The organism is Metapseudomonas cellulosilytica (assembly GCF_049334135.1).
In the GTDB taxonomy this organism is placed as follows: domain Bacteria; phylum Pseudomonadota; class Gammaproteobacteria; order Pseudomonadales; family Pseudomonadaceae; genus Metapseudomonas.
In genome coordinates this window covers 1-57,671 of record NZ_JBHZGN010000002.1, presented here as the reverse complement: position 1 = coordinate 57,671, position 57,671 = coordinate 1, and the positions used below count along the sequence as shown (strand labels likewise).

The following is a 57,671-nucleotide window of genomic DNA, read 5'->3' as shown; positions in this document are numbered from 1 at the left end:
TTTTTGAGGTGACTGGCTGCCGAATTGGAAAACTCGGGGCTAATTCAGACCATTCTTAAGAGTGATTACAATGAGTACCGCAAACGTGCCCAGCCTGTCGGCCCGACGTCGAAGTCTGCTTCAGGGGCTGCAAACGTTCGGCGGGTAGCTCCAGTTCGTCAATTCGAGTTATGACCCCGGTGTCAAAAACGTCCTTGCCTCCCATTGTCGTTCTGAGAACTTGAGTCTTTGCTAGCTCATCGAGGCTGCAGGTCAAGACATTGCGGTCAACGATGGCAAGATCAGCCTTGTATCCAGGCTTCAACGCGCCGATACCTTCCCACTGCATCAATCGAGCATTGTTCACCGTCCAGGCATCAAGTGCTTGTTGGCGGGTAATTGCGTTACCCGGGCCGAGATGCCGGCGCCCAGACCCAGCAAACTCCCGTGTCTCGGCGAGCGCCATATGTTCGAAGGTGCTGGCAGGTCCCCAATCCGAGCCCAATCCAACGTTGGCGCCGGAGGCCATCATCTTACCGATGGGCACGAGATCCTTGAGCACATGCTCCCCAATGCGTTCTTGGTAGAGGTCGCCCTTGCCCCAGCAGAAGCTGGCGCTGCTGGTAAAATGGAAATTCAGCTTGGCATAGCGTTCGATGGTCTTTTCATCGATGAGGATGTTGTGTTGCATAATCCATTCTCTGGCCTGCACATCCCACTGCGCTAGGAACGGCTCCAAGGATTCTAAAAATTCCCGGTGGTCCTGATAGCCTCCTTGCACCATGTTCAGTCGAACGTCATTGCGCAGGCTGAACTCGATGGCGGCGCGCTCGATGTTTTGCGGTACGAAGGTATGCCCATTGGCTGGGCGGCCGTACGGATCCTTGTATGTTTGGTCGATTCGGAGAAAACCAGACCAGGCACCGCCGCCTCGGGCCAACGACATGCCGTTGACCCGATAGTACGGGTCGCTCGTTTGTGAAAGCTTCAAGGCAAGCTCGAAATTCTTATAGGCACCCTCTTCGGTCAGATTCAAGCCGAAATCAAAGGCTGTAGGGGCAGCATCGAGGGCGGCCATGACGCGCATCGTCATGCGCCCCTCGTCTCGAACGCGCTGGTATGCCGCAATATGAGAGGCATCCATCGCGTGCGCTTCATAGCATGCTGTCACACCCTGTTTGGCCGCTCTGACTTGTCCAGCGAGTCCCCCCCAATACCAGATGTCTTCCGGCGGCGGCGGCATTTGCGAAACGACGCGAGTCATCCAGAAGGCGCTGGGGTTGTAGTAGTTCGTCACGCTGCCGCGAAAGATACCGGTCAGTTCACCGCGCTCATCCTTTTCGATCCAAACATCGTCCACGATATCGGGGAGATCTCGACCAAGTCCGAGGACCTGCAGGGCCTTCGAGTTCATCACGCTGATGTTAGGCACTTGGGGGGCATACGCTTGAATCCAAACAGGATGGTCCGGTGCGGCGGCATCCAGCTCGTATCGGTTCGGCAGACGACCTTCGGACAGGTCCCGCCAGGAGCGGCGGATAAAGTAATGCGGCTCACCAACTGGCGTCGTTACGATCCATCCGCCTGTCGGTGTGACAGCTACTCGCTCTCGAATGCGCGCCCGTATGTCATCGTGATCGCGGGCGTCGTACAGGTCGACGCAGAGTGCGTCGAAGCTTGCCAGGTGAAGGAAATGAGGATGGTTGTCGATGATGCCGGGCATCACAGCCCCTCCATCAACATCGATCTTCCGCGCGGAAGAGCCCGCGAGCGCTCGCATTTCTTCGAGGGGCCCCGTAGCGAGGATGGTATCCCCCTCAAGAACCAGGGCCTCGTGAGTTTCACGCGCTTCGTTCTGGGTCAAAATAGGACCGCCGAAAATCAGCGTACGTTGGATGGGGTCATTCATCGCATTGTCTCCTGAATTAATGACTTCTGGTTTAGATGTCCGTTATTGAGTTGGTGAATTAGGCATCCATGTTCCAGATATCTATATCCCAGAGCCATAGTCCGTTCAGGCGCTTCCAAATCACCATGTACTTGGCATGAACTTCCGTCCCGTCAACAAGCGACAGCACTACCTTTCCGATTTCGTGCGCCCAATCGCCGTGAAGCTCCAGATGCATAGTTGTTAACTTTAGGCTCTTTAATCCAATTTTTTGTGCGGATTCTTCCCAGAAATTAGCGATGCTTTCTCGTCCTACGATTATCGGTCCGCCTGGTGGAAGAATCTGAGCTTCCTCCGTATATACCTCCCAGACCGCTCTGCGAATATCTCCAGAATTGAAGGTTTCCTCGAACTTACGAATTGCTGCTTCAATATCATCGTGATCCTTGGTAATTAAGTAGGCGATCTCAATCATGGTTTTGCTCCTTGGGTGAATATTGGCGCCGCACATTCAGGAAGACCACGCTACGATTTGGCTTCACCGACAAAGTTGTGTGACTGTTACCGAAGCTCACTCTGAGGCGTACCCACTCGGAGCCTTGAAACCACCGAGTACTTGCTCTACGAGTTGGGCAAAGCGTAGCGGCGTGCGGTCTTCCAGGTGGGGGCCAATCAGCTGCACCCCCATCGGCAATCCATCGATGAAACGACCAATAGGGATCGACGTAGCTGGCAGGTCGGCAACGGTTGCGAGAGAAGACCACTGCAATCCGTCGAAGTAGGGTAGGGGACGGCCGTTGACCATCAAGTTGCGAAGGTCCCCAATGGCTATCGGGTTTGCAGAGTCGCTGCCGACGTGATCATGTGGAAATGCAGTTGTGGGCATTACCGGGCAAATCACGAGATCGTAGTTGGTAAAGAAATTGCGCCAACTCCGATAGAGGCGTTCACGCTGCTCTATCACAGCGAAGAATTCACAATGGCGCATGGACCATGCTCGGGCCGCGCGCGCTGTGTAGCTGCCATCGCCCGGCGAAAGCGAGGCCGCTGTGTCGAACACTTCCTGTAGTACATGCTGCGGCAGGTCCCCTACATATGGCAGTAGAGTCATCAGGTATGTCTCGTAAGAGACTTGCGGATCTAGTTCCGGCCGCGCGCGTAAATCAACCTTCACTCCCAGTTGGCGCAGGTCTTGCGCAAATGCTTCAATCGCTCCCTGGTATTGCGAATCGACCGCATAGGTGCTGTCGTCAGTCCACAGGGCGACACGGAAGTTTTGCAGGCGTTCATGGCGGCTCGGCGGAATATTGATACTCCACGCGGGCAGCTGAAGCTCGGAAGGTGCAACCAGCACGTCCATGGCCAATTCCAGATCTGCTGCGCTGCGCGCCATCGGACCGCAGACACCAAGCTCGTAACGCATAAAGCGTCCTGGAAGCGGTGGTATGTGTCCACGCATCGGCACCACGCCGTGACTGGGCTTGTGGCCAAATATTCCGCAGAAGTGGGCCGGGCAGCGAATCGAGCCGCCAATATCACTACCAAGCTCAAGCGCAGTAAGGCCTGCGGCGACGGCTCCTGCGGCACCGCCTGACGACCCGCCTGGTGTGCGCGAGGCGTCCCAGGGATTATTCGAAGTCCCGTAGATCGGGTTATAGGATTGCCAGTCGAAGGCGCCGGGAGGTACGTTCGTTTTTCCGAAGACTACCGCTCCTGCCCCCTTGAGCCGTGCCACTGCTTCTGCATCTTGTTGTGGCCGATGATCGGCGAGAAGGGGCAGGCCGCAAGTGGCAGGCATGCCAACGACTTCGTAGGTGTCTTTGATTGTCATTGGTAGCCCGTGGAGCGGAGGTAGATCCGTCTCCGGAAAATTGTCCGCTTTGCGGGCAGCCTCTAGTGCTCCTTCTCCATCCAGTGCCACGACTACGTTAAGCGCGGGGTTGTGCTTCTCGACGCGCTCCAGATGTAGCTTCAACAGCTCGACTGCACCGATCTTCCTTGTGCGAAGTAGCCCCAGCAGCTCGGTTGCCGAGCGGAACGCCAAGTCTTCTAAGCTCATTGCCTGCCTCCTTTTAAGCTCTCGGTGTCAAGGCATACCCAGAGGTCAATACGAGGTAGCCCCTAGGAGGAATGTTCCAATGTCAATTGCCATTCAAAAGCTCTGAACCATCGGTTCGCGTCTACTGAGACGCAGGATTGCAGGCTGGTCCTGTAAATCGAGGAAAAGCGAAGAAACCTCCGTAACCTTACGGGTATAAACCGGTTCAAGAGCTTCGCCGGGATCAATTCCGGCAAGGATCGGAGCGGTGGTGCTTGGCTCCCACCCTGTCGCTAAGGACGCGCGGCATGCACGTAGGGGAAGATTGCAAATGAAGGGCCGTAGACGTTAGCCAAAATTGGCACGCCCAGGCCTCGCTGGTAACGGCTGTTAGGAAGGCGTGGAGGGCTCTGTGACCATTCAGTATTCCCGGATGATGATTCGCTGGGTCATGAGCGGGCGGCTGAGGGATGATCTTGCTTGAGATGCTCTGCGCATGGAGGTGCGGAGACGCACTAGCCTCATGACGTCATCGTCGTCCGCGGCATTCAGCGCTGTTCGGTGGCTCACCAGGAGCTGATCCGCGCTCATCACTTCCGATGCAGCATGAGCGTAAGCGTGCGGCGAACACACCTTCCTGATCCTTGCGCCAAGGGCGATGGTGCAGCGCAGCAACATGCGATTAATGCTCCTTACGAAGGTCAGGTGTGGAGCGGACAAGGTGTGAGTCAATGCGAGAGGGCTCGACGAGCATTCACGAATAAGAATCACTATAAATTATGTTGAAAAGATAATTCGCCTAATTTCCCTATAAATGGCACAAGGCTGTACGCCGTGCGCGAGCCCAACCAACTGAACGTGCTCAGATTGCGAGCGACAGTGCACCGGGGTTTCGTCGGCATGGATCACGCATTGGGCAAGCACCGCTTCGCGCAGGGCACCGACCAGGGGCTGGACGCTTACGCATGAGCGTGAAAGGCAGCTGTTAAAAAATGCCTGTGCTGAGCGCATCTTTTCGCCTGGGGTCCACGGCGAGCTCTTCACGAGCAGTCCTACATCGAAACTACCTACAGCCGCCGACGGAGCCACAGCGTGCCGTGCATTTCAGCTCTGAAGCCTTAGAGGCCCGGATGAGTGCTTAAAGTCTTGCCCACCGATGCTGGGCAAGGTAGCTCGGATTCTTAGCGTGATCATGATCTGTTTTTGCGGTGCCAAATTTGGCTAACGCCGCACTTTTTCGGCTCGTAATCTTGCAGACATCAGGATTGTCGCGAGGTGCCGTTTCACTTAGTGGTGGAGGGGCGGTCACGCTTCCTGTCGTAACCAAGACAGCCTTCGACGGAGGAGATAGGAAATGACAAGCAGTCCTGCCATCGTCGACCTTTCGAGGTCCCGATATTTGTGGCTCAGCCATGGCAGGGGCACTAAAGAACAGCCGGCGGCGTGTAGCCCAAGACCTGACTCGCTTGATCTTAGTGACTAGTGTCTCAAGAGCCTCGACCCCTCTATCCCGTTTCTCGAGCCCGACGCAGGGAGCGTTTCAGTAACAACGCTTAGGGGGCGCTACCAATGTGCCGCGCCATCGTGAGTTTAAAATACAGGAACAATAAGATGAATAAACTATTCACCCCGCTGTTAGTCACCCTGCTATCGTTCGGTCCTGAAACGTTTGCGGCCGTCTCTGCCGAAGAAGCGGCGAAGCTGAATAAAGAACTTACGCCTTTCGGTGCCGAGCGGGCTGGGAACAAGGATGGCACCATCCCGGCCTGGACCGGCGGCTACACCACGCCAATCCCCGGAGACGAGCCCGGCGGGCGTCGTGGTGATCCATTCAAGGATGAGAAGCCTCTGTTCTCCATTACGCCTGCGAATGCCGATCAGTATGCCGATAAACTCACTGATGGTACCAAGGCACTGCTGAAGAAGTACCCTGAGAGCTTCCGAATCAACGTCTACAAAACCCACCGTACTGCAGCAGCACCGAAGTGGGTGTATGACAATACCTTCAAGAATGCGACCAGCGGCAAGATGAACGGCGACATTCCGGAGGGTGTCTACGGCGGAGTTCCCTTCCCCATCCCGCAAAGCGGCGCGGAAGTAATGTGGAATCACGTGCTGCGCTGGCGCGGAATTTCAACATCTCAGATGTTTAAGGGCTACCAGCTTACTGCAAATGGCAAAGCAGTAATGGTTTCTGATCTGGTTCAAGATATCGAAATGCCCTACTACTTGCCGGATAGCAGTCTTGAGGAGTTGGCTAAGACCAATAATTACTGGAGGAGCCGCCTGGACACCACGGGACCGGCAATTCGTGCGGGCGAGGCGCTCGCCGGAGTCGAAAACTTTGATGGCGACAAGGCACAAGCCTGGGTTTATCTCGTTGGTCAGCGTCGGGTACGCAAACTGCCAAACGCCTGTTGCGATACCCCATCACCGGCCACCGCTGGCGTAATGAGTTTCGACGAAGTCACGACCTTTGCTGGTCGGCTCGATCGCTTCGACTGGAAGATTATAGGTAAACAGGAGAAGTATGTACCTTATAACAGTAACGGTGCGCTTCAGGTCAAAGATGACGCAGAACTGATATCTGAGCACCACCTCAATCCTGATCACGTACGCTGGGAACTGCACCGGGTTTGGGTAGTAGAAGCCAACTTGCGCAGCGGCAAGCGCCACCAGGCAGTTAGGAGTCGCTACTACTGCGACGAGGACAGCTGGATCTGTCTGCTAGGTGACCGCTGGGACGCAAAAGGTCAACTCTGGAAGACACTTCATGCGGACGCTGTTGTTGCACCTGACGCTCCAGCAGTGGTCATGACCAGTTTTGGCTTCAATGACCTCGTATCTGGTACTGGTTTTGAGGCCATCATCAACAATAAACCGAAGCAGTATGCGCTCGTGCCGCGCTTTGCTAAGGATGCGTTCTCGGCCGATTCTCTAGTGGGTGATAGCTTGCGCTAAATGATCCGCATCGCTAGGCATCAAAAGCGCTGAGTCTAGATAGATAGGTTTCACTTTATTAGTTGTGGTTGCGATTGACGTCGCACTTTATGCTGCTCATTCGAAAGGATGTGCAGCATTTTTTTTGGATTGAAGTTTCTGGTGGGTCCGGATATGTAGTATAGTAAAATTTGGCTTGGCTGTTATTTCTATAAGTAATCTTGGGTGCTCATGATTGATGTGAGCATTCAGTTGAAAGCCATGTGATTCGTTAGAGTCATATGCCACTGGCTTGGGTCAAAAGCCTAGTCCTGTGCCCCATCATATTGCCAAGCTTCGCCTCATTGGGCTCGGCGACATTGCCATAAGCAAGGTCGCCATTTTTTTGAGTAGGACTCATTTGGCGGAAAGTTGTATGCGTATTTTAATTCCGCAAGGTCAAGGTTATGGGGTGTCAAGGAGAATAATCGTAATAAGACTGCTAGGCATAAGATTGAATGGGCATTCTTGCTAGTGGCAGTGTGTGGCAGCGTTTCCGGTACTGCTGATCGCTACGTTGGTTATCGGCCCCGGTAAACGACCAAATTGCTGGTAACGGAAAGGCTAGTCGCAACCCGACTTATTAATGGCATAGCCCTGATTGGGCTGGCACGTAGTTATTTAGAATAGGTCGGGGTTGGAGGGGGCGATTGATAACGCCGTATCCAGAATATAGTTCACTGAAATGGTCAAGCAGAAGAGGCTTGGTGAAACAGTTTACATTATGCTCGTAGGGAGCAAACTCTCCATCATGGTCGACCTATCCAGTCTTCTCACTATTTCAAGAAGGGAATTGGGTGAGTACGCTTCACTTGCTATAGTCCAGATCGGCAGGATAGAAGCCGAGTTTTGACTAGTACGAAACGCCTGACCTGGCTGATACTGACGATAACCGTTGCCCTCGCGAATTCGTTCGTCCTAGTGGGCGGGGGGCGATTGATCGTGCTACTGGGATAGAAGAGGGGCTGCTCTAGCCCCCTCCCAACTATCTACTACATTTCCCCGTAACCCAAGAAGCTCACGATGGGGCTCTAACATTATCCAACCGTTCGTTCAACTACCCGCCGCGGTTGAGCTTAGAGATCTAGTACCAAGTTAGGCGACTTACTCCCTGAGCAACAGACAAACATGGTCTTGTTTGCTTCTCTCTCGGCATGGCTAAGAATGGAGTCACGGTGATCCGGAATGCCTTCCAGCACCCGTACTTCACAGGCGCCACAAATGCCTTCGCGGCAGGAGTTCATAACTTCGACTCCGGCTTCACATAGTGCATCCAGGAGCGTCTGTCCTTCCTGAATCATTAGGGTCTTGCCCGTCCTGGCCAGCGATACCTCATAGCCGCCGGCAGTATTGGCTTCCTGCATTGGCGCGAAGCTTTCGTAATGGACTCGTTCGGACGGGACCTTCGCGGCAGCGGCCTTGTATGCTTCCAGCATCCCGCTGGGGCCGCAACAATAGTAATGTCGCTCGCCATCGTCTTCGGCAAAGATCGCTTGGATCCGTTCGATCGTGGCTTCGATATCTAGTGCGAGATTGAGATGCAAGTGGCCGGTACCAGATGACCGCTCTATGCGTTCCAGCAGTGCGGCACTTTCGCGATTGCGGGCGAAATAGAACAGATCCCAAGGCGCGCCCAGTGCGTTTAGCCGTTGAGCCATGCTCCATAGCGGGGTGATGCCGATACCCCCGGCGATAAGTGTGGTCCGGTGTGCTCCTTCGGCCAGCGGGAAATAGTTCTTCGGAGCGCTGACCTGTAGCCGGTCCCCGGCCCGCAGTTTTTCATGGATCAGCCTGGACCCGCCACGGCTCTTAGTATCCTTGGCCACGGCAATTACGTAACGGTTGGTCTCGCACGGGTCGTTGAGCAGCGAGTAGCTACGAGGCGTGATTCCCTCGATAATCAGGTCGATGTGCGCTCCGGCGCAAAACAGGGGAAGTTTGACGTCTTTCACAGGGCGCAGTTCGTAGGCGAGCACATTGTTCGCCTCGAAGATGATGGACTTTACATACACCGAGTATGTGATGGGCGAATTCATATCTACCTCAAACCGCGCAGGTCGCGGGCTATTGCGGTCTTGCCAAACGTTAAGGCCGCCCGTCATTCGCCGGGCGGCTGTAGGTCATGCGAAGCTCGCTTTGCGATCCTGCAGCTTTTGCTCAGTGAACTCTTGAATATTGGTATTGGTTGGAATGATTTCCGCCAAGGCGCGTAGCGCTCGGTAGTCGGAGGCTTCGGCCTGAAGGCAGTCCTCGCCAGCTTCCGACTGTCGGATGCGTTCCATCAGTTCGCGGCGCAGGCGCACGATCGCCAAGTCGCCACTGCCGAGGAACTCGCGAGTGCGGTCGACAATCGGGATACTCTCAGCAACCGCGTAGTCTTCGAAGATCACGCCCGGTACACCGCTCCAGCTCTTGCTCGCACGCATGGCTTCGCGGTCTTGTCCGTAGTTCGGCGTACCTTGGCGCGAAGCGGCAAAATTGTCGTCTGAATCGTCAGTGCCCAGCAGGGCAAAGTCCGGCAGGTTATTGTCGATCGGCTGCCGGGTGTCCCAGTAGATGTACCACTGCAGGCTCCGGGTGTTGTTGACCGGCACCACGATGATCAGGAAGCCGGCTTCGGCATCGGTGGTGCCGATGAAGGCAGTGCCCGGAGCGACGAACTCGGTGACCCGAAGGTAGTCGTTCTCGCTTCCGCTACTGCGCAGGGAGTACGAACGCATCCCGTAGGAGCGCTGCTCCAGGGTGTACTTTGGGGTGTCGTTGCCGGTCACCAACTGCAGGCCGGCCTGGGGCAAGCTGGCGTCGGCGGTGGTGTCATGATGCAGCAGGCCAATGTGTGCGGAGTCGAGCAGCGTCTCGACATTCTGCAGCCAGTTCGCTTCGTTGTATGACGCACGAGGACGGGCATGTTCGCGGGTGAGGTAGGTGAACGCGTAGTCGCAGAACTTCGGCGGTTGCCCTTCGCCCAGATAGGCCCAAACGATCCCACCGCCTTCACGGACCTTAAAGCCTTGACCTTTCACCTTCTGGCAGAAGCTCTGGTCTTTCTCGGTGGGCATGCGTGTGCAGTTGCCGTCGGCATCAAAGCTCCAGCCGTGAAAGATACAGGTCAGGCGATTGCCTTCATTGCGCCCAAGGGCTAGGGAGATGCCGCGGTGCGGGCAGGTTTCGTAGAGGAAGCCGACCTTGCCGTCGTCGCCGCGAAAGGCCACATATTTCTCGCAAAGTAGTTCGACTTTTTGGGGGGCACCACCGGGTTTCAGCGCTTCGCTGCGCAGGGCAGGAATCCATTGCTTTTTCCAGTAATTGTGCAGGGGGGTGCCTGGGGCGACGTCCGTCAGAAGACGGTTTTGTTCAGCAGTTAACATGCGGACACCTTTGTTCTTGTGGGTTTCTCGAACCGGGTAGGTGGGTGTTATCTTAACGATGATGTATCTTAGATGTTAAGATAAAATCAGGCTATCCCTCGTCAGATGGGCTGTCAAGGTGTTTGGCTGACGTGGCTATCTGGAGCTGTGCGTATGTTGCGCACCTCGCCGCAAGAAGGGATGGATCGGATATCATCAGTTCTTCACTCTCTTGCTGGATAACCATGACCGACTTGTTTTCCCCCACGGCCAGCCCTGAGTCGATTGCTCAGGCGTGGCAGAGAGAGCGTCCAGATCTCGACCACACCGGCCTCTCCATCGTGCTGCGCATCCGAAGCTTGGCGTTGCTCATCGATCAACACATTTCCGAGATCGGAGACAGGCTCGGACTGGACCACAAGGAGCTGATGCTGCTGTTCGCTCTGCGGCGTAGTGGCGAGCCATACTGCATGCGGCCTACCGACGTGTTTAGGTTGCTCAAGGTGACTTCCGGGGCAGCGACTTATCGCGCTGACAAGATGGTCGAGAAGGGCGTGGTGGAACGGGTCGCCGATCCCCTCGACCGGCGCAGCCAGCTGATCCGTCTGACTTCTAAAGGCATGGGGCTGATCGATTCCGCCGTGACCCTGCTGGCGGCGACAAGTCTGGATGGTCTCAGAGAGTTCGAGGGCGACATGCAGCGCGTAGAGCAATTGGTATCTCTGTTGCGCTTGGTGGAGAGCGGTTGGCTGCAGATGACGCCCCTGGAGCGCAACCCGCTGTTCCACGAGCCTATCGCTGACAGCAGGTCCAAGCGCTAGCCTTGATCGCCTCGATCAAACGTCCTGTGGTCGTCATGCTTTTTGAAGTCAACGAGTGTTTGTTGCCAGGTTCCCAGGTGCTGAATGGTCGTGCGGTTGAAGGGGGCGCATCTATTGGCTGTTTGCCAGAGCTGACGCAGGGCGAATGGCCAGGTTTTCTAGATGCATGCTGTCGGAATGGCGATGCCGGACGCTAGGCCGTATGCGTCCGGTGAGTCCCCTTTCGAGCTTCTGCATGCGGGGCTGATAGTGTCCAACCATTGTGAGCGTCGACGTTCCGGCTCCGAGCAGATTGAGGCGGAGTAAGTGCGGTCGAAGGCAAGTATTCAGACTGCCTACTACTCTGACCGCATAGGCAAAGTCGACTTTCGCACTGAACAGGAAGCCCGAGTGTTTGCTGAGCGGCTTCAAGCCCGGTTGGAGGCGCCGCACGACCTTCCGCCAAGCTGTGATGAGCTAATAGGCGATCTGACCTGATCACCGGCGAGTACGGCAGCAATTGTTCTAGGTGCGAGTGCTAGCCGGCAGCAGTTCGGCAAGCCGGGCCAGTTCTGTCTGCACCTGCGCCAGAGCCACGTTTGCCTGGGCATGCCAGTGCCGGCTGAGTGCCTCCAGGTCTGGCTCCTGCTCGGCTATCCGGCACCATTGGTAGCGGTCGTGCCAAGTGCCCAGAGCAGACTGCACACTTTTCAAGACCATCACGGCCTTAAATGAGATCGAAGAGTAGGCTGGATACGCGTCTGTCGCGTAACGAACGCGTTTTACCAGCAGCCGAAGCCGATGAGGATCATGATCCGGGCTTACCAAGGCAGCTTTCAGCCGCTCAACCTGCATCGTTAGGCGCCGGGCAATTAATCGGTTCAGTTGCTTCAACTCACCGCGCTGCTCAGCGGCACGAAACGATTCAGGCCATTCATCCAGGCTGACGAAGAGCTGATGGAGCACCGTGCTTTCCACTATGTCGGCATAGCTCGAGAACAACCTGCGCGATCTGACTTTTGCGGCTTGGGTAAGCCCATTGCGACGGAGTTCATCGATCAAAACCTCCAAGTCGCGCACCGGGGTCGTCAGCTTCCCGACACCTGACAAGGCCTCCTCCAGTCCGGCGACACCTGCTTTCCCGCGCAGAGGATACAAGAGGCTCCGCAGGCGGCGCAGATTGATCCGTAGGTCGTGCAAGGCTTCACCGTCAGTTCTGGCTGCAAGGCGCGCGTAGGCGTGATAGAGCGCGGTTTCGAGAGTTAGAACTTCGGTAATAATTTGATCGACGGCAGACATCATGTCCCCCCACATCGCTCCGCAATTAACCTAATCTCTGCCGCACAGCGGCAATCTGGTCCAGATGGCTCGGAAGGGCCTGAGGTCGCAGGCAGGGCTCGGCGTCAGGCCAGCTAGTGTCAGTCATGCCGGCACTTGGTGGATGAATTTGGGGCTCATTGGGTATCCCGCACCTCCTGCTCGGAGAGCTGAGCCAGCCCATCTCCGATCTGGGCAAGATAGTAGGCAGCGCCGCTAGGAACGGCGCCCAGTTCCAGTTTCAGCAAGCGCGGGCGAACGAATTCGTACATGCGGCTAAGCTTGGCAATCTCACCGGCAGATTGCGATTGCGTGCGGGCCAACTCTGAGAAGCCTTCTGTAATACGACGATCCAGCGTTTCCGGTGCGTCTTCCTTGAGTTCTTCGATGTAGACGCCCAGCGAGCCGAACGTGCGGGTTTGGTAAAGCAGCAGCAGGCGTTGTACATCCAGGCTCAACCGATCGATGGTTAAGCGCGACCCACCTTTGGGGCTGAGTGGCATGTAACGCTTTTGGGCGATCTGATCCAGCGTTGACTGGGTTTGCAGGATTGGATTGATCCACAAGGGGCGGAGTTGAGCATCGCTTTTCGGCTGACTCTCAAGTTCGGCAACTTCCCTGGCCAGCTGATCAGTGAGCTGTTCGAGCGCCGGGTCTCCCACCATGACAACTAACTGCTGGATCCTTTTTAAGTCGTGGTGATAGCGTTCGGCATAGCGTGGATCGTTGTCGATCTGATTCGGGTTGAAGTGCAGGAGCAAATGGCTTCCTGCGCTGAAGGCCAAGTACCGAATGGTCTGTAGATTTTCTGCCAAGGGTTCGGCTTGGGCGAAAAAAGACAACAGAAGGAGCGGAGTCAACGAGGCGATGCGCATAGGAGCAATTCTTTGTTGTTATGGTTAATGCATGACGTCATCAGGGTTCGCGTCTCGGCAATTAAGCATCCGCTAAACCGCTTCACGTTGTTTCGAGAGAACGAAGCCTGCTCTAGGTCATGGGTCCGCCTTGGAGTCCTCCTCAACCGTAAGTCAGTGTCCATTCGGCTGGGGCAGGGTGAACTGCTGGCCCTCAATTGACTCTAGGCCACCTAACCAAAGGGGCTGCCATCCCAAACATCTGGCAGCCCTCTGAGCCAAGAGTCTCAAGCCAAGAGGCTTAATCTGGGCTTATGACCCAAGCGGTCTGCTATCTGAAGCTTATCGGCCACGCTCTGCGTAGAAGCCTTGCAATTGAACTGAACTTTCCGGTGTGCATGATCCACCGTCGACGATGATGCTCTGGCCGGTGACGTAGTTTGCCTCGTCGCTTGCCAGGTAGAGCATTGCGTGGCCGATGTCGTGCGGGTGGCCGAGGCGCCCGATCGGCACCTGAGTGGCCATTTCCACCTGTTCTTCGCGGCTGATGAGTTGGTCCATCGCCTGGGTGAGGATGAAGCCGGGCTCGACCGCGTTGACGGTGATGCCGTCTCGAGCGTATTCGAGCGAGGCGGCGCGGATGAATCCGTTCAGCCCGGCCTTGCTGGCCGCATAGTGCGCAAGCAACGGCATCGCCACTCGCGGGCCAGTCACCGATGACGTGAACAATATGCGGCCGTGGCCGCGTTCGCGCATTGATGGCGTAACCGCCTGGGTCAGCCAGAAGGCGGCTTTCAGGTTCACCGCTAAGGTTTCTTCGAGCTGAGCGTCGGCCAGGTCGTCAATTGTCGCCATCGGGAACACCCCGGCGTTGTGCACCAGAATATCTAGTGTTCCGTGCTCGGCGAGCACGTCTTGGACCAGTTGTCTGGCGTTGTCGGCCGTGCTGAGATCGGTCTGCAGCCATTGCGCACGGCCCCCGGCAGCCATGATCTCGGCGACGACCTTGCGGCCTTTTTCCGCATTACGGGCTACCACCACGACGTGGGCGCCCGCCTTAGCGAACACCTCTGCAATGCCCTGGCCGATGCCTTGGCTGGCACCGGTGACTACGGCCACTTTTCCTTGCAGTTTGAACATGTCTCACCTCTTTGTTGTTTTAGGCGCGTTTGCGGGAGGCCTGGCCTCAATGATTGGCAAAGTGAGCTGCTTGGTTGGAGTTACCATGGGTCTCGACAAACTCGGTAGCGAGGCTGCAAGCCAGGTCGGTTACGAAAGGGGCAAGTTCGCGGGCTACGTCTGTACCCTCTCGGGTATGAACCCAGCCGAGGTAGGTGAGGCCGCGAGCCATCATGAAGACCGGCAGTTTGGCCAGCACTTCATCCGGCAGCGCCCTGTGCGCACGATAGCCTTCGATCAGCGCGTCGCGGGCAACAGTGAAATTTGTGTCGGTACGGATGAAGTACAGTGCCGTAGCCAATTCGAATAGATGCCATCCGAAGCCCGCGTCATCGAAGTCCAGTAGACGGACTGTGTCGCCCGAAAGCATGAGGTTCTCAGGCACGAAGTCGGCGTGGATCAGGCCGTAGTAGTCGGCGTGCTCGGGAAGCGTGGTCATCGTTTGCAATTCGGAGCGAACGATTTCCCGGGCGGTCAAGATCAGCTCGCGTTGCGCTGTGCTGAGACTGCCTAGCTCCCAGAAGCGTCCCCAGAAGGGCTGTTCGCCGACCAAGCCATTCTCGTCCCAGGCGTGGCGCTTGAATCCCGCAGGCAGGCACCACTGCTTGCCGTGCTCATGAAGGCGTGCGGCGATACTGCCAATAGTCCGATAGGTGTGCTCGATCTGCTGAACATCGTCGCCTAGACCGCCTTCGGCCGTGCCGAGCTGGCTACCTTCGATCCACTCGAACAGATCGATCTGTAACGTGTCGCCGGTCGTGGGTAGGGTTGACAGGATGAACAGATCACCGGTGACGGTCGGCACCACGACTGGCACATCGATCCCAAATTGCTGCAGTGCGGCCATCCACTGTAGTTCGGAGTGCAGTGCCTCGTCCGAGTGGTAGCCGGCACGGTGCACGCGGAGCGCGAAGCGGTTGCCGTTGGTAGTCTCGACCTTGAATACCGCGTTTTCCCGGTACTTGATCAGGGAGATGTTCAGGCAGTTGATTTCCCAGTGCTGCAACGACGCCAGCGCCAGCGCCTGTAGATTCGCCAGCATTTCGTCCTGGCTGATTTCGGATTGTAAGCTCATGGGGCGGCTCCTAGAGGGTTGCCAGGCAATCGTTGAGGGTGTTGATGAACTGGTCGGCGTGCTCGGTCGTGAACGGCAATGGCGGACGGACTTTAAGCACGTTGTCATTCGGGCCTAGGCGACTGATTAGTACGCCGCGATCTTTCATCAAGTTGACCACGCGCTTGGCTAGGTCGCCCGCCGGAAGCTTGCGCTCGCGGTCCAGCACCAGCTCGATGCCGAAGAACAGCCCCGTGCCGCGGACGTCGCCGATTACTTCATGGCGCTGCTGGAGTTCGCGCAGCCCCTTGAGCGTATGCTCGCCCACCTGCGCAACGTGCTCGACCAGTCGCTCTTCCTGGATCACTTCCAGCACGGCGAGCCCTGCTGCGCAGGACACCGGATTGCCTCCAAAGGTGTTGAAATACATCACCCGCTCACGGAATGCGTTGACGATGTCTGCTCGTGACACTACAGCGCCGATCGGATGACCGTTGCCCATGGGCTTACCCATGGTGACTATGTCCGGGACTACACCGACCAAGTCCTGGCCCCACATCCGCCCGGTGCGGGCGAAGCCCGACTGCACCTCGTCAAATATCAGTAGACCACCTGCATCGCGAACCAAACGAGCCACTTTCTGTACGTACGCCGGGGGAGCGCTGGGCAGGCCCTCGTTCGCGAAGATGGGGCAGAACAGCAGTCCGGCGAAGCCGACGCCGGCTGCCTTCAGCGATTCAATGGCCTTGGCTACTTCAGCGACATATGCGTCGATCAGTGCATCGCCTTGCAGACCGTTGAGAGGGCGGTACAGATCGGGAAATGGCACCGTGCGCACTGTGGGGCTGCTGGACCGGCCGCCGGTGAACATGGTTGACAACTCATCCACCGCCGCGGTGTTTCCGTGGTAGGTGCAGTTTGAGCAAATGATGCCTTTGGCCCCGGTCGTCATCCTGGCAATCCGCAAGGCCAGTTCATTGGCCTCGCTGCCGGTGCAGGTAAAAAAGGCCATGTCCAGCGAAGTGTCGAACGTAGCTGTCAGTCTCTCCGCGTAATTGACCACATTCTCATGTAGATAGCGGGTATGAATGTTGAGTTGGGCGGCCTGACGGCTGAGCGCTTCGACAACTTTTGGGTTGCAATGCCCAACCACAGGTACGTTGTTATAGGCGTCCAGGTAGCGCTTGCCGTCGGCGTCGAACAGCCAGACGCCCTCGCCACGCACGATGTGCAGTGGCTCGTCATAGAACAGCGGCGCAGCCTTGCCCAACAGTTTATTTCTGCGCTTCAGCAGCTCAGTTTCGGTCACCAGTCGCTCCTCTTGTTTCGATGGTGGATCTGAATCGCAGGAGGTCCCGTCGGCAGCTCTGGCCTGGAGATCTGCAATAGCTTTCATGCCGACGCATCGGCTGTGTCGCCTAAGAGTAAGAAGGGCCGAAGTGGGACGTTATCCGAAATTGGCATGCGTCCAATTTGATTGGCGGGTGCAGGTCAGCAAGGGATAGATCAAGCTGCTCGCGCCAGAGTATGAATGTCAGTTTCTGGCGCCCGGGCCAGTTGCCCTGCCTCCAGTAGCGCACATTCCCTCGCGGGACCGCATAGGGCGAACCAGGCTCCTAGGGCGATGAGCAATTCAGTTCAGAGGCCCGGAATGACCTGTGTCTTCTCGGTAAGTGTTCTGCAAAGGCAGCACGAAGCGGCGCCAACGGCGATGACGAATCATCGCTCCTAATCATTCGCATTCTTTCCACTGCTGCCCCTCGATCTCCGTGCACTAGACAGGCTAGGCAGTGCTCATACGCTCGACTGAGCGCGCTAAAAAATGTGACGGGCCCCATGCTTCTTCACCTGGGGAGAGGTCCTTCTCCTGTAGAGACTTCTCATGGCAATACGCCACTAGTAAATTGCATCAATTGTTTGAATAGCCTGCCCCGGAAAAGGCTATGTCTGTGCAAGGGAATGCAGATGTCAGATGCGCACCAGGAATCGGGTGTTCCACCCGAAGTCGATACAGGATTGGCCTGTTTGGTCATGTTGGCCCGTTTTCATAATGTGGCCGCTTCTCCCGAGCAACTCGTCCATGAGTTCACCCCGCACGGCGAGTCCTTCGCCCTGCCGGAACTGCTTCTCGCCGCCAAGCACTTGGGGCTTAAAGCCAAGGCAGTGCGTAGCACCCTGGAACGTCTCAGCCATACCCCACTACCAGCCATCGCGGGAGATGCCAACGGCGGCTTCTTCATCGTTGCGCGCCTAGATGATGGCAAGGCGCTGATCCATGACCCACGGACGCAGCGCGCAGAAGTCCTGCCCCTTGCTGATCTGGGCGCACGCTGGAACGGCGAGTTGGTGTTGATACGCTCTGAAGCGACTATCGCCGGCGAGCTATCCAAGTTCGATTTCACCTGGTTCATCCCGGCCATCGTCAAATACCGCAAGCTGCTCGGCGAAGTGCTGCTGGTGTCCTTCGTACTGCAGCTCTTTGCCCTGATCACACCATTGTTCTTCCAGGTCGTGATGGACAAGGTGCTGGTCCATCGCGGTTTATCGACACTGGATGTGATCGCCATCGGCTTGCTTGGCATCATGAGTTCGAATCGCTGCTTTCGGGCCTGCGCAGTTATGTATTCGCCCACACGGCGGGTCGCACAGGCGGCAGAAATCCAGGCCGCGAGAGCCACGGTGGCCTCCCTGAAGGAAAGCCTGCCCATCACCCGCCAGTTATCCGCCGATTACAAGCGCCTGCTGGACAAGGCCATCGTAGGTAAACACGCCTGGCTGGAAAAGGAGCAGGCGCGGATGGATCAAGAGCGCGAACTTCTGGTGCAGCAAGCCCACGTGCTGGAGTTGATGGCCGCGAAGAAAGAGGCCGAGCGCCGGCAAAACAGCATCCTCGCCCAGACCCGCCGCGCGACGCTCGACTTGCAGTATGAGTCCGATCAGCTTGCCGCCGCCCTAGCCCAGGAGCTGAAGAAGGCCGAGCAACGCAACCGCCTAACGCGCCTCATCGCCCCGGTGGTTGGCACCGTGCAGCAGTTGGCCATCCACACCGAAGGCGGCGTGGTCACCGAGGCTCAGTCACTGATGGTCATAGTCCCCAGCGATCAGTCGGTGGAAGTGGAGGCCATGTTGGAAAACAAGGACATAGGCTTCTTGCATCCGGGCCAAGTTGTCGAGATCAAGGTCGAGACCCTCACCTTCACCAAATACGGGGTAGTGCACGGCACAGTTATCAGCATCTCCAACGATGCCATCGAGGATGAAAAGCTCGGCTTGTTGTACAGCACCCGAATCCAGCTGAAGGAAAACACTATCCGCGTAGGCGACGAGCAAATTGCCCTGTCGCCGGGGGTGGCAGTGCGGGCGGAAGTGAAGACAGATAAGCGCAAGGTGATCGATTACTTCTTAAGTCCGCTTAAGGAGTATCAGGATGAGAGTTTGGGGGCGGTGAGTTTTATTCGTTGTTTCGTCTTGGTTTTAGCTTGATGAGGTTGGAGCTGATATGAAAATTTCTACTGAAAACTCTCGGATATTTAATCGTTGTTTAATTTTTCCCGTCGCGATTGTTTATATGGTGGCGCTTGTTTTTTGTGAGGCAATTAGTAATGGCTTGCCAGGTGAGTATTATTTAATAATCCCTGGAGTTATGAAATTTGCTGGCGCGACAAGGTTTTCCTGCGAGGCAATTTCAATGTGGTCTTTATTTTGGATTACTATGCCATTGTTTTTCGTATCAACTGTGTATATATCTTTTTGTGCAGAAGTTGAAAGGAGGGCTGGAGTTATTGCATGCTTGATGGTTTCAATTGTTATGGGGTTGTTGTTTTTTGGGTTCGCTTGGTGGGTCTTTAATGGCCCTTCGGATAGCGCTAGCTCTGGAAGATTGATCTCACTTTATCGAAATAATTATCTTGGGTTCTTGGTTTTAAGTTTTAGCGCTTGGATTTGTTTTTATGGGCTTATATATGCGTTTTTAAAGGGCGTCATAATTAATTTTGAAGAAAAACTCAACTGAAATGGAGATTCAGGTTATGGCAGGGTCACAACAGTCGACGGCTTCAAGCGATTATCTTGAGGATTACGCGGTAAAGTCTATAGAGGCCTTCGCTCAGACAATGGAGAGCGTAGGTGAGAGGCTTGCCGGTCAAGCTATGTCCGAGGGGGATCGCTTAGCAGTGGTCTTGATCGCTTTGTCGGTGCGATGAATACGAGCCGCAAGAAATAAGGCCAGAGTCGCGTCCTGAAGGTTCAACTGGGTTTTCTCTATCTGGGGTGGCGGGTCGAATGCCCTTCGACATTGACACTGTTCAATCCCGTCGGCGTGACGGAGAGGTGCAGTTGCTTGTCTCCGGCCCCTGGACACAGAATTGCGCCGCCGCATGGAGTAGGTTTTTACGAGATGAAAAGGATTTTCATAATCGCCATCGCCTTGCTCGGGCTATGCCTGAACGACAGCGTGTGGGCTGGGAAGTCCAGCGTCGAGTCCCTTGTCAACGAAGGAAAATGGCGCAATGCGAGCAGGAATTTGTTCCTTGAGGCGCGACGTATCTCTCCCCGTTTGTGGGGCCTGGCCCGTGAACAGGCACTGGCCGGTTTCGTTGCGGATGCGGTAGAAACCGCTGAAGCAAAGCCGGTCGGTATGCGCCCAGTGATTCTCCTTGAAGTCGCAGAGAAAGCGCCCGATCTGGACGATAGCGAAAGACTTCACCTGTTGCAGCGGGCGCTGAGCTATGCCCGGCAAACAGAAGTGGGCCGGCTTGCGCTGACGAGTATTAGCATGGCCTACCTTCAGCTTGGCTATGAAGAGGATGCGCGCCGAGTTTACGAGGAGGCTTTAACATCTGCTGCGAAGCTGCCTGGCATCCACCGTCGAATGGCGGATGATCTTGTGATGAAGGAAGACGTTCGGCTACAAGCCTGGATGCTCCATCCACTAGTCGCGAGCCTGGATAAGATGTCCGATGCGGAAGAGGTGGCCCATACATGCGCCGCTCTGGCCAGATTGCAGATCCGCGCCGGTCTTCCAGAAGCCGCGTTGCAGACGGTACAGACGGGCTTCACTGCTGCCCAACGCATCGCCCGTGTTCCAGCGAGAAGGATAGCGAACAAGCGGCTGGCACAAGTAGCCATAGAACTGGGAGATATGGACGCGGCCAGGCAGTATGGTTCCGATGAAGTATTGGCGCCGGACTATGCCATACATGCTGCGGCGCTTGGATATCATGAGGAGGCACTGGCGATAATTGCCGACCTCAATGCCAATCTGTATGTGGACTATAGAAGCGAAACTCTCGGTACCATCATCTCAGGTGCGCTCAAGCGTGGCGACGTGGAGGCAGCCAGGATCTTCATAGGCCAATTGCCCGAGGGGCATCATAGGCTGAGAGCGCAGAGTTGGACACACCTGGCAGAATCCGAACTGGCCGGCGGAAACCGGAGTGGTGCGGAGGCGGCGTATAAAGCTGCCTGGTCCCAGTATGCGCATTCCTTCCACGATTCGGTATATGCCTGGGATATAGATGTCTTGATTGAGTTGGCTCGTTCCCTGCGGAGATCTGGTTTTACCGACAGCGCGGGAACAATTGCCGATGCACTGCCATCGTTCGTCGACCGGATCAGCTCGCGTCGCATCGCCGACCGGATCAAGGCTGAGGCAGCGGTTGCCACTCTCTATGCGGAACGCGATCAACCCCGGCAGGCCTCGGCGGCATTTTTATCTGCGTACCAACGAGCCAGCGGGGCGCGAGACGGCACGACAGGTGGTCACGACATCGAGTCGCAGGCTGAAAGCCTAATGGTGGTGGCATCAGCTTTAGCGGAGGCTGCACGCAAGACGCCCTGAGCAGATTTGATGAGGCAAATAACGAGGTGATGCACGTCCGATCCTGGCGCGATTTGCGCATCATGCGACAGTCCGCTTCGGGTCGATTCTGTTGAAAAACTCCCGATGCGATTTTCGCTCACGGAAGTGCGTGGCTGAGGTTGAAATCTGAGTCGTTGCGGAAACTGAACTGCTCCAGATTTCGCGTAGCAATGCCTAAATCGGCCGTTTTTGCGACTCCGTGCAGGTGAAGCGGAGTGACACCGACTTTTTCAACAGAATCGGTCGACTTCTGCCGGTCGTGACCGGCAGAGACCGGCCAAAAGCGGACCAAATGGCGTTCCCCAGTTCGGAACTGTCGGATCTTCTGCTGCGGCACTGGATCGCAAGGCGCTGCTGCAAGTGGGGGATCTCGAAATCCGAGTGTTAGGTCCCGACTTGGCGCGGCCGACATATACCTATTGAGGATTCGCCACGCAGGCACCCATGTTCATCTCGACAGCGATCGACCAATCCCAGTGCGGCATTGAATCGCGTCGGAGAGTGAGCAACCTCGAGGCGGCGCTAGGCCTTCGATACCGAAAATCTCCTCTCATTCGAGGACAGAGATATGCACACCAAGGCCGTGCTTAGTTTGAAGGACGCCACCCTGATTCTCTCCGCCGCCCGTAGGCGTAGCCCTCAATGGAATGAAAGCCGGCAACGCCACTGGTAGCTGATCTCGGTATCTATCGAAGATCAACTAGAGATGGGCGGCACATCAGTGTATAGGGTCAATCCTTATCCAGAATCTCACTTAGCGCGTACCTGACTGAGCCTCTACTGGTGCCGGGAACTGAGTCAATCTCCGAAGAGAGGAATTCAAGTAATTTATAGCCGCCAGGTTCGTAGGTAAGCACCTCTAATATCTTCTTCGCGTCAGCTGACCGCGCCGCAGCAGTAGCAATATCAACTATTCTCCAGTCCGACTTCATGAAGGCGTCTATCAAACCTTGGCGTGCTGTTCTGCACTTGTCCCAATCGCCGAAGCGAAAAATCATCGAGATGAAATGGGACGGCGTGTCTCGGGCTAACTCAAGATAAATGATCGGGAACGTAACTGGTATTAGGGGCGACGCAGAAACTGATGGCTGGGTCAGTACGTATGGCAGTAATCGAATAGAAGCCCTTTCAAGCGCTGTGTAGCTCTTTTGGTTCGACTCCCAAAGTAGATCTGCCACCGCCTCGGTTGCCTCTAGAGACAAATCGAGGGGAAGCCGCCTCGCCAACTGCTCAGCCAGCTCATCGACCGATGCACATAGCCGCTTACGAGCATCGCCTTTGCACTGCTTCATAGCCTCGATATTGCGCTCCGCAATCTTCGCCGGAACACTGTCGCTCAGGCCAATCGCGAAGAATCGGGATCCTGACAGCTCAGAGCCTGCTTCGTTGAGAAGGCCTGCTAGTTTCTTAGCGCTAACATTACTCACGCTTAGTTTAAGTGAAAGCTCTATCGCCCTAAGAGTCCAAACCACCGCGTCTTTTTTACTAAGACGAGGTATCAAAGCGAGGATCCATTTATACGAATCAAGAACAGGAAGGTCGATCTCTTTAAGAATCACACTTAGGAGATTTACATACGAAGGTAACTCTAATCCGAGCACCTCGAATACCCGTCTTACTAGCGCAGTGGAAGAAAGAAGATTCTTCAGTTCATTGCGCGAGGCAGAAGAAAGCATTGAATAAAGGAGAGTCTGGCGACGGTCCTCGGCGAGGTTGTCGTTGAACAACAGCCATTCAAGGTCAACGGCCTTGTGCCCAATGAGCTCTTCAAGCATTAAGTCGATATGCCTGCTAGGCGGCAGCGCTGAGACGGTATCGCGGACTCCCACTGATACTCCAAGCCTACGCGCACACGCCAAAAGCACCGAGCGAATATCTGGATGTCGAAGCCCGTTCACGTGATAGGTATGGACAATCTGGGATTTTAGTTCTTCTTGAGTGATACTTTCAAATAGTATCTCAGCAAGAGCCGCGTGCGAATCATCCACAAGCATCGGCCTTAGGCTCTTACAAAGTTCTCGAGGAAATCCATGGCCCGTCCGGGATATCGCTCTAGCTAGCCTAGTCGGCAGCAGGTCTCCTTCTTGCACCATTCGCCTCAAAAGAGGAGGGCTAGAAAGGGATAGCCGGAGCAGCTCCATGTCCTCGAGATCGGCAAGCTTTGCGGCAATATCTCGATCAAACAACGAATCCAATGTGTCGCATACACCATGAACCACAGGATCGAAAGCCATAGGGCCGGAAAGGAGAGATAACGTAAACCTAATAGCCTCGCCGGGCGAAGTGCGTGTAAGCCGCGCAGCTGATTCGGCTATCGCATTCTTCATCTCGAATGTTATTGGTTCGCCACTCAGCTTTGATACGAGCGCCTTAAGATATTTCCAAGCGTCTTCGGAAGGGAGTTCGGAAGTCGCCATACGAGCCGCCTTAACCAAGATCGGCTCTAAAGATCGAATTACTTCTGGCTTACGTGCCGAACGAGTACTCGCGATATCGAGCAATCCAAGCGCTGCGTTCGGAGTAGTTCTAGATTTTTTCTTCAGATCTTCCCAAAGCAGGGAAACACGCAAAGCTGACTCAGACCCTGCACCGTCGGCAGACATCTCGCCGATGGAGTCCAGCGTCTTTAAAGATGGATAGGGCGTGGCGAGCACGCTTTCCGCTATAGATTTTGACCATTGATGGCGAATTGGATCTTTCTTTCGGCCATCTATCCGTCTTCCAAGCCAATCACCGAATCGGGAACGAGCATCCTTGGGAGCGAATACGAGATCGAAACTGCGCCGCCCTATTGATCGAGGTGAACGGCAAAATGTCGAGGCGGAGAAATTCCTGCGGAAACTCGGCCATAGCGCTGTAACTACCCTGAGCGTAAGTATTTCCGCGTAGTCCGAGTCGAAGACAACAATTGGGGCGCGTTCCTCAAGAAACAACGCCTCGACAAGCTCAATACCATGCCGTGGATCGATATCAGCCAAAGGAGAAGGTTCCGTGTCCAGCAGCGCGCGCTTCTTCGCGGGTTCCACAGCCCCGACGTTGGAGATAAGGCCTACAACACCGGCGACGTTCTTTAACTCCACCCATGCAGGCATAGGCACTAAAACGCTTCGCGTCCGCACACAGCCAGCGCGAGGGGCGTCGAGGTCCTGCCATGTTCTAGCCACCACATAATGCGATCCACTTGGAAGTGGATAAAATGTAACGTAGGGCGAAAAGCGTTCATTAGGCCCTAAAGGACCTGCTATATCAGAAAGGCGATCAATAAGGTCCTGATCGTCCCTGGGCAGGCGAGCGGTGCTGGATAGCAGTTGATGTCCCTGCCGATACCCATGGAGCTGTTCGTCTAGAGATTCCAAACCTACGTCCCTATAGCCCAAGCGATTGGCAGGGTAATGTCGTCTACTGTCTGGACACGATCTGGCTCTTGCACAACTACATATCCATGATCCGTAATATGTCTATCGAAATACGTTGCTTTAAAATCGGGATCATCGTTCAGATCACCGCCTACGATTGATGTTCCGAAAATCTTAATACTAAGACGGCTTTCGCAAGCCAGCCGGCCAGCAAACAAAGGAAACTCTTGCGCTAAGTACTTCCTTGGCCCTTCGGCTCTGAGTTCTGGTCCAATCATATCCCATGCGGCTATGACAACGGATACCTTTGGAGCACTACCGTCAGCCCTATCAGCGAGGAATGTACTCAAGTACCTCAACAGTTCACACAATAATACCTGTGTTGGAATAGCTTGCTCTTGGCTCTCGATAGGAGGTTCGGCCAGATCGGCTGGCTCACCATTTGTGTCGTCTTCTATCTCCGAATCATCGCCAGACAGTAAATTGAGGACAGATCTGGCAGTGACCCAGTCTAGGGGCTGAATCGTCTGATCTGACGCGTGCCGAACAAAGAGAACAGCGCCTTCCGACTCTTGCAAGAGATTTAGCCACTCTGTAGAAATTTCAGACGTAGCGACAGCTTTAGTCCAAAGCTCACCTGATATATCGGGAATCATTAAGCTACGAAGTTCGCCGTTCCCAAAGCCCGCCCTGACATCAATGGAAAAATCGGCACGACCAACTTCCAGATTTCTATCAGATCGAGGAGCAAATTCGCCCATCATCAGGTGCTCAACGGCACTATCTACGTAACTGATATCGGTCGGGGTTTTATCTGCGCGCAGTTCCCCTTTTTTGCGCTGAAACGAGGGCCATAGGCGTGCTAAATAGTTTGTTTTCCCAGAATCCGGACCGCCTATGAGAATAATCGACTTTGATTCCACTATAGGCTCCTAAAACCAGCTAGCTTTCGAACCTTGCCTCTTTGGTCGTCAGGCCAGAATGCAGGGCATTCGCGCGAATGGTTTAATGTAATGTCGAGCAGCTCAGCGACTCCCTCGCCGGGCGGAACCAGATTATTCTCCGAGAAAGACGCAATCGGCGAAAGATTCAAACTGAATCCGCGGGATGCTGCTTCCGCCTGCACCTGATCAAACGCGGCTCGCGGGAAAGCACCGATGTCTCTCCAGCTAGGTACAAGTATCAACCTGGTACTGGATGGCGGAACGATTTCCGCTAGTCGCGTGATAAGTAACTCTGTTCGATGAATTGCATAGTTTCGCTTCTTGATATCTACAAAATCCCGCCCATCTACCATGATCCAAATTACAGCGGCCGATTTTATGAACTCAAACCGTTCTGAATCGGCCTTGTCTATCAGCGATGTTGACCATTCACCTGGTAGATCAGGCAACAAGACGTTTAAAAGACGTCCATCTGTTGTCCGACGTAGTTTGAAATGAAGAAACCCCGCCTGCCGATCATCTGCCAGTTCCGTTCGCACTGTTAGTTGACGTTGAAATTCAGCAGCGGCCCATTGTCGACTACCGCGCGAAATTTGCTCAAACGCCATCAGGCTGCGGCTGTCGGCATAGGAGTAACCTTGGAACGCGCCACGTGAAAGTAGCAAGTAAGCGCTAACCAAGCAGGCTGTTTTACCTGAGCCGGGCAGCCCTACGATGCCGACCATTGTGGTGGCTTCACTGCACATGAGCTCCTGAGCCTCTTCACGACCAAGGGTCATGCTGGAGGGAAGGCGCGGAATTTCCTCCGTGGGCTGTAGAACGGCATGCCCAGCTGCGTCCTCAATCCTTTCTGGTCGGTGCCAATCCCTCTCGTCTAGTTCTACAGCTTGGGAAGTGGGCTCTTCGAAATCATCGGCTTCCTGGAGATGCGGGCATTCAGACTCCAATGTACCTTGGATGCAGCGCCCGGTGATGCTATATGTGCAGCTATCAAAAGAGCATTGGCGCATACTCAGGACCCTTTCCGCCTATTTAACTGCAGCACACTCGATTCCAAAAGGGCGCGCCCACCCCAATCCCTAGTGGTTCTGGGTATTGCTGATCCGAACGCCTCAACGTCGCCACTCAGAATCGAGTTCAAGAGTGGATAGACCTCTCCCGCTGCGGTGACATCGTCCGTATTTATGAGTGCTTGCAGTTTCTCATTGCCTACTTCGAGCTCACCCACAAGCTGTGCAAGGGTGAAAGAGTTTTCATTCGAGATACCTTGCAAGGCGACATTTCGATGTCCACTTGAAGGCGGGCGTCGTAGCATCGAACCGCATTCCAACCCCGAATACACGGCGCGATTGACATCAGAGAGAGACGAGAGAGGCTTCTCTAGGACACCGCTCCAATCAGAGAGCCGCCACCAGAGAAAGTCGATTTCCTCTCGGTCGAGCTCAGCATTCTCGCGTAGGGATTTTACAAGGGGCTCGACAGCCGTTCTGAACGCGGTTTTGGAGCGAGCATTCGTCGGAGCGGAGTCTGGGATGTGGAGAAGCCCAACTTCTGGAACAACCGCACGTACTCGAGATTTCTCAGCCACTTCGGCGACTCGCTCATGAGTAGCGGAAAGCAGCTCTTCACGGAGCACCTCTAGCCCCTCCTTCTCCACAGTGCTCTGGAACGAGAGCGCTGACCAGCAAGCAGCCGCGAAGGCATCAATTGCCCCCCAGCCATCCTCGTCAGCTTCATCTTTGCGAACTAGATCGAGGGCAGCAACCACAGCAACGACTGCAATCTGGAGGTCGTTTCCTTCACGTACAAACGCATCGCTGCCGCTCTTAACTATCGCTTTCTCGACCGCGTGGGCGAGTTTGTCATCAACCGTCCCCGACTCAAACGCCCTGGCAAGAACAGCAGCAAATTCGATTGCGCTTGAGGCCGGGCTTAGTGACTGAATCCACACCTGGACCTCTGCCACCGCCAGGTTCAGCCGTCGCACTTGTTCGTCCTGAGGATCGGGCCAGAAAATGCGTGAGTGTTTAGCCATCAAGCTCATTGGTGATCCTCAGGGTTCGTTAGTGCAATTTCGATAGCCGCGGCCAATTCATCGCCAAGGCCTTTCTTTAGAATCCGTGCGAAGAATGCACGCTCTAGTGAATGGTCCAGCTTGTGCATGTCATCAGGGAGGCCAGCCAAGTCAACCAGAATCTTCAGTCGCTGCGCGTCATTTAGGTCACGGAAGAACTTCAAACGTAAGGTGCGAGCCCGCGCACCAAAATCCATTTCCGCTTTGCCGGCACCCGAGATAGGGTTGACTATTGCATTTACCTTTGGGGCGGCGGCGGTGTGTTGATAATCCTCAAGAGCAGGCGGAGCGGATTTTCTAAAGTTCGGCGAAGCCAGAATATGAGGGCTTTCTTTCCCTGCAAGGAACTCCTCATCCCTCGAGAACCTTTTGCGGTAATCATCCCAGGTTCTTGGGTTGATCGTAACGGCCAAACTATCCGTCTCTTGGTCCCAGTCAAACTCCAGAATGTTGTATTTGTAGGTATACTTGCCGTCTACGGCATCCGGCGCAGTTGCACCTGCGGCAAGCATCATTAAGTCTCTGCCGCCTTCAACGGGCGTCACTTCCACAGACGGGTAATGCTCGTGGCCAGAAATCACCACCCTTGCTCGATTCTCAATATACTTCCTGGCTTCGACGGTATCCAAAAACCAAGGTAAGGGGTGATGCATAAGCACAACTACCTCCTCGCCATCGACTTCAGGAATGATTCGTTGCCGCGCCCCCAGTATCAAGCCACCTTTAGGATCCTTCTTTGCGCATATAAGCGCAGAATTTAGACGAACGAAACGCAGTATTCTGCCGGGCGCGAGCTCGACGTAATAATCTGCAGAATATTCCCCTTGCGTATCGAGATCGCAGCCGTAGCCTTCGGCAAAATTGCGGTACGCCTCAAAGCGTGTGAATAAGGACTCTCGGTCTTTATCGTCGTCCAAGAGAGCATCTAATAAAGCATCGCCCTTTTCACGAATTAATTGCAGCTTCCAACTAAGAGCTTCATTGATTGCTCCCCGATCAATATCGTGATTGCCCGGGACCAACTGAATGCTTTTGGGATCGCAGCCGGCGCATTTTGCAAGTTGATCCAGCCAAGCTCCTGCGGCGGCGTACTCTTCTTCCTGAGCGGAGTAAGCAATATCCCCGGTGACGATTATGCCCGAAGCTTTGACCCCTTTGGCCTCCAACTCAGATTGCACATCCTTGATGAGGCAATCTTTTGCGTCGGTATTGGTGGCAAGCTTCCCACCGTCTTTTTCCTGGCCGAAGTGAATGTCTGAGAGATGAATGAATATAGCCGACACAAACGTTCCTCCGATGAACATCTAAAACGTATACGGCAGTAAATATCGAAGATCTAACAACCAGCAGGGGAACAGTATCACGGCGGCGCAGTACACCACTATTGGATTGTTCAAATCGGGCTCATGCCACCACACCATACCCTAATGAGAAGCGTTCACCTCGTAAATGCGTCGGGGGCAAGGACGCCCTCTTTCCGCTACCTCGCGTTGAGCGAGTTTCTCAACAGAATCGGCCGATAGCTGCCGTTCGCCAGCGGGTGCTTCTGTCCGGTTTTTGCCGGTTCCCACCGGCAGCTATATTGGGTTGGTTAGCGACCATGTACTGCAGCTGATCCACCTTTGTTCTCCCCAACGCGGAGGACAAGCCATGAACACCAATGCTTCGTACAGCCATAAACCTTGGATCAAGGGGAAGCTTGTCGGGCACAAAGCCCCGCTTCGACTTAGAGATATCTGGGCCATTCGTGTAAGACTCCAGCTCGCGGGAAAGGCTCGGGATCTGGCTCTCTTCAACTTGGCTATCGACAGTAACGCATTACAGCGCAGGCGGTCGTCGACCTCGCGTTCCCGGTGCAACCAGGCCAGGCCGCCGACCAGCGCCCAGCGCTCGGCCAGGGGGATCTCCAGTTCGCCGAAGACATCCAGATTGCGCGCGGTCTGGTGCAGTTCATTGACCTTGCGCCCCTTCTCCCCGCCGACGTTCAAATAGCGCGAATCCCAGTTGCGCCCCTGGCTCGCCTCCACCCCGCCGGTCCAGCGCCAGCCCTGCTCGTTCGCCCACGTCTCCACAGCGGCAGTGGGTTGCGATTGCGCAGCGGCCACTCGGTGATGGATTAGGTAGCCGTGCACGCCATCGAAGTACATCTATCCAGAGCGTGCCTGAATCTTTTGCCAAATTTGGCTAAATGGCTGGGGGAAACCTGTTTATAGTCCCCGGGTTGGCGTGGCTTTCTCCAAATATTAGAGCGTGTCGCCATGGTCCCGGTTACCTCGGTCAGCAGTCTGAAGATCGTGTGAATCTTCCTTCCAGGTGTGCCTCGACGGTTTAACAATCGGCCAGGACCCTCTTAAGCGTCGCGCAATAATGGAGAAAATGGAGCTTTCGTATGTTTCAGTTCGCCAGACGCTTATTTGCCGATCTTTCTGTCGGTAAAAAGCTGCTCATTGGATTCGGGTTGGTCCTGTTCCTGACCATAGCAGTGACTACTACTGGTTTTTTTGCCGTGACCTCAGTGTTGGGACATTACCACCGGGTTATGGAGCTGTCGGAAATTGATACGCTGATCTTGCAGACACGGCGGATAGAGCGGGACTTTGCCATAAGTCGCACAGAGGCCGATGCTCAAGCGGTACGCCGAGGGCTCGTCCGCGTGCGTGAGTTGCTTGGGCAATATTTGAAATCGGCCAAGGGCAATGAGAGTCGGGCTCTGCAGGCTATGGACCAAGCTGCGTCTGACTATCTCGAACAGTTCGAAACTTTTGTAGAGCAGCAGGATATAGCCCGCGATGCTCGCCAGCAGATGACCAAGGCAGCCAATGAGGCTCGCAGGCAGTTCGAGACGGTTGAGCTGGATATGTACGATCTGCTGCGTGAATTGGACACTAACAGCGCCAAGTTCAATGGCAGCGATCCGCTCGCTCTGGCCGAGAAAGCGTCAGGGTTGAGCAAGCGCATGCTCGACCTACGTAGCAATGAAAGCCTGTACATCATCGACGGATCTGCCGAAGCGTTGGAAGCTTGGATTTCCATCAGCGCAGAACAGGGCGCGCTCGCGACCAATTTGCGCATCTGGTTGGATGAAGGGCAGCGGGGCAGTATCGATGCAGCCCTTGTTTCTCTCAAGAGCTACCAAGACGCGTTCTTTAACTACCAGTTGGTGGGCAAGAGGACGGCCGAGATTCAGTCAACCATGATTGAAAGTGCTCGTTCAGCGCTGGCGTTGGCCGAAGAAGAGAAAAGCTTACAAGGTCAAGCTATGAGCGACAGTAGTCGCCGTGTGGTGTTTCTGCTCGGTTTGATGGGCGGTGTTGCTGTGCTGATCGGACTATCTGCCTCGCTGCTGATCGCGAGCCAAATAGTCGTGCCGCTTCGCCAAACAGTGGCCTTTGCGCAGCGTATTGCTGAAGGTGATCTGAGTCACGACATCACGCAGCAGCGTAATGATGAGCTTGGTCAATTATTGGCGGCGATGCAGGGCATGACTTTCAGCCTGAGGAACCTTGTGGGACGCATCGGCGAGGGTGTTAGCCAGATCGCAGTCTCTGCCGACCAACTTTCCACTATTACCGCTCAGACCAATCGCGGGGTGCAGACGCAGACTCTGGAAACTGAGCAAACAGCTACAGCCATGCACCAGATGGCTGCAACTGTTCAAGAAGTGGCCAGGAGTGCGGAGCAGGCGTCGCAGGCCGCCCGGGTCGCCGATCTAGAGGCGCAGCAAGGCAGCCAGGTGGTGCAGCAGGCAGTTAGCCAGATTGGCGAGCTGGCCACTGAAGTGCAGCAGTCCGCAGCTGCCATCGATGCGTTGAATCAGGAAAGCACGCGCATCGGTAGCGTGCTCGAAGTAATTCGGGGGGTGGCTGGGCAGACCAACCTGCTGGCGCTCAATGCGGCAATTGAAGCGGCCCGCGCGGGTGAGCAAGGGCGGGGCTTTGCGGTAGTCGCCGATGAGGTTCGCGCGCTGGCATGTCGCACCCATGATTCCACCGAGGAAATCGAAGGGTTGATCGCCGGCCTCCAGCTATTGGCGCGTAACGCGGTGCATCAGATGGAGAGTAGTTGCCAGCAAACTCAGCGCACAGTGGCTCTGGCTACCGAAGCTGGTGATGCTCTCGTCCGCATCACTCGTTCAGTGAGCACCATAGAGCAAATGAATCAGCAGATAGCCGCATCGGTTGAGCAGCAGAGTGTAGTTGCTGAAACCATCAATGACAGCGTTAGCCGGGTACGTGGCATCGGTGAGCAGAGCGCTCGTGCGAGTCAGCAGACTGCAGCGTCAAGTGCGGAGTTGGCACGATTGGGGCGAGAGCTAAGAGAGCTGGTTCAACAATTTCGCACCTAAGTAGCGACAGGGCTCTTATCGATGCAACGCCGATCGGATTGAGTCAAGTCATATCTCCCAAGAGAGGGTGAGCCCCATGAGGATTACTTCATCAAACCCAGCCGCGGCTTTCGACGCCTGGGTCCAGGATATCAACCGGGTCTGCGGATCATTCGCCGGGCGCCACCTGGGTGAAGGTTTCTCCGGACAGATCGAGTCGTTTTCTAGCGGGCCGCTAAGCCTGAGCGTTTTGCAGGCACGCGAGGTCAAACTGTCGCGTAGTTACATGGAAATCGCTAAGGACGACGACGACAAATACTTCGCGGTCTTTCAGTTGGATGGCAAGTGTAGCCTGGACCTGGACGGCTATGTCGTCGAATTGGGCCGTGGCGACATGGTGGTCATCGACGCGTCCAGCCCTTTTAGTGCCTCCTATGGGGCGACCTCGCGGATGATCTCAGTGATCCTCCCTCGTCGCCAGGTCGAGCAGCATTTCTGCCATGCGCGGGTGCGCTGTGGTGAGGTGATTCCTGCACGCAGCCCCAGTGTTCGGCTCGCCAGGCAGCTAATCCAGTACACAGCTCGTCAGTCTGGCATGGGCGTGCGCGAAGGCGAAGCGACGCTGGATGCTCTGTTGGCGCTATTGCGCCCTGTCATCGCGGCGCGTGAAGAGCCGGATGGTTACGAGAGTCTGTTTCTAAAGGCCGTTGCCTTCATCGATGCGCACATCCAAGGTGACCTGTATCCGGAGCTAGTCGGTCGGGAGATCGGCATTTCTGTTCGAGGGCTGTATCGCGTGTTCACTCGACGCGGACTAACGGTTGCGCAGTACATCAAATGCCGTCGTCTAGATCTGTGCGCCGAGGCTTTGTGTCGGGCACCCGCCGGGCAGAGTCTTTCGGTGCTCAGCGATGAATGGGGCTTCAGCGATCCCAGTCAATTTTCTCGCACCTTCAAGGAGCGATTTGGAATCAGCCCTCGTGAGTACCGTAAGCGCCACAGTAGATCTGGCACGAATGGGTAGCATTTCTGGCAGTCGAGTGAAAGTTGTTGGAAAAACTTTGCCATAGACTGGCCAAACGGGAGCGACCTTTCCGCCTCCCTCTGCCGACGAGGTTTACAACATGTCCCAGATTGAGCTTCTCGCCAGCGTTCGCGCTTTTCTCGCTAAGGAATACGGTTGCTATATCGATGGTCAATGGTCGCCGTGCGCCGCCGAAACCCTGCCGGTGTTCGACCCGTCCACGGGAGGTGTCATCGCCCGCGTCGGTGAAGCTACTCCCGCCGATGTCGACCGTGCGGTGCGCTCGGCGCATCGGGCATTCAGTAGCGGCGTCTGGTCGAACAAGTCGCCAGCGGAGCGGGAGCGCATCCTGTTGCGCTACGCCGATTTGCTGGAAGCCAATGGTGAGGAGCTGGCTCAACTGGAAACCCTGGAGCAGGGCAAGTCCATCAATATCTCGCGCATGTTCGAGGTTGGCGCCACGCTCAACTGGATGCGCTATGTAGCTGGTTTGACCACGAAGCACGACGGCCGCTCAATGGAGCTCTCCATCGCTTTTCCGCCAGGTGCGCGCTACACCGCATACACCCGCAAAGAGCCAATTGGTGTCGTTGCCGGCATCGTACCCTGGAATTTTCCGTTGATGATCGGCATGTGGAAGGTGATGCCAGCCCTTGCCGCCGGCTGTACTGTCGTAGTCAAGCCGTCCGAGGTGACGCCGTTGACGCTGATGCGCATGGTCGAGTTGGCCGGTGAGGCTGGTATCCCGCCAGGTGTGCTGAACCTGGTCAATGGGCGCGGTTTGGGCACGGGGCAGGCGCTGACTGAGCATCCTTTGATCAGTAAGGTCAGTTTCACCGGCTCGACCGCAACAGGCAAAGCTATCGCACGATCGGCGGCGGATCGGCTGCTACGCGTGACCCTTGAGCTTGGTGGCAAGAACCCCGCCATTGTCCTGGCTGATGCCGATCCGGCGCAGGTCATTGAGGGGTTAATGGCCGGAAGCTTCCTGAATCAGGGACAAGTGTGTGCGGCAAGCTCGCGGGTGTACATCGAGGCACCGCTTTTCGACCGGTTGGTGGGTGATTTCGAACTCGCCGTGAAGAGCCTGACGCTTGGGCCGGGGCTCGACCCCGCCGCGCAAATCAACCCGCTGGTGTCCAAGGGGCATCAGGAGAAAGTGTTGGGCTACTTGGCCGAGGCAGGCAGCGAAGTGATCCAAGGGCAGGTGGCTCCGGCGCAGGGTTATTACGTTTCGCCGTCGCTCCTGATCAACCCGAGCGATGGTTTTCGTCTGGTTCGCGAAGAGGTGTTTGGCCCGGTGCTGAATCTAATTCGCGTGAAGGATGCGGAAGAGGCCTTGGCGAAGGCCAATGACAGTGACCTGGGGCTGACCGCCAGCCTGTGGACCCAGAACTTCAACCAGGCTATGAACCTGACGCCGAGAATCCAGGCCGGTACCGTGTGGGTGAACAGTCATACGGTAATCGATGCGAACATGCCCTTCGGTGGCTACAAACAGTCGGGCCTGGGCCGGGACTTTGGCGTCGATTGGTTGGACGCATACTGCGAAACCAAATCCGTGTGTCTGCGTCATTAACACGGAGGGATTCGTGCCCCGCCTGATTCGCAAAGACGGGCGGGGTTGTCGTTATGAGCATTTTGTAAGTCGCCGTCGGCCGGAGGGCGACTTGTTCTCTCCACAGCCCAACGTCAACGAACAGGCGGGGCTCCTAGAAACAAACCTGATCAACACGCCCGACTTTGGGCACCCGGTCGTCTCGTATTCCAGCTCCGGCAACGGTCCGGGTAGCCGCGTCGGCTTGGTCGTTAGCCCGTCATCGCCGAAAGGATTCGTACTGGTAAGCGGACGCTGATGTTGCCTCAGAAACAGCGGACCAACTACTTGGTGATCTCGGGGCGGGATTACTGTTGGCGCTATCTAGTAAGATATTGATTTTAAATAGAAAATTGAATTGGCACGGGTGCTGCTTTATTCCTCTGCAAGCAAGGCCGCGAGTGTTCGCGGCGAAACAGCAGTGCAGAGAGCCCCATGTCGCAGACCCCGATTTCCGCCCAGTACCCCATCGGCATCCCGGACGCCCACATCATCCGCAGTGACGCCGAAGCCATCGAAGTGGCCCACCGCGTGGCGGCCTTCCTGCTGGAAGGCGACGCCGAGCGCGATCGCACCCGCCAAGTGCCGTCCGAGGTGGTGGACGTATTCTCCAACAGCGGCCTCTGGGGCATCACCGTACCCAAGGTGTTCGGTGGCGCCGAGGTGAGCTACGCCACGCTGGCCGAAGTGATCGCCATCATCTCGGCCGCTGACGCCTCCCTCGGGCAGATCCCGCAGAACCACTACTGCCTGCTGGAAGACATCCGCCTGCAAGGCACATATGACCAGAAGCGCTACTTCTTCGGCCTGGCGCTGAAGGGCAACCGCTTCGCCAATGCACTGTCGGAAACCGGCGGCAAGAACGTGCAGGACATCCAGACCCGCATCCGCCGCGACGGCGACGCCCATGTCATCAATGGGCGCAAGGGCTACTGCACCGGCTCGCTCTACGCCCATTGGCTGGCGGTGCTGGCGGTAGACGAGGACGACAAGGCCCAGCTGGCCTTCGTCCCGCGCGGCAGCGAAGGACTGGTGATCGTCGACGACTGGTCCAGCATTGGCCAGCGCAACACGTCCAGCGGCACGGTGCTGGCCGAGGACCTGCGGGTGCCGGCGGCGAACCTGTTCCCCACCTACCGCTCCTACGAGAGCCCGACCCTGGCCGGCCCGTTTGCCCAGATCACCACCGCTGCCATCGATGCCGGAATCGCCCGTGCGGCCCTGCGCGACACCATCGCCTTCGTCCGTGACCACGCCCGCCCCTGGATCGATGCCGGGGTGGAGAAGGCCAGCGAGGACCCGCTGACCATCATCCAGGTGGGCAACCTGGGGATTCGCCTGGAAGCCGCCGAAGCGATGCTGGAGCGGGCCGGCAAGGTGATGGATGCCGCGCGCCCGGCACTGGACGAGGACAATGTGGCCGCCGCTTCGGTCGCCGTGGCCAAGGCCAAGGTGCTGACCACCGAAATCGCCATCGAAGCCTCCAACAAGCTGTTCGAACTGGGTGGCACCCGCTCCACGCTGGCGCGCCACAACCATGATCGTCACTGGCGCAATGCCCGCGTGCACACCCTGCACGACCCGGTGCGCTGGAAGTACCACGTGGTCGGTAACTGGCTGCTCAACGGCGTGAAGCCGCCGCGTCACGACTGGTCCTGAGGCGCGCGACATGAGCAAGCAGATTCGCCTCAACGCCTTTGCCATGAACGCCGTGGGTCACCTGTCCCCCGGCCTCTGGCGCCATCCGCGCGACCAGGCGCGGCGCTACACCGATATCCACTACTGGATCGAACTGGCGCAAACCCTGGAGCGCGGCAAGATCGACGGCCTGTTCCTCGCCGACGTGCTGGGCGTCTACGACGTCTACCAGGGCGGCCCGGAGCAGGCCCTGCGCAATGCCGCCCAGGTGCCGGTGAACGACCCGCTGCTGCTGGTGCCGGCGATGGCCGCCGCCACCCGGCACCTGGGCTTCGGCGTCACCGCGTCGGTGTCCTTCGAGCATCCGTACCCATTCGCCCGGCGCATGAGCACGCTGGACCACCTCACCAGTGGCCGTGCCGGCTGGAACATCGTCACCTCCTACCTGGAGAGCGGAGCGCGCAACATCGGCCTCAAACAGCAGCTCAACCATGAGCAGCGCTACGCCCTGGCCGGGGAATACCTGGAGGTCTGCTACAAGCTCTGGGAGGCCAGCTGGGACGAAGACGCAGTAGTCGCCGACGTGGAGCGCGGCGTCTATGCCGACCCGGCGAAGGTGCACCCCATCGCCCATGAGGGCGCGCACTTCCAGGTGCCCGGCTTCCACCTCAGCGAGCCGTCGCCGCAGCGCACCCCGGTGCTCTACCAGGCCGGCGCTTCCAGCCGGGGCAAGGCCTTTGCCGCTGCCAATGCGGAGTGCGTATTCGTCGCGGCGCCCACCCGCCACATCCTGCGCAACCAGGTGGTGGACCTGCGCCGCCAGGCCGAACTGGCTGGCCGCACGGGCAGCGCTATCAAGGTGTTCAACCAGCTCACCGTGATCGTCGCGCCCACAGATGCCGAGGCCCAGGCGAAATGGCGCGAGTACCGCGAATTCGCCAGCCATGACGGCGCCCTGACGTTGATGTCCGGCTGGACCGGCATCGACTTCGGCCAGTACGCGCCGGACCAGGTGCTGCGCCAGGTGCAGAGCAACGCTATCCAGTCGGCGGTGGATGCCTTCACTGCCGCCGACCCGAACCGCACCTGGACCACCGCCGAAATTGCCGATTACTGCGCCCTGGGTGGCGATGGCCCGCTGCTGGTGGGTTCGCCGAAAGCCGTGGCCGATGAGTTGCAAGCCTGGGTGGAAGAGACCGACGTGGACGGCTTCAACCTGTCCAGCATCGTCGCCCCGGAAACCTTTGTAGATATCGTCGACCTGCTGGTGCCGGAGTTGCAGGCCCATGGCCTGTTCAAGCGCGAGTACGAAGACGGCAGCCTGCGGCACAAGCTGTTCGGCCAGGGCGACCGCCTTGCCGAGCCGCATCCGGCCGCGCGGCTGCGCAGGAAGGTGGGGCAATGAACAAACTGCTCGCCAACCTCGACTGGGTTGAGATCGGCCAGGCCTGTATCGACACCCTGACCATGCTCGCCCTGGCGCTCGGCTTTACCGTGCTGCTCGGCCTGCCGCTGGGCGTGTTGCTCTACCTCACCGGCAAGAAGCAGATGCACGAGAAACCCGGTTTCTACCGCTTCGCTTCGGCGCTGGTGAACATGCTGCGTTCGCTGCCTTTCATCATCCTGCTGATCGTGATGATCCCGCTGACCACGCTGCTCACCGGCACGTCCCTCGGCGTTGCCGGGGCCATCCCGCCGCTGGTGGCCGGCTGCACGCCGTTCTTCGCCCGGCTGGTGGAAACCGCATTGCGCGAAGTGGACCGCGGACTGGTGGAGGCTACCCAGGCGATGGGTGCCAGCACCTGGCAGATCATCTGGCACACCCTGCTGCCGGAAGCCCGCACCGGGTTGATCGCCGCCGTGACCGTCACCGCCATCGTGCTGGTGGATTACACCGCCATGGCCGGTGTGATCGGCGGCGGGGGCCTCGGCGACCTCGCCATCCGCTTCGGTTACCAGCGTTTCCAGACCGACGTGATGGTAGTCACCGTGGCCCTGTTGGTCCTGCTGGTGCAGGCCCTGCAGATGAGCGGTGACCGCCTGGTGATCCGCTACAGCCGCCGTTGAAATCCCGCCGCAGGGCAGCCGGCTTTCGCTGCCCACCCAAGGCCTCACGTTCACCCCACGGCGGCCAACCCAATACTGCCCAGGAGCACTTGCAATGAAAAAGGCTATCGCCATTCTGGCCGCCGTCGTCGCCCTCGAAGCCCAAGCTGGCGAGAAGCTCGTAGTCGGCGCCACCCCGGTTCCCCACGCGGAAATCCTCGAGTTCATCAAACCCACCCTGGCCAAGGAAGGCGTGGACCTGGACATCAAGGTCTTCACCGACTTCATCCAGCCCAACGTGCAACTGGCCGAGAAGAACCTCGACGCCAACTACTACCAGTACCGGCCGTTCCTCGATGAGTTCAACAAGAGCCGCCACACCAACCTGGTGCCGGTGGTGGGCATCCACATCGAACCCTTCGGCGCCTACTCCACCAAGATCAAGAAACTCGACGAACTGAAGGACGGCGCTTCCGTCGCCATCCCCAACGACCCGGTCAACACCGGCCGCGCCCTGGTACTGCTGCACGAAGCCGGGCTGATCAAGCTCAAGGACCCGAGCAACACCCTGGCCACCCAGCGCGATATCGCCGAGAACCCGAAGAAGCTGAAGCTCCGTGAACTGGAAGGTGCGCTGCTGGCCCGTTCCGTGAGCCAGGTGGACCTGGCTTTCGTCTTCGCCAACTACGCCCTCGAAGCCGGCATCGACACCAACAGCGCGCTGATCGTCGAGAAGGGCAAGGACCTCTACGCCGAATTTCTCGTCGCCCGTCCGGACAACCTCCAGGACCCGGGCCTGCAGAAGCTGGCCAAGGCCCTGAACTCGCCGGAAGTCCGCCAGTTCATCGTCACCCGCTACAAGGGCCAGATCGCCCCGGCGTTCTGAGCCGCGCATTGCCTCCCTTCGCTCGGACAAAACCCCTCTCCCAATGGGAGAGGGTTTGGGATGGAAACCAGAACCGATCGATTGTTGAAAAGGCCACAATTCCTTCCTGCCGCATCCTCAACACTATTCCCCGCAGCACTGACCGAACAGGCTCAGCCCTCGCGCCATGCCCTACCGCTGGTATGCACGGTGCCCCCTACCCGAAAGGCTCCGTCGCTTATATCAGGCAACTAGATTCGTAACAGGCGCCCCTGGAAGGCGAAGGGCATCAGCGAATTCGAAGCATCACGCTCGCTATTGGATTGCTCTGTCTGGATGTCTGTTGACGTGCAGCGACTAGTCTTACACCGACAGATGAATAATCCGCTTGCCATCGATCCGCTGAGGTCGCCCACGGCGATCAGGCCGCTGCATGTGACATGCGGTTCAGGCCCGGCAGGTGGCGAAGTGCACCCCAGTTGTAGAGGGAAGGGGAGGTGGGCGGCGATGCGCCTTGAAGCCTTGATGCCAAATTCGGCTAACGCGAGATTTCGCGCCTTCGTAATCTGATTCACGTGAGGGCGCTCTGCCACGTCCCAGGTGTCTGCCACCCATAGGCGGATAAATCCCCCCCCTGCTGATAACTAAAACTAAGCAACGGAGGATCCAAAAAAATGAATAAAAATAAAACCTTGTGCCCGCTCGCCATGTCTGTCGTGGCTCTCATGTCGCCAAGTGTGCATGCATTTGTGATCGAATCGGGCAATCCCGATCTCAAACTTCGGTGGGACAACACGTTCAAATACAGCAGCGCCAGCCGCGTCGAGGGTGCTTCGGATAAGTTGACTTCCTCAGTCAACCAAGATGATGGCGATCGTAACTTCAGCAGTGGTCTGATCTCCAACCGCCTCGACCTGCTTTCCGAGTTCGACGTGAGCTACAACGGCTTCGGTGCCCGAGTATCGGGAGCCGGCTGGTACGACACGGTCTACAACGAATCGAACGACAACAACTCGCCGGGCACTGTCAATTCCATTTCGCGCCCCTTCGACGAGTTCACCAGCGACACTGAAGAGTTGCACGGTCAAAAGGCCGAATTGCTCGACGCGTTTGTCTTCGGTCGGGTCGCTCTTGGAGATTCCAAGGCTACGTTCCGTGCAGGTAGGCACGCCCTTGTCTGGGGCGAGAGCCTGTTCTTCGGTGCTAACGGTATTGCCGGTGGGATGGTGCCCATCGATGCGGTTAAGGCTCTGTCTGTACCCAACACCCAGTTCAAGGAGTTGATTCGTCCGGTTCAACAATTTTCCGGTCAGATTCAGCTGACTCCGGATGTGTCGATCGGAGCCTATTACCAGTGGCGTTGGGAGGAAACGCGGCTCCCTGCGGTAGGCAGCTACTTTTCGACTCTTGATATTCTCGGCGATGGCGGCGAGCGCTTGATCGCCGGTGCGCCCGTCATTCCGGGTGGCCAGCCCTTGGCTTTCTTCCGGAGACAGGACATGAAGGCTAAGAATTCTGGTCAAGGTGGTGTTCAGGTTCGTTTCAGCGCCGGTGAGACTGACTACGGGCTCTATGCGATCCGTTACCACGACAAAACACCCCAGCTCTATCTTCGGCCTAGCGGCGGCCTCGATCCGGTCAGTGGGCGGATCGGTGAGTTCCAATGGGTCTTCCCTGAAGACATTACTGCTTACGGGGCGAGCTTCAGCCATACCTTCGGCGATTACAACGTAGCCGGTGAAGTATCCGTGCGTCGCAACACTCCGCTGGTCAGCGATGGCGCCGTCGACGTGACTGGTACTGGCGATAACGATAGCAATCCGCTTTATGCGGTCGGGAACTCGGTGCACGCTCAGCTCTCCTGGCTAGCGACGCTGGGGCCCTCGATTATCGCGAATGAAGCGACCTTCCTAGGGGAAGTCGCATGGAACCGCCGTACCAGCGTCACCAAGAATCCCGAAGTGCTTAATCCCAACGCCGATCGCGATGCGGCAAACGTACGTGTGCTCTACGAGCCGACGTACCGCCAAGTCTTCTCTGGGGTTGATCTTTCCGTGCCGGTCGGTCTGGGCTTCGGAATTGGCAACTCGTCCGTGGTGGGGTCTTTCAATGGCGACCACGTCGGCGATTTCAGCATTGGTTTGAAGGCGGTCTACCTCAATGACTGGCGAGGGGGGCTCACCTACACCCATTACTTTGGGCCGGAAGGCACGTTCCTGGATGAGGGGACCCACGTCTCTTACAAGCAATCGCTGAAAGATCGTGATTTCGTTTCCCTGTCGATCCAACGCACGTTCTGAGGTTGGTCCATGACTCGCTTTTCGTTGTCCGGCAAGAGCGCGCGCTCAGCGTTTTTTGGTGAGTCCCGCAAAGTAGCACGGAGCCAAACATGAATAGTGTTCTTCGATATTCGGTGTGGCACCCGCTGTGGGTAGCGTTGTTCATGTCGATAGTGTCGATTGCCCATGCGGCCCCGGTCGGATCTGCTTTAGAGAGGCCTTCGGTGGTCACCACAATGGCGGCGCGCTCGTATCTGCTGGGCATTGCGCAAGCAGGTGAGCGTCTCGTCGCTGTTGGCGAACGGGGCATCGTGGTGTTGTCCGATGATGCCGGCGTGAATTGGCGGCAAGTCCAGGCCCCGGTCAGCGTCACGCTGACTGCGGTGCGCTTTGCTGATGCCATGCACGGCTACGCGGTGGGCCATGGGGGTAGTGTCCTGGTCACCACTGATGCCGGCGAAACCTGGACGCTTAGCCTCGACGGTCGGCGTGCCGCGGAGATTGTTCTGGCTGCGGCTCGGGAAAAGGGCGATGCCCGCTCAGTTTCCGATGCTGAACGACTGGTTGCGGACGGTCCGGACAAGCCATTTCTCGATGTGCTGGTGCTTGACCCGCTCAATGCCATCGCGGTGGGCGCCTATGGGCTCGCCCTGGCCACTGCAGATGGCGGCAAGTCCTGGTCATCCTGGGGTGATCGCATCCCGAACCCCAGGGCGTTCCACTTGAACGTGATACGTGGTCATGGGCAGAAGATCATTATCGTCGGCGAACAAGGCTTGGTTCGCATTTCAGAGGATGGAGGTGCGACCTTCGCGGTCGTCCAGACGCCATACCGAGGTAGCTATTTTACAGCGGAGATGCCCTCGGAGAATGTGATTGTAGTTGCTGGATTACGTGGCAATGCCTTGCGCTCCGGGGACGGCGGCAAAACCTGGGCGTCACTCGCCTCGCCGGTCGAAGCATCCATCACAGCTTCTGCAATTCAGCCAGACGGCCAACTGGTCCTGGTGAACCAGGCCGGGTTGGTCATGCATGAGCAGGGGGGGAGCCTGGTGCCCATCAACACTCGTCCTCTGCCGCCTCTGAACGGCGTGCTCGCCGCGTCGAACGCGGGGATTTTCGTGCTTAGTCAGCAGGGCGTTGCTGTGGTCCATTCTGGAGATAAGAAGTGAAAGTTCCCTCGGTAGACCTCTCAGCGGCCACTGCCTGTTTCGATCATCGTTCAGGTTCCCTGCTGGAACGGGCGTTGTTCAACAACCGCCTCGTAGTGGTCATTCTCTGCGCCATTGTTACCGCTCTACTGGGGTGGCAGACGACCAAGCTTGAGCTCAATGCCAGCTTCGAGAAGACTATTCCTACGGCGCACCCTTACATCCAGGAGTTCAATACGTACCAGAGCCAGTTGGCTGGATTGGGTAATGCGGTACGTATAGCGGTGGAGAGTCCTAAGGGCACCATCTACGATCCCCAGTTTCTCGATGCGTTACGTCGGATGTCCGACGAAATTTTCCTGCTACCAGGTGTCGACCGGCTAAACATGAAGTCGCTGTGGACGCCATCGACGCGCTGGACCGGTGTCACCGAAGAAGGCTTGGAAGGCGGCCCGGTGATTCCGGAGGGATACGACGGCAGTCCTGCGAGCCTGGAAAGTTTGCGCGAGAACATCGTCCGTTCCGGTGAGATTGGCCAAATTGTGGCTACGGACGGCAAGTCGTCGGTGATTTACGTGCCTCTGTTGGCCAAAGACGCCGAAGGACGCCCTCTGGACTATGCCGTATTCGCTGGCCATCTGGAGAAACTACGCCAGAAGTACGAGGCTGAAGGCGTGTCGGTGCACATCACTGGGTTTGCCAAGATCATCGGTGATCTCATCGACGGTGTGCGTTCGGTACTACTGTTCTTCGCTGTAGCGGTGGCGATCGCTACCGCTACGGTGTTTTGGTACACCCGTTGTGTACGTTCTACGTTACTGGTGGTTACAGCCTCGTTGGTGGCGGTGGTATGGCAACTAGGGCTGCTGCCAACCCTCGGGTATTCCCTCGACCCATATTCGATTTTGGTACCGTTCCTAGTGTTCGCTATTGGTATGAGCCATGGCGCGCAGAAAATGAACGGTATCATGCAGGATATCGGGCGAGGCATTCCGAAGTTGCTAGCGGCACGCTTCACTTTTCGCCGCCTATTCCTGGCCGGCATGACTGCTCTGCTAGCAGATGCCGTTGGTTTCGCAGTGCTGCTGGTGATCGACATCCAGGTCATTCGTGAGTTGGCCATCGCCGCGTCGATCGGCGTTGCTGTACTGATCTTCACCAATCTGATCCTGTTGCCGATTCTGCTCTCGTACACCGGTGTCAGCGCTGGCGCGGCCAAGCACAGCCTGCGTACCGAGGTCGCCGATGAACAAGGACAGAGCAAGCATCCGCTGTGGGCTTTTCTGGACCGTTTCACTCAGCGTCGGATGGCCACCCTCGCTGTGTTAGGCGCAACGGCCATTGGATTGGCCGGCTTAGTTGTCAGTACACAGCTGAAGATAGGTGACCTTGACCCGGGAGCGCCCGAGCTGCGTCCTGACAGCCGCTACAATCGCGATGTGGCCTTCATGAACGCCGGCTACGGTGCTTCCAGCGATGTACTCGCGGTAATGGTCACCAGTCCCGATGGGCAATGTTCCCTGTATGACACGCTAAACAAGATCGACTCGTTGGAGTGGCAATTGCGCCAACTCCCGGGCGTTGAGACGACCAACTCGCTGTCCCTTTTGAACCGGAAAATGATGGTCGGTTTGAACGAGGCTAATCCGAAGTGGTACGAGTTTGTGCCCAACCAGAGCATGCTGAATACCGTAACTGCAGGCGCGCCGCGCGGGCTCTATAACGACAGCTGTAGCCTCCTCACGCTCTACATCTATCTGCGCGATCACAAGGCTGACACTCTGTCCGCCGTGGTTCAGTTCGTCGAAGCTTTCGCCCTAGAGAACAACACTGAAGACGCCAAGTTCCTTCTCGCCGCCGGCAATGCCGGGATCGAAGCTGCGACCAACATCGTAGTCAAGGAAGCCTGGAGACAAATGCTGTTCCTGGTCTATGCCGCCGTTGCGCTGCTCAGCCTGATCACCTTCCGCTCGTGGCGGGCTGTGGTGGTGGCCGTACTGCCGCTGATGCTCACCTCGGTACTCGCTGAGGCGTTGATGGTCATCCTCGGAATGGGAGTGAAGGTTGCGACCTTGCCGGTTATCGCACTCGGCGTTGGCATCGGTATCGACTACGCGCTGTATATCCTGTCGGTTACCTTGGCTCAGTTGCGCGAGGGCAAGAGCTTATCAGAGGCTTATTACCGCGCCCTGTTGTTCACCGGAAAAGTGGTGATGTTGACCGGTGTAACCCTGGCTATCGGCGTAGTCACGTGGGTACTCAGTCCGATCAAGTTCCAAGCCGACATGGGCCTACTTTTGGCTTTCATGTTCCTGTGGAACATGCTTGGCGCCTTGATCCTTCTGCCGGCGCTCGCACATTTCCTACTCAGGCCAAACGATATAGCGGCCACGTTCGCTCTGCAGCGCTCCGATGAGTCTTCAGCGGCAAAAGCTGAGGCGTCCCAAGACCACTGCGTAGCAATCCTGTAGTCACAGCCTGATGGATTACAAGCGCCATCGTCCATTGGCTGTGGCGCGCTCTGGGCAGAGATCTTGAAGACGCTATATGTCCGAGAGGTGCTCAAAGTTCGATGTGTTGTGAGATGGGAATGTCCCGTGTCTTAAGAGCCGGCTTTCCCACTAAAAAGCTTCCGACTTCTGGGAATAGGTGCCCGATATGGCGAATCAAACTAGCGAACTCGTTCTCGTAAACGGACTCATCTACACGATGAATACCGATCAGCCATGGGCCGAGGCCTTGGCAGTGGTGGATGGACGATTGGTCGCAGTGGGCAATGAGAAGGACGCGCGCGCTGCCGTGAGTGCGGACGCCAAGGTCGTCGACCTGCATGGGAAGATGGTCATGCCCGGGATGATCGACGTCCATAGCCACTTCCTCCTTGCCGGTCGGGCCGAGTTGTACGATGTGAACTTCCTGCCGACCACCAAGCTCGACCAGATCATCGAAATGGTCCGCGCCGCCGCTAAGGAGCGTCCGCTCGATCGCTGGATCGTCGGCGGTATCTGGGGCAGCAACATGCTCGACCAACTGACCTACGAAGCACGCCTGCGTCTGGACGAGGCGGCTGCGGGGCGCCCGGTGATGCTGCGCGACGACTCCCACCATAATCGCTGGCTTAACGATGCCGGCTTGAAATTGTGCGGCATCGACAAAAGCACGCCGAATCCGCCCAACGGAACCATCGTGCGTTGTCCTGAGACTGGGGAGGCCACTGGGCTACTACTGGAGACTGCATCAGCTCTGGCTGAGTCTGCGGTGACCAAGGCCCTGGCCGAGGAGCCGGAGCTAGATGTTGCCGCGGCCGTGCATGCCATTAAGCGTATGAATGCCTGCGGTATCACCGGTATTCAGGATGCGCTGACTGCGCGGATGGTAATGGATGCAATTAAGAGCGTGGCCGACCGTGGCCAGTTGACTTGCTGGATCGTTGGTTCGATGCCGGTCTTGGAAGGGCCCCTTTCCGCCGAAGAGTGGGGCAAAGACTTGTTCGCATTGCGTGATAGTTACCGCAGCCAATACTTCCGTCCGGAATTCGGCAAGATCTTCCTGGATGGCGTGCCCACCACCCGGACTGCCGCGATGCTTGAACCCTACCTGGCAGACGACCTGCACGGCTGCTGTTTCCGCGGCGCGACTTTCTTGACCGTGCCGCAATTGGCCCGAGAGATTGCCGCATGCGAGCAGGCCAATCTCAGCGTAAAGATCCACTGTACGGGGGACGGCTCGGTTCGCGTCGCCCTCGATGCATTCGAGGTGGTGCGCAGCTTCAACGGAGGAAACCGTCTGCACCAGATCGCTCACGCTGGCTATTTGCATGACGACGACATTGCTCGATTCAAGGCGCTCAATGTCGCTGCGGACCTGTCGCCGATGATCTGGTTCCCCGGGGTCATTGTTGAGCAACTCAACTCCGTGCTGTCTCCAGAGCGCGTTACTCGTTCTTACCCTAACCGTGACATGGAAGCCGCTGGGGTGCTGCTTGCCGTTGGGTCCGATTGGCCAGTAGTACCTGATCCGAACCCGTGGTTCAGCATGCAAGGCATCATTACGCGTCGCGATCCGAGTGGCGAGTTCCCTGGCGAAATGTGGCCCGAGCAAGGTTTGGACTTAGCCACCGCGCTGCGGGCCTACACCATTGGACCTGCCATGGCGATGGGACTGCAGAGTGAGACCGGCTCGCTTGAGGTGGGCAAGTCCGCTGACTTCATCGTGCTCGACCGACACCTCTTCGAGATCCCGGTCGACCAACTGGCCCAGACCCAAGTCCTGCAGACCTACTTCGCGGGCAATGTGGTGCATGAGGTCGGAGCATGACCGATACGGTCGATGCACGGATACCGGTCACGCTGTTGACCGGTTTCCTCGGCAGTGGCAAAACCACGACCCTGAATCATTTGCTTCAGCTGCCCGAACTCGCCGATACCGCGGTCATTATCAATGAGTTCGGTGAAGTCGGGATCGATCATCTGTTAGTCGAGCAGGTGAGCGAGAACATGCGTTTGCTGCAGAGCGGCTGTCTGTGTTGCACGGTGCGAGGCGACCTGATCGACACCCTTGTGGATTTGCACGAGCGTCGAGAAAGCAACGCAATCGCGCCGTTTTCTCGCGTGATCATCGAAACCACCGGGCTCGCCGATCCGACGCCGGTGCTGCAAACTTTCATGATCGACCCGCAGATGGTGCAGCGTTATCGCCTCCAGCAGGTCGTCACCACAGTGGATGCGGTCAACGGCGCTAAAACGCTCGACCGTCATATTGAGGCGGTCAAGCAAGTCTCTTTGGCTGATCGCTTGTTTCTGACCAAGACCGATCTTGCGTCTGCCGAACTGATCGAAGCGCTAGAGATCCGGCTATGTGGCCTCAATCCGGCGGCTGGTATCAAGAGGTTGATCGACGGCCGCATTGAGGCAGCAGATGTGCTGGAAGGGGCGGTGAGCGTTCCACGGCACGGCGCGTTCGACGTCGATGCCTACATGGCGAGGATCGAGAGCGGATACGGTGAAGCTAGTCACCGCGAAGGCGACGTCCACTCGTACTGCCTGGTACTGAATCAGCCCCTTGAACAGGAGCGTCTCGCCTATTGGCTGGAGCTAATGGCGTCGTTGCGAGGGGAAAACCTGTTGCGGGTCAAAGGTGTTGTCCAGGTGGTCGAGCACCTCGATCAGCCCACAGTGGTTCATGGTGTCCAGCAGATCTTCCACCCCTTGCGACAACTGCCGGAGTGGCCTTCGGCGGATCGCCGCTCGCGCATCGTGCTGATTGTGCAAGGCATTGATTATGCCGAGATCGCTAGGACTTTCGAGAAGTTCGTAGGGGTGAGCCTGCCGGCGTTTAGGCCGGTTTCTCCGATTAAGGCTGATCCAGTGAAAGATTCGGTGGAATTGCTTAATTAGCTCTGATCCGTCCTGAGCCAATTCGGCAATTAACGCCACACTCGTTCACTTGCTTGAGTAGCTCTATTCTGAGTTTTACGGGGCAAAGTTCTTTGCTCATGGATTTCATTATGAGGCCCGGAGCGGCCGCGAAAGTAAGCGCGATTGAGTTTTTAATCGCGGCGTTTTTACGCGCTTCGGTACTCCCTTATGAGTATCGAATTTAACTTGGCTTCACGCGAGAATAGAGGAGGTTGAGGTCGCAGTTGTTGATGTAAGCTCGAAAAATAAAGTCAGTATCAGTTATATGCAGATTTTCTGCTAAGCAAGCTCACTAGAATGAAGCCTGGAATGCGTGGTTACCGTGGCATGTATTCCAAGTGTGTATTCACCATGCCCTCAGTGGGGATAATAACGATATGAGCCAGACAAGTGTGCAAAGCAAGACATCTTCGTTCGTCGGATCTGTAAGCGGATCTTCATCTACACCACGGAAGAAGTTAAGTTTTCTGACCATGATGGCCATTTGCGTTGGCGTTGTGATTGTGCAGGGTTCAATGATATCGGCAACGCAAGGTGTTGGCCTCGGCGGTATGGGTTTCCTTGCGGCTCTATTTGTTGCCTTCGTGCTTGCCCAGTTTAACGCCATGTCCTTTGCTGAGCTGTCTTTAATGTTCCCAACGGCAGGGACATTAGGTACGTATACCCAAAAAGCAATCGGTCACTTCCCAGCAATCGTTGCTGTATTCGCAGGTTATGTCGTGGTGGCAATGTTGGCACTGCCGGCAGAGATGTTCCTCGTCGATGCGGTAATCGGTAAGCTTCTGCCTGGGGTATTTCCGGAAAAATTGCTTCCGGGTGCGATCTTGATATTGCTGACTATTGCCAATCTGGTAGGTGCTGATGTTTTTGCTAAAGTTCAAAATTTTCTGGCATTTATTCTTATTGTTGCACTGGTGCTGTTAGGTCTATGTGGTGTGACTGGGTTGGCGCAGCCATTCCCGCCTATTAGTGGTACCCCCGTCGTGTGGAGTTTTTCTTCCGTGATGGATGGTAGCTTCCTGGGGCTGATCGTTCTGGCGATGTGGCTGATGGTCGGTTCTGAGTATATCTGTCCTATGATAAATGAAGTTTATCAGCCAGAGCGTAATATCCCTCGAGTAATGAGCCTTTCTATACTGGCCATGCTTGTGATCTTTACAGCATTTGCAATCGGTGCCAGCTATTACCTCAGTGTTGAAACGCTGACTACGTCGCCATTGCCTTATGTGGATTACGCAAGCGCCGTGTTTGGTAAGGCCGGGCTTCTGATCGCCGCGATAATGGGAATAACTGCAACCTGCAGTACCATCAACACTGTTGTCGCGGCCATACCACGCATGCTGCAGAGCATGGCTGAGAATGGGCAGGCGTTTCCGCAACTGAAGATCACAAGTAAGCGGTTTGGTACTCCCTGGGTCGCTATCCTTTTCATTTCAGGCGTTATCCTATTGCCATTCCTGTTTTTTAGCATGGATTCGCTCATTACTCTGGTAATTGCTGCCTCCACTAGCTGGTTGCTCGCATATGTGGTGGCTCATGTGAATGTACTGGTACTGCGTCGGCGCTTACCGGACCATCCTCGTCCGTATCGGACTCCGTTCTATCCCTTGCCGCAACTTATTGGGATTATCGGCATGGCCTATCTTGCATTGAACAACTCTCCTTCCCCGGAAATGACTGCTGTAGTCTACAAGCTCACCGGTGGAATCCTGTTGCTGGTCAGTGTGATCGGGGCGCTCTGGGTCAAGTTTTCGATGAAGCGAAAGCTATTCGAACCGGACCTCGATTGATTGCCGAAAGGAGCGCCCCCTCAAGGGGCGCTCGTTCGTTATGAGATAGGGAAAAACAGGTCCATCCTGATCTTAGATTCTTATCGTTCAGGGTGCGAAACGCACAATGCTCCCATGGGGTCGAGTTTATCGCGATGGGCTGAGTGGATACCTAGGCGGCGGAGCGCTAAAAGTGCTGGTAGATAGTCGCCCGTAAGACCATGCGCTACTTGTTGGACGGGACTTGTAAGGTGTCTTCCAAAGACAAGTTTCTATTGTCGCCACGGAGTTGCCCTTTGCCAGGCATCGAATTGCTCGACGGGCATTGGCATTCCAATAAAGTAGCCCTGGACGACATCACAGCCCAATTCAGCCAGCCGGTTCCAGACCATCTGATTCTCTACGCCTTCGGCGACCACCTCTAGGCCAAGTTCGTGGCCAAGTTCTACCGCCGAACGGACAATCGCAGCTGAGCGAGGACTGTCAAGGATAGGGGCAATGAAAGACTGATCGATCTTGATTGCGTCGACAGGCAGCCGTTGCAGATAACTGAGGCTAGAGTGCCCGATGCCGAAGTCGTCGACAAACAGGCGCGCGCCCAGCTGCTTCAATGCTAGGAGTGCTTCCAAGGCTTTTGTTGGATCTTCCATGAACGAGCTCTCGGTCAGCTCGAACTGGATCCAGTCTGGCTCCGCCCCCCAGGTGACAATCAATCCCTCGATTCGCCTCAGAAGAGTCGGGTCCTGCAGATCATGGGCAGAAAGATTAACCGACAGAGGCACATTGAGGCCTACTTCATGCCACCCATGGCTATAGCGGAAAGCTGACTCCAATACCCAGTGGGTGAGCGGGATAATGAGACCGGAGTATTCGGCCAGGGTGACGAATTCGGCGGTGGGTATCAAACCCAGGGTTGGATGTTTCCAGCGCACTAGTGCCTCAGCACCAACAAGCTGCTTCGAATCGACATGCACCTTCGCTTGGCAATAGAGGCAGAGTTCGTTCTGCTCGATGGCGTGGCGCAAATCCGCCATCAGTGCCAGGCGACCCGCATAAGTCTGGTCCAATGTGGCCGAGTAGAGCACATAACTGCTTCCAGTGCGCTTCGCCTCTGCCATCGCTACCCGGGCACGACGGATGAGCCCATCGGGGTCCGTTCCGTGACCAGGGCAAACGGAAATGCCAATAGCTACCCGACCATTTAGGCGAAGCCCGCCAGTATCCAACGGAGCATGAAGCATGCTGCTCAGCCTAAGGGCAGTCTTGGTCGCGTAATCGACATCCCCCTGCGGCAGCAGCACTGCAAAGTCGCTTTCGCCCAAGCGAGCGATCAATTCCTGCGTTCTTAGTTCTGTTGCCAAGCGACGACCAACCTCTTGGATCGCCACGTCGCCACTCGCATAGCCCAACGTATCAGTGATCTCCTGCAGGTGGGTCATGCCGAGCAAGAGTAGGGCCATAGGTTGATGTTGTTCGTGAGCCGTATCGATTGCGGCCCGCAACTGCTCGCATAACCGTGACCGATTCGCGAGCCCGGTGAGCTCGTCATAGTAGGCCATGCGCTGAATTGTCGCCTCAGCCTCCCGGTGCTTAAGTCGGGTGCGCAGGTTGGCAATGCCATAAGCGAGATCGTCTGCGAGCTCAGCCAATAACGATACTTCGGCGTCGTCGAAGGCAGTAGGTTCGGACGCACAGAGGCCCAATGCCCCCACCACCTTGCCATTGATCCAAAGGGGAAAAGCACACGCAGCGGCATAGCCGAAGCGAACCGCTTGCTCCCGCCATGGAGCGGCGTTGGGATCGGTCAGAAGATTTTGGCCAATGCAGGGCTGCCCTGTTTGCACCGCAATGCCCCCAGGGTTCTTTCCTAGCTCGCTGTCGGCCCAGCTGAAAAATGTGGAGCGGAGGGTCGCCTCGGCGGCGGGGTCGGCCTCGGCCGAGAATGCACAAGCCTCAATAGTTAGTGTTTTCTCTGCATCGTCTAGAGCGTAGCCCGCACAGCTCATCCTGTAACCGCCCTCATCAATTATCACTCGGCACATTGCTTGCAGCAGTTCTTGCTCGTCAGATGCACGCAAGAGGGTACGATTTCCTGCGCTCAGCGTTCGGAGAGCACGGTTAAGGCGCTGCGATTCGCAAGATGCGTCATTGGTCGACGGAACGGCCCCCCTTTTTTCGGCATCTTGACGCGAACGAAAGATTGCCATGCTACAGCCCTAAGTTTGTTCCATGTCCAGTATAGTGGTATCTGCACGCACTTACATATATTTAGCTCCGAGCAGGGCCTGAATTGGTTGGTGAAATGTCGGAAGAGCTCTTCTTGAATTAACGGTGTTGCCTAAATATAAAATCAGTAAATTTAGCGTGAAGGTGATTTAATTTATAACTTTGTGAGATTGATGGGTGTTGGTGTTAAGGATTTCGTTGTGCCTATTTTCAGTGGGCAGAGAGGCTTAAGCTAATAACTTCAATGAGTTTTCTTTCTTTAAGGATGGTCTGAAATAGCTAAGTATTCCTGGCTGACTTCAGCGCCTGCCGATTTTTGAAAGCGGTCAATCGATCCCAAACACTCAGATCATCTGCGCTTCCCTATCTTTTGCGACGCCGCGGGCACCTCGCGACGGCCAGTTTCCGCATTACAGACGCACCTCACCTGGGTTGGCCAGCAATTGCCGCCGTGCTATCCACAGGCTCGACAGGGCGAACAACGTGACCATTTGCACCGCATTCCTGGCCAGTCCGCGGAAGCGCACTTTGGTGTAGCCAAACTGCCGCTTGATCACCCGGTACGGATGCTCGACCTTCGCCCGCACCTGGGCTTTGGCTTTCTCGATCTTGCGGATCGCTTTGTACAAGGCGCTGCGCTTGCCCTGTTTCTTGTAGGTGCTGCGCCGGGCCGCGATCTGCCAGATGACCTGGCGCCCGGCATGCTCGGGGCGTTTCTCGACCCCGGTGTAGCCGGCATTGGTGCACACCACGTTTTCCTCGCCGTGCAGCAGCTGGTCGACCTGGGTGATGTCCGCGACATTGGCAGCGGTCACCGCCACGCTGTGCACCAGGCCCGACTCTTCGTCGGCACCGATATGGGCCTTGGGTCGGGTAAAGCAGGGGTGTTACCACCCCTGCCTCCCCTGAGAACCGTACTTGAGAGTCTCCCCTCATACGGCTCAAGCCTTCCAACAGCCTGAATAAGACCGGGCTACCAGACGACGCGCTCTTCGGCGCTCAAGGTAAAACGTCCATGCCGGATCAAACGGGTTCGCTGCGCTGCGTATCTTGATATGCCGCACAATCGGAACACTGGCGGCGGCAAAAAGCCAAACCGGTTGGTTCATGCCGCGTGTTTTTTCCTTGGAAGCAAAAACCCAGTGCCGTTGACCCACGGTACGAAAGTATCGCTGTTTCACCCAATGGGCACTTTTCATAGGGTGCCGGCGGACAGCCCAGCGCCATAACACCTGCCAAATTCGATGGTCGATCCACGCGAAGCGCTTAGCCGCGACCACATGACGATGATACATAGCCCATCCCCGGATCACCGGGTTGAGGGTCAAGATCAGGTTCGCCTGCGTCGCCGCCTTGTTTCCGTTCGTGATTTCCCGAACCTTATCCAACAGCGCTTTCACACTCTTGCGAGCCGGAGTGATGAGCAGCTTGCCGGCGTACTTGCGTACGTTCTGGCCGAGAAAATCGAAGCCTTGTGAGATATGCGTGATGTGAGTCTTTTCATCTGAGAGCTCCAGGCCACGCTGTTTCAGGAAGGCCTCGATGGCGGGGCGAACCTGATGTTGCAGTACAGCTTGCGTGGCGCCGGTCACGATGAAGTCATCCGCATACCGTACAACGTGTATTTTGAATGGCTGACGCTGGCGTGCTGTTGCAGCCACGCTTGCGTAGACGACCTCTTCCAGTCCATCCAACGTCCAGTTCGCCAGTACCGGAGAGATGATTCCCCCTTGCGGGGTTCCCGCCTCCGTTGCGAACAAGGCTCCCTGATCGACATACCCCGCTCGAAGCCATTTACGCAGAATCGCTTTATCCATGGGCACGTTGGCGAGCAGCCAGTCGTGGCTGATGTTGTCGAAACAGCCGCGAATATCTCCTTCGAGCACCCAATGCGCTGAGCTGCGTTTCGCCAGAACATCGAAGCAATAAGCGATGGCGTCGGCCGTTGACCGGTGCGGTCGGAATCCATATGAGTTGGGGTCTGCACGCGTTTCGGCAACAGGCTCAAGAGCCAGTTTCCATAGTGCCTGCATGGCACGATCCTGCATCGTCGGAATTCCCAGCGGACGCTGCTTGCCATTGCTTTTGGGTATGTAGATGCGCCTCAGCGGTTGGGGACGGTAGCCCCGATGCTGTAACGCGTGTGCTCTCTTGAATTTGGCTTCTGGCGTTGACCATATCTTGCCGTCAACACCCGGTGTTCTCTTGCCTCTATTCTCCGTCACTCGTTTCACGGCCAACATCTTGCCGCTGTACGAGCGAGTCACCCGTTCATCCCTAGCCCCTCTCCGCCTTGATGCTGGCAGATTCGGTCTGGCCTCGCGGTTCGACCTACCGAGATATCGGCGGTTACATTGTCCCCAGAGCTTCAGACCCAGCTGTTACCGGCCACGCCTGTCTGGGTAGGGAACGAGTGGTGGAACAATCGGTTCCGTCGGGCGTTAACCTGTGGAACAGAAATCCATGCGACTTTCAGGTCGCACCGCCGAAGTAGTACTGGTTGCCCTTCTTGGTTTGATGCATCTCCGGGTCGCGCTTGCCGTCCTGGTTCTTGGTCGAACTGGGCGCATGAATCAGCGTCGCGTCGACGATGGTGCCCTGGCGCAGCGACAGGCCGCGGTTACCCAGGTAGCCATTGATCACCGCCAGAATCCCTGCCGCCAACTCATGCTTTTCCAGCAGACGCCGGAAGTTGAGGATGGTGGTTTCGTCGGGAATGCGCTCCAGGCTCAGCCCGGCAAACCGGCGCAGGAGGGTGGTCTCGTAGAGCGCTTCCTCCATCGCCGGATCGCTGTAGCCGAACCAGTTCTGCATCAAGTGCACGCGCAGCATGGCAATCAACGAATAGGCCGGACGGCCACCTTCGCCCTTCGGGTAATGCGGCTCGATCAGGGCAATCAAGCCCTGCCACGGCACCACCTGATCCATCTCGACCAGGAACAACTCCTTGCGGGTCTGCTTGCGCTTGCCGGCGTACTCGGCGTCGGCAAAGGTCATCTGCTTCATCGGGAAACTCGTGCGACGGGGGCGGTGTATTTCACCAGATTCAGGAAGTCTTCTTAAGGATTTCCCTAAGTATCTGCCAGCCGCAAGCGGACGCACTGCTTGCGGCTTTTTGATTAATACCTGCTTGGATCCCTATGTCAGAAAGCGGCATCGGCCTGCACGAGGCAGGCGGTTCACCGAAGTGATTCTCCGTTATGGGTTAGTCGCGCCGTATTCTTGTGGGCCTGCCACCGAATTTCATCGACCGTTAGCCCAATTCAGGCGGTGGGGCCGCAACACGGCATCTGAGTCTATTGGTCGTTCGAGAGAGAAAACCAGCCGCGGGTTGGCTAGGCGGGCCAAGTCATGCAATATCGCGTCGGTTCTAGATTGTGAGTTCAGGCCAATTACCATGACCCTTCTCGACGCCACGCTGGCGCTTCTATTGGCAGCCCGAATCCATCGATCTGATGCCGCAGTGAGAGCGACGGCAAAACGTTGCGTAGGACAGCTGCCGCGCAGCAAGCGCGACGTGGTCTATCAGGTGATCGATAGCCGCAGCCCGCTTGCCTTGGTGGAATTCCTGGCGCGTGAGCTTTAAACCATCTGTTCTGGTTCATGCCCGTGTGACTCCAGCCAGTTAGAAACTCCTCTTTTCCCGCACTAGAACACTGGTGTTGGCGCTCCTCTGGCCTCGAGGCAACTCGGCTCGAAGTGGGTATTCGGCCTTGCCACATACATGCCGACCAGTCGTTTGGGCGGCCTGGCGGACAAATTTCCATAAGCAGCAGTTTGTCCACGGCATCGTTGTACAAAACATCCCAATCCACCACCGGCAATAAGGCTGCGTGGCTGGCATCAATTAGTATCCATCGCCCAATGGCGAACGAGGACCTAATCAATCCCATGAGTGAATTGAACAGGAAGCAGGCCTTGGCAAAATTAGTCGAGGCGTTGGACAAGCTATACCCACAGGGCATATTTGACCCCAAGGCCTTGGAGAGTGAACAGGGCATGCCCGACTGGGCTACGTCCCGCAATGGACAGCAGCGAATGTTCACTCGCCCGGCCAAAATGGCACTGAAATCATTGGCGTACGCTTGGAACAGGGAGGCTCCCAAGTTAGACATCAGGGTAGAGGCCAATGAACTGGAGTCGCTGCTTCGTCAGAGTGTCACCGACCTCCATGCCGATGGCATGCTGACGGGAGAGGCGGCGGAGAATTTGCAGGCGCTGGACTGTACCGTGCGGCAGACTCTGCAACGCACGGCAACCGAATTCACCCACTCTTTCCCCGCATGGACTTTGGGCATGGAGTTCGCAGAGCCGTTTGTCATCGGCCCTGTCACCATCATGACCCGGAGACAGTGGATAGATGCCGTCGAATTCAGCGATAACGCCAAGAAGAACGCCCTGGACGGTGAGGAAGCCAATCAAGACTGGAAAGCAGCATTGCTTCGCGCGTTGTCGATGCCTAAAGGCTTTTTGACGCCTGATGAAGCCCCATTACCTTGGCTGGCCGCACAGATGTACGATCCTCTGAGCACAGGTCGGTCGTTGCTGCGGGTGAAGTTGTCTGGGTACGAGCGATCCCTCTCCACGAAAGCTGCTCGCCATATCTGCAAGACCGCACTCGACGGCCTGTCCCTGATATTGGGAGGCGATAGCCACTTCCATACCCAGACGCTCGCAGATGAGCGAATGGTACCCGTCTCTTATCACACGGTCATTGAGGCAAACGGGTTTCTGCTTTTGCCGGGCGTTGGGCTTAGTAAGCAAGTGCCCGGCGTCAGCGGCCAGCAAGTAAAAGGGGGGCTCGATAAGCAGCAGAACCGCACGATGCGCGATGCGCTCGCCCATATACTGGACGGATTGGTTTCCCCTGCTTCACACCCGCATCCGCTCTTAGCCATGCGCTGGGCGACGGCTCTGGACTGGCTTGCTGAAGGCACGCGTGAGGCCAGCGAAGCGATCGCTCTCGCGAAGATCGGCACCAGTCTGGATGTACTCACGGAAGGTGGCAAGTTCGGGAAAATCCTGGACATGCTGACTCACCTGACCGGATGGACGGAGGAACGCGAATTCTCGGTCGGCTCCAATCCCCGCAGTCTGCGGTGGCTGGTGAAGGAGCTTTATGATCACGGGCGCTCCAAGATCCTGCATGGCAACGTGTTCGACCGTCTGCAAACGTTCGCAGAAATGCGCAAGGTTGGCGAATCGCTCGCAAGAGTTGCACTCATCGAGTGTGCGCTGCGCTTGCGGCACTATACCGGTCCGGACGACCACACGGCCTTTCGCACTATTCCGAGCGTCACGCTCGATCCAACGCCTGTGAAGTAGGAGCTAGGTGGGCTGTTTCGAGGCGCTATGGAGCGGAGGGAGGACTCAAGAAAGCGCTAGCCGACAGGATGCTTCCTGATGAACACGAGCCAGGACACACTCCTAACCTTCGGCTGGCTGGTTGTGGTCCGGAAAACATTTTGTTCACCGAAGGCTTCGAGCGCCTACTGCTATTTGCGGACAAACTGATCTAGCACAAGCTGGCTAAAAAAAAGGTTCTTCGCGGAGTCTGGGGGAAGAGCGAGTTGACAGTCAGGGAAGTGGGTAAATTGGCAGTCGCCAAACACACCAACCCCCACTCCCTGCTGCCGCCGTGCATCCTATTGATCTTGCCCAGTTCT

Annotated in this window: 37 protein-coding genes and 4 pseudogenes; 22 read left to right on the top strand and 19 right to left on the bottom strand. The window is 56.7% G+C overall.

Features of this window, described 5'->3' with window-relative positions:
* Window positions 1–55: 55 nt before the first annotated feature.
* The 3 genes from ACFW0H_RS02425 to ACFW0H_RS02415 form a co-directional block, all read right to left on the bottom strand.
* Entirely contained in the window at window positions 56–1,888 is a 1,833-nt protein-coding gene (locus ACFW0H_RS02425) for an amidohydrolase (RefSeq protein WP_422912307.1), read from the bottom strand.
* A gap of 58 nt (window positions 1,889–1,946) precedes the next feature.
* The gene (locus ACFW0H_RS02420) at window positions 1,947–2,342 is read right to left on the bottom strand and encodes a YybH family protein (RefSeq protein WP_422912306.1); all 396 of its coding nucleotides are present in this window, start codon (window positions 2,340–2,342) and stop codon (window positions 1,947–1,949) included.
* A 96-nt stretch (window positions 2,343–2,438) separates the two neighbouring features.
* The gene (locus ACFW0H_RS02415; RefSeq protein WP_422912305.1) at window positions 2,439–3,926 is read right to left on the bottom strand and encodes an amidase; all 1,488 of its coding nucleotides are present in this window, start codon (window positions 3,924–3,926) and stop codon (window positions 2,439–2,441) included.
* A gap of 403 nt (window positions 3,927–4,329) precedes the next feature.
* Between ACFW0H_RS02415 and ACFW0H_RS02410 the strand changes: the two are divergent.
* Window positions 4,330–4,517: pseudogene (locus tag ACFW0H_RS02410) on the top strand (IS3 family transposase); the annotation flags it as partial.
* Window positions 4,518–5,516: 999 nt separating this feature from the next.
* Window positions 5,517–6,866, top strand: a complete 1,350-nt coding sequence (locus ACFW0H_RS02405; protein ID WP_422912304.1) for a DUF1329 domain-containing protein — start codon at window positions 5,517–5,519, stop codon at window positions 6,864–6,866.
* 1,094 nt (window positions 6,867–7,960) lie between these two features.
* On the opposite strand, the gene ACFW0H_RS02400 is transcribed toward ACFW0H_RS02405, so the two are convergent.
* Together ACFW0H_RS02400 and ACFW0H_RS02395 are read right to left on the bottom strand one after the other, a co-directional pair.
* Entirely contained in the window at window positions 7,961–8,920 is a 960-nt protein-coding gene (locus ACFW0H_RS02400; protein WP_422912303.1) for a PDR/VanB family oxidoreductase, read from the bottom strand.
* Window positions 8,921–9,004: 84 nt separating this feature from the next.
* Complete coding sequence (locus ACFW0H_RS02395) at window positions 9,005–10,252, bottom strand: Rieske 2Fe-2S domain-containing protein (protein WP_422912302.1); 1,248 nt, start codon at window positions 10,250–10,252, stop codon at window positions 9,005–9,007.
* Window positions 10,253–10,476: 224 nt separating this feature from the next.
* On the opposite strand from ACFW0H_RS02395, the gene ACFW0H_RS02390 reads away from it, so the two are divergent.
* Complete coding sequence (locus ACFW0H_RS02390) at window positions 10,477–11,052, top strand: MarR family winged helix-turn-helix transcriptional regulator (RefSeq protein ID WP_422912301.1); 576 nt, start codon at window positions 10,477–10,479, stop codon at window positions 11,050–11,052.
* Window positions 11,053–11,556: 504 nt separating this feature from the next.
* Here ACFW0H_RS02390 and ACFW0H_RS02385 read toward each other — a convergent pair.
* The 5 genes from ACFW0H_RS02385 to ACFW0H_RS02365 all read right to left on the bottom strand — a co-directional run bounded on the left by ACFW0H_RS02385 (window position 11,557) and on the right by ACFW0H_RS02365 (window position 16,744).
* A complete protein-coding gene (locus tag ACFW0H_RS02385; RefSeq protein WP_422912300.1) occupies window positions 11,557–12,333 on the bottom strand; it encodes a CHAD domain-containing protein in 777 nt (258 codons plus the stop codon).
* Window positions 12,334–12,485: 152 nt separating this feature from the next.
* Complete coding sequence (locus ACFW0H_RS02380) at window positions 12,486–13,223, bottom strand: hypothetical protein (protein ID WP_422912299.1); 738 nt, start codon at window positions 13,221–13,223, stop codon at window positions 12,486–12,488.
* Window positions 13,224–13,544: 321 nt separating this feature from the next.
* Window positions 13,545–14,342: an SDR family oxidoreductase gene (locus ACFW0H_RS02375; RefSeq protein WP_422912298.1), complete on the bottom strand. Its 798-nt coding sequence runs from the start codon at window positions 14,340–14,342 to the stop codon at window positions 13,545–13,547.
* Window positions 14,343–14,388: 46 nt separating this feature from the next.
* Window positions 14,389–15,456: a phosphotransferase enzyme family protein gene (locus ACFW0H_RS02370; protein ID WP_422912297.1), complete on the bottom strand. Its 1,068-nt coding sequence runs from the start codon at window positions 15,454–15,456 to the stop codon at window positions 14,389–14,391.
* Between the two features lie 10 nt (window positions 15,457–15,466).
* Window positions 15,467–16,744, bottom strand: coding sequence for an aspartate aminotransferase family protein (locus ACFW0H_RS02365; RefSeq protein WP_422912296.1), 1,278 nt, complete (start codon window positions 16,742–16,744; stop codon window positions 15,467–15,469).
* A gap of 656 nt (window positions 16,745–17,400) precedes the next feature.
* Between ACFW0H_RS02365 and ACFW0H_RS02360 the strand changes: the two genes are divergently transcribed.
* The 3 genes from ACFW0H_RS02360 (at window position 17,401) to ACFW0H_RS02350 (ending at window position 21,274) form a co-directional block, all read left to right on the top strand.
* Window positions 17,401–18,918, top strand: a complete 1,518-nt coding sequence (locus ACFW0H_RS02360; RefSeq protein WP_422912295.1) for an HlyD family type I secretion periplasmic adaptor subunit — start codon at window positions 17,401–17,403, stop codon at window positions 18,916–18,918.
* A 16-nt stretch (window positions 18,919–18,934) separates the two neighbouring features.
* Window positions 18,935–19,447 (top strand): hypothetical protein, encoded by a 513-nt coding sequence (locus tag ACFW0H_RS02355; protein WP_422912294.1) that lies wholly within the window; start codon window positions 18,935–18,937, stop codon window positions 19,445–19,447.
* A gap of 384 nt (window positions 19,448–19,831) precedes the next feature.
* Window positions 19,832–21,274, top strand: coding sequence for a tetratricopeptide repeat protein (locus ACFW0H_RS02350; RefSeq protein WP_422912293.1), 1,443 nt, complete (start codon window positions 19,832–19,834; stop codon window positions 21,272–21,274).
* Between the two features lie 752 nt (window positions 21,275–22,026).
* Here the strand turns inward: ACFW0H_RS02350 and ACFW0H_RS02345 are convergent.
* The 5 genes from ACFW0H_RS02345 to ACFW0H_RS02325 form a co-directional block, all read right to left on the bottom strand.
* The gene (locus ACFW0H_RS02345; RefSeq protein ID WP_422912292.1) at window positions 22,027–24,651 is read right to left on the bottom strand and encodes a GAP1-N1 domain-containing protein; all 2,625 of its coding nucleotides are present in this window, start codon (window positions 24,649–24,651) and stop codon (window positions 22,027–22,029) included.
* A gap of 2 nt (window positions 24,652–24,653) precedes the next feature.
* A complete protein-coding gene (locus ACFW0H_RS02340; RefSeq protein WP_422912291.1) occupies window positions 24,654–25,574 on the bottom strand; it encodes a TRAFAC clade GTPase domain-containing protein in 921 nt (306 codons plus the stop codon).
* Window positions 25,574–26,341 carry a TRAFAC clade GTPase domain-containing protein gene (locus tag ACFW0H_RS02335; RefSeq protein WP_422912290.1) on the bottom strand — a complete coding sequence of 256 codons (768 nt, stop codon included), beginning with the start codon at window positions 26,339–26,341 and terminating at the stop codon, window positions 25,574–25,576. Before ACFW0H_RS02335 ends, ACFW0H_RS02340 begins: the two co-directional genes overlap by 1 nt.
* Before the next feature lie 266 nt (window positions 26,342–26,607).
* Window positions 26,608–27,639, bottom strand: a complete 1,032-nt coding sequence (locus tag ACFW0H_RS02330; protein WP_422912289.1) for a GTPase-associated system all-helical protein GASH — start codon at window positions 27,637–27,639, stop codon at window positions 26,608–26,610.
* Complete coding sequence (locus ACFW0H_RS02325; protein ID WP_422912288.1) at window positions 27,636–28,952, bottom strand: metallophosphoesterase; 1,317 nt, start codon at window positions 28,950–28,952, stop codon at window positions 27,636–27,638. Before ACFW0H_RS02325 ends, ACFW0H_RS02330 begins: the two co-directional genes overlap by 4 nt.
* 367 nt (window positions 28,953–29,319) lie before the next feature.
* Between ACFW0H_RS02325 and ACFW0H_RS02320 the strand changes: the two are divergent.
* From ACFW0H_RS02320 to ACFW0H_RS02250, 14 genes and pseudogenes are all read left to right on the top strand, one after another.
* A pseudogene (locus ACFW0H_RS02320) lies at window positions 29,320–29,481 on the top strand (integrase); the annotation flags it as partial.
* A gap of 577 nt (window positions 29,482–30,058) precedes the next feature.
* Window positions 30,059–32,014 carry a HAMP domain-containing methyl-accepting chemotaxis protein gene (locus ACFW0H_RS30145; protein WP_459077281.1) on the top strand — a complete coding sequence of 652 codons (1,956 nt, stop codon included), beginning with the start codon at window positions 30,059–30,061 and terminating at the stop codon, window positions 32,012–32,014.
* Between the two features lie 76 nt (window positions 32,015–32,090).
* Window positions 32,091–33,017: a transcriptional regulator FeaR gene (feaR, locus tag ACFW0H_RS02305; protein WP_422912287.1), complete on the top strand. Its 927-nt coding sequence runs from the start codon at window positions 32,091–32,093 to the stop codon at window positions 33,015–33,017.
* A gap of 100 nt (window positions 33,018–33,117) precedes the next feature.
* Entirely contained in the window at window positions 33,118–34,596 is a 1,479-nt protein-coding gene (locus ACFW0H_RS02300) for an aldehyde dehydrogenase family protein (RefSeq protein ID WP_422912286.1), read from the top strand.
* A 453-nt stretch (window positions 34,597–35,049) separates the two neighbouring features.
* Window positions 35,050–36,273 (top strand): SfnB family sulfur acquisition oxidoreductase, encoded by a 1,224-nt coding sequence (locus ACFW0H_RS02295; RefSeq protein WP_422912285.1) that lies wholly within the window; start codon window positions 35,050–35,052, stop codon window positions 36,271–36,273.
* Window positions 36,274–36,283: 10 nt separating this feature from the next.
* Window positions 36,284–37,657, top strand: coding sequence for an LLM class flavin-dependent oxidoreductase (locus ACFW0H_RS02290; RefSeq protein WP_422912284.1), 1,374 nt, complete (start codon window positions 36,284–36,286; stop codon window positions 37,655–37,657).
* A complete protein-coding gene (locus ACFW0H_RS02285) occupies window positions 37,654–38,319 on the top strand; it encodes a methionine ABC transporter permease (RefSeq protein WP_422912283.1) in 666 nt (221 codons plus the stop codon). Before ACFW0H_RS02290 ends, ACFW0H_RS02285 begins: the two co-directional genes overlap by 4 nt.
* 94 nt (window positions 38,320–38,413) lie before the next feature.
* The gene (locus tag ACFW0H_RS02280; protein WP_422912282.1) at window positions 38,414–39,184 is read left to right on the top strand and encodes a MetQ/NlpA family ABC transporter substrate-binding protein; all 771 of its coding nucleotides are present in this window, start codon (window positions 38,414–38,416) and stop codon (window positions 39,182–39,184) included.
* 653 nt (window positions 39,185–39,837) lie between these two features.
* Window positions 39,838–41,463 carry a DUF1302 domain-containing protein gene (locus ACFW0H_RS02275; RefSeq protein WP_422912281.1) on the top strand — a complete coding sequence of 542 codons (1,626 nt, stop codon included), beginning with the start codon at window positions 39,838–39,840 and terminating at the stop codon, window positions 41,461–41,463.
* An 89-nt stretch (window positions 41,464–41,552) separates the two neighbouring features.
* Window positions 41,553–42,614 carry a WD40/YVTN/BNR-like repeat-containing protein gene (locus ACFW0H_RS02270; protein ID WP_422912280.1) on the top strand — a complete coding sequence of 354 codons (1,062 nt, stop codon included), beginning with the start codon at window positions 41,553–41,555 and terminating at the stop codon, window positions 42,612–42,614.
* On the top strand, window positions 42,611–45,064 hold the full coding sequence (locus ACFW0H_RS02265) for an efflux RND transporter permease subunit (protein ID WP_422912279.1): 2,454 nt from the start codon (window positions 42,611–42,613) through the stop codon (window positions 45,062–45,064). Before ACFW0H_RS02270 ends, ACFW0H_RS02265 begins: the two co-directional genes overlap by 4 nt.
* Before the next feature lie 187 nt (window positions 45,065–45,251).
* Entirely contained in the window at window positions 45,252–46,910 is a 1,659-nt protein-coding gene (locus tag ACFW0H_RS02260) for an amidohydrolase (protein ID WP_422912278.1), read from the top strand.
* Complete coding sequence (locus ACFW0H_RS02255; protein WP_422912277.1) at window positions 46,907–47,989, top strand: CobW family GTP-binding protein; 1,083 nt, start codon at window positions 46,907–46,909, stop codon at window positions 47,987–47,989. The genes ACFW0H_RS02260 and ACFW0H_RS02255 overlap by 4 nt, the downstream gene beginning before the upstream one ends.
* 398 nt (window positions 47,990–48,387) lie before the next feature.
* Window positions 48,388–49,800 (top strand): APC family permease, encoded by a 1,413-nt coding sequence (locus ACFW0H_RS02250; protein WP_422912276.1) that lies wholly within the window; start codon window positions 48,388–48,390, stop codon window positions 49,798–49,800.
* Between the two features lie 251 nt (window positions 49,801–50,051).
* Here the strand turns inward: ACFW0H_RS02250 and ACFW0H_RS02245 are convergent, their stop codons facing one another.
* The 4 genes and pseudogenes from ACFW0H_RS02245 to ACFW0H_RS02230 form a co-directional block, all read right to left on the bottom strand.
* Window positions 50,052–51,986 carry a putative bifunctional diguanylate cyclase/phosphodiesterase gene (locus ACFW0H_RS02245; protein WP_422912275.1) on the bottom strand — a complete coding sequence of 645 codons (1,935 nt, stop codon included), beginning with the start codon at window positions 51,984–51,986 and terminating at the stop codon, window positions 50,052–50,054.
* A gap of 429 nt (window positions 51,987–52,415) precedes the next feature.
* Window positions 52,416–52,871: pseudogene (locus ACFW0H_RS02240) on the bottom strand (transposase); the annotation flags it as partial.
* A gap of 75 nt (window positions 52,872–52,946) precedes the next feature.
* Entirely contained in the window at window positions 52,947–54,272 is a 1,326-nt protein-coding gene (gene ltrA / locus ACFW0H_RS02235) for a group II intron reverse transcriptase/maturase (RefSeq protein ID WP_422912274.1), read from the bottom strand.
* A 217-nt stretch (window positions 54,273–54,489) separates the two neighbouring features.
* Window positions 54,490–55,011 (bottom strand): annotated as a pseudogene (locus ACFW0H_RS02230) (IS5 family transposase); the annotation flags it as partial.
* A 391-nt stretch (window positions 55,012–55,402) separates the two neighbouring features.
* On the opposite strand from ACFW0H_RS02230, the gene ACFW0H_RS02225 reads away from it, so the two are divergent.
* Together ACFW0H_RS02225 and ACFW0H_RS02220 are read left to right on the top strand one after the other, a co-directional pair.
* On the top strand, window positions 55,403–55,591 hold the full coding sequence (locus tag ACFW0H_RS02225) for a DUF7740 domain-containing protein (protein ID WP_422912273.1): 189 nt from the start codon (window positions 55,403–55,405) through the stop codon (window positions 55,589–55,591).
* 305 nt (window positions 55,592–55,896) lie between these two features.
* Window positions 55,897–57,330, top strand: coding sequence for a hypothetical protein (locus ACFW0H_RS02220; RefSeq protein ID WP_422912272.1), 1,434 nt, complete (start codon window positions 55,897–55,899; stop codon window positions 57,328–57,330).
* Window positions 57,331–57,671: the final 341 nt, after the last annotated feature.

Bases quoted from the DNA above. Each gene is read 5' to 3' on its own strand.
- ACFW0H_RS02400 (WP_422912303.1), bottom strand. From the start codon at position 8,920: ATGAATTCGCCCATCACATACTCGGTGTATGTAAAGTCCATCATCTTC.
- ACFW0H_RS02330 (WP_422912289.1), bottom strand. From the start codon at position 27,639: ATGAGCTTGATGGCTAAACACTCACGCATTTTCTGGCCCGATCCTCAG.
- ACFW0H_RS02395 (WP_422912302.1), bottom strand. From the start codon at position 10,252: ATGTTAACTGCTGAACAAAACCGTCTTCTGACGGACGTCGCCCCAGGC.
- ACFW0H_RS02245 (WP_422912275.1), bottom strand. From the start codon at position 51,986: ATGGCAATCTTTCGTTCGCGTCAAGATGCCGAAAAAAGGGGGGCCGTT.
- ACFW0H_RS02290 (WP_422912284.1), top strand. From the start codon at position 36,284: ATGAGCAAGCAGATTCGCCTCAACGCCTTTGCCATGAACGCCGTGGGT.
- ACFW0H_RS02255 (WP_422912277.1), top strand. From the start codon at position 46,907: ATGACCGATACGGTCGATGCACGGATACCGGTCACGCTGTTGACCGGT.
- ACFW0H_RS02285 (WP_422912283.1), top strand. From the start codon at position 37,654: ATGAACAAACTGCTCGCCAACCTCGACTGGGTTGAGATCGGCCAGGCC.
- ACFW0H_RS02270 (WP_422912280.1), top strand. From the start codon at position 41,553: ATGAATAGTGTTCTTCGATATTCGGTGTGGCACCCGCTGTGGGTAGCG.
- ACFW0H_RS02360 (WP_422912295.1), top strand. From the start codon at position 17,401: ATGTCAGATGCGCACCAGGAATCGGGTGTTCCACCCGAAGTCGATACA.
- ACFW0H_RS02350 (WP_422912293.1), top strand. From the start codon at position 19,832: ATGAAAAGGATTTTCATAATCGCCATCGCCTTGCTCGGGCTATGCCTG.
- ACFW0H_RS02415 (WP_422912305.1), bottom strand. From the start codon at position 3,926: ATGAGCTTAGAAGACTTGGCGTTCCGCTCGGCAACCGAGCTGCTGGGG.
- ACFW0H_RS02390 (WP_422912301.1), top strand. From the start codon at position 10,477: ATGACCGACTTGTTTTCCCCCACGGCCAGCCCTGAGTCGATTGCTCAG.
- ACFW0H_RS02405 (WP_422912304.1), top strand. From the start codon at position 5,517: ATGAATAAACTATTCACCCCGCTGTTAGTCACCCTGCTATCGTTCGGT.
- ACFW0H_RS02425 (WP_422912307.1), bottom strand. From the start codon at position 1,888: ATGAATGACCCCATCCAACGTACGCTGATTTTCGGCGGTCCTATTTTG.
- ACFW0H_RS02250 (WP_422912276.1), top strand. From the start codon at position 48,388: ATGAGCCAGACAAGTGTGCAAAGCAAGACATCTTCGTTCGTCGGATCT.
- ACFW0H_RS02280 (WP_422912282.1), top strand. From the start codon at position 38,414: ATGAAAAAGGCTATCGCCATTCTGGCCGCCGTCGTCGCCCTCGAAGCC.
- ACFW0H_RS02380 (WP_422912299.1), bottom strand. From the start codon at position 13,223: ATGCGCATCGCCTCGTTGACTCCGCTCCTTCTGTTGTCTTTTTTCGCC.
- ACFW0H_RS02260 (WP_422912278.1), top strand. From the start codon at position 45,252: ATGGCGAATCAAACTAGCGAACTCGTTCTCGTAAACGGACTCATCTAC.
- ACFW0H_RS02355 (WP_422912294.1), top strand. From the start codon at position 18,935: ATGAAAATTTCTACTGAAAACTCTCGGATATTTAATCGTTGTTTAATT.
- ACFW0H_RS02370 (WP_422912297.1), bottom strand. From the start codon at position 15,456: ATGAGCTTACAATCCGAAATCAGCCAGGACGAAATGCTGGCGAATCTA.
- ACFW0H_RS02220 (WP_422912272.1), top strand. From the start codon at position 55,897: ATGAGTGAATTGAACAGGAAGCAGGCCTTGGCAAAATTAGTCGAGGCG.
- ACFW0H_RS30145 (WP_459077281.1), top strand. From the start codon at position 30,059: ATGTTTCAGTTCGCCAGACGCTTATTTGCCGATCTTTCTGTCGGTAAA.
- ACFW0H_RS02335 (WP_422912290.1), bottom strand. From the start codon at position 26,341: ATGTGCAGTGAAGCCACCACAATGGTCGGCATCGTAGGGCTGCCCGGC.
- ACFW0H_RS02225 (WP_422912273.1), top strand. From the start codon at position 55,403: ATGACCCTTCTCGACGCCACGCTGGCGCTTCTATTGGCAGCCCGAATC.
- ACFW0H_RS02275 (WP_422912281.1), top strand. From the start codon at position 39,838: ATGAATAAAAATAAAACCTTGTGCCCGCTCGCCATGTCTGTCGTGGCT.
- ACFW0H_RS02295 (WP_422912285.1), top strand. From the start codon at position 35,050: ATGTCGCAGACCCCGATTTCCGCCCAGTACCCCATCGGCATCCCGGAC.
- ACFW0H_RS02420 (WP_422912306.1), bottom strand. From the start codon at position 2,342: ATGATTGAGATCGCCTACTTAATTACCAAGGATCACGATGATATTGAA.
- ACFW0H_RS02385 (WP_422912300.1), bottom strand. From the start codon at position 12,333: ATGATGTCTGCCGTCGATCAAATTATTACCGAAGTTCTAACTCTCGAA.
- feaR (WP_422912287.1), top strand. From the start codon at position 32,091: ATGAGGATTACTTCATCAAACCCAGCCGCGGCTTTCGACGCCTGGGTC.
- ACFW0H_RS02375 (WP_422912298.1), bottom strand. From the start codon at position 14,342: ATGTTCAAACTGCAAGGAAAAGTGGCCGTAGTCACCGGTGCCAGCCAA.
- ACFW0H_RS02300 (WP_422912286.1), top strand. From the start codon at position 33,118: ATGTCCCAGATTGAGCTTCTCGCCAGCGTTCGCGCTTTTCTCGCTAAG.